We start from the raw sequence: 57,671 nt of genomic DNA on the forward strand, positions 1-57,671 counted from the left end.
TCATCGAACCACTTCCAGCCCGTTTGCATAGCTCCACTTGCATTTAGATAATAGCGAGTTCCTTCGATTTCTTGGAGGCCTGTTTGCATGATACCTTCTTTATCTAGATAGTACCAAAGTCCATTTTCTTTGAGCCAACCTGTTTTCATCGCTCCACTGCTTGTGAAGTAGCTATAATGATTATCAAACCATTTCCAACCTGTTTGCATGGCTCCACTTGCATTTAGATAATAACGAGTACCTTCGATCTCTTGAAGGCCTGTTAGCATGATTCCTTCTTTATCCAAGTAATACCAAGTATCTTTATCCTTGATCCAGCCTGTTTTCATTGCACCAGAACTTGCAAAATAGTTCCAATGCCCTTCAATCAAGGTCCAACCTGTTTGCATAACTCCCTTATTATCAAAGTAGTAGGTTACTCCATTGATTTCTTTTTTACCAACTATTTGTTTTCCTTCTTCATCAAAGTAGTACCAGTTTGATTCAATTTTTTTCCAACCAGATCCTGTCTCATCTGTCTCTAAAGCTCCACTACTTGCAAACAACAGCTTTTTACCATTAAATACTTGTAAGCCAGTCAGCATTTTACCATCCTTATCAAAGAGGTATTTTTGACCACCAATTTCAGCTAGTTCATTGTAACGTCTTGCACCGTTTGACTGGATGTAGTACCAAGTATTATCATGATAGAACCAACCACCCGTCTGCATTTTACCATCATTGTTTAGATAGTAGTCATTAAATTTTGGTTCTCCATTCCATTCGTCAGTGATACGGAGCCAACGACCACTCTGCATTTGACCTTTTCCGTTAAAGAAATATGTAGCACCAGCAATATCTTGCCAACCGATAGCCATCTGACCATCTTTTAAACGATACTTCCAGTAACCATCTTCTTGATACCATTTCTCATCAACATTAGGAATATTCGGAAAATCTCCTGAAACATTTGTAAAACCTTTATCACTAATATCAAATACAGTTGCATCCTGAGTTTTACTTGATGCATGAATCACTTGAATATTTTTATTTTTTAGATAGTCTCTCGTTGAAGCGAGGTTAATATCTCCTCCAGTTGTTTGGATAATCATACTAGGAGAAAGGTGATCAATGAAACCAATTGTATTAGAAACCTTAGCATCGTAGTGGTGATTCCATTTCATCATATCTACTTTTCCAATAACAGGCCCTAATTTATCTTCAGCTCCCTCAGCATTATCCAAATCACCACCAAGATAAATTCTTTTTCCTGCTACAGTTACTACTGCAACAATTGAATTGGAATTATCATCAAGAACTCTTTTTAAGTTCCCATCAGAATCATATTCATTTTTATAATTATAAAGCTGAATATCCATGTCCCCAAATTTGAACTTGCTATCTTCATCTTTTATGTCTTGAATAAGTGTAACTCCCTTATTCTGTGCAGCACGAAGAGCATTATCATAATTGAAGAGGTTATCCCACAATCCCCAAGTACTTGTAATTCGTTGATCCGAATATTTTTTCAAATAGAATTTATCGACTTGATAGCGATTAAGAATTTCATCTGCTCCACCTATATGGTCGCTATGAACATGAGTTCCTAATATAAAATCTAATTTCTTGACACCTAATTGATCAAGGTGGCGAATCAACCGATCTTCCAAAACTTGATAATTGTTAATAGAAATTCCCCATCGATTTGGATAACGTGTATCCGTTCCATCCGGAAAATCATAATCCTCTCCCATATCAATCAAAGCATAGTGGCCATTACTTTCTAGTAAAATAGCATCACTTCCAGAGTTAGCTTTTGTATTGATAAAGTGGATACGATTCCCTGAACCTGTTGAAATAGTATCTGCATTCACTGTTTGTGCTTGAATTATTGATGTCGATAAGATCAAGGCACTAAGTAATATTGATTTTTTCATAGTTTTCATAAGGCATTCAACTTTCTCTTTTTTATATACTCTTTAATTAATCAATCCAATAATTGTTTTCATTCCCTGGTGTCTGTTGGTCAACAGGGGGTGGGGTCATATAATCTTCACCAAACTCATAGACAAGAATCTCATGGTATCTTCTTGGTACTTTTAGAATTAGATTTTCATACGGCATATCAATTGTATCATACAACCATTCTTTTTTAATACCAGCTGGATAGTAAGAGTCATAAGTTGAACAAACTAAGTCTGTAGAATTTTCAACACTGTATTTTAATGCAAGTTGTTCAAGTTTTTGATTCCATAATTGAGGAGAAGTAAATCTAAATATTGCTGATGCAATATAACGAGGAAGATTTTTAATTCCTCCGTTTTCATATTTAATTCCCTTAAAGTTTAACGACGATAGACGAATTAAATGCTTATAGAGCTTCATTTTCTTACGATCTTGTTCATCTGTAACAAGACCATCATACGGGAAGACATCTACACAAGTTCCAAGAACAACACTTGAATCTAAAAGATTCGAATCTCTCCGTGTTCGAATATCGTAAACTCGCATATAACTATATGGATATCCCTTGGTTTCTCTAAAAGAAATCAGCTTATAGTATGGGTGGTTATCATTTTTTAGAACTGCATATAACTTTTCAAATTCATCTCTAGCTAAAGAAATGTCTGTATCATCATCCCAAGGAATAAAACCTTTATGACGAACTGCACCTAATAAAGTGCCAAAATCGATAAAATATTTGATATCATGTTTTTCACAAACTTGGTGTAAGTATTCTAGAATTCCAAGCTCAATTTGCTTGATTTCTTCAAGGCTTAAGATTTTTTCAGACATTATTTATCGCTCCTAATCTCTACTTCTTAGTTTAAATAATAATCTATTGGTTTTCAGTAATCTTCCACAATTTGAAGTCATGATGCGAAACTTGTTGCTCAACTGGTGGTAACTGCATATAATTTCCATAATCTGAAGTTAAAACTTCATGATGATGTTTTGGAATCATAAATTTCTTACCTTCAAAGCTACCAGCTTCAACTTGTTCTAACCACTCACGTTTCCAAACGGGCTTATTCATATCTTTATAGACAACATAGTCCACCAATTCATAATCTTCTACTTTTCTAGATTTAGCCAATTCATCAATCTGGGAAACATACTTATTTGTGTTAGTGAAATAAAAGATAATAACAGAAATATAGCGGATAATTGAATTTACTACACTTTTAGTATTGGTAATTCCTTTAAAAGTGTAACAACTTAATTGACGCTTTTTAATAATCTTGGTCATCTTGTCCTTAAATGCCTGATCATCTTCATAACCATCTACGGGGAAAATATCAACATAAATCCCCATATCTGAATCAATTCGAACATCTTCTTCAACCAAATAGGTGTGATTGTCTTGAACTTTCATAAATGGATAGACATAATTGACATTATTTTTATAAGACATTAATTCATAGCGCTCGTCTGGATGTGCAATCATATAATCTTGCAGCTTTTCATAATCATCACGAAGCATACAAATATCCATGTCATCGTCCCAAGGAATAAAGCCTTTATGACGAACTGCACCAATTAAACTACCATAGGACAAGAAGTATTTGACACCAATTTTATGACACACTTCATGGATATACTCCATGATTCCTAACTCCATTTGTTGAATTTCAGAAATATCAGTTACTTCTTTGTAACGAATATTTTTTTCTTTTTCACAGATCATTAGACCATATCCCACAACTAACCAAAAAATGATGTTGATGAAGTTGGTTGAATACATAATTTGGCTCTCAAACAACTGACCAAATAAAATTCCAAAGAATAGAGTCATAATCAGTTTTTCAGTATTTTTCTTGGATTTAATCAAGTAAGAAACAAAGCGGAAACCTACATAAACAATGATAAGTATGAAAGAAAAGAGGCCCAAGAATCCGGAACTCACAAAAATGGTAACAAAGATATTGTGGAAATTACCTCCAATAAGTGAGTTTTTAATTTCAAATTTACTAAAATATTTTGTGTAATAATCTGATACGTTTCGAACACCATAACCAAATAGAGGTTTTGCACGTCCCATTTTGATTGCATTTTTCCAAATATATGTACGTCCACTTGGAGTTGTTTCAATCAAGTGAAGCTCCCCATTTTTCTTAGCAACATCCGAATCAGTTTCAGAATAAGATTCACCTTTATTTAAGTCAATTACAGTTGCCTTGGCCGCTGAAATATATACCGATGTTAAATAACTAATACCAATATTGCTACCTATTAATAAGATACTAGCTACTAGAAAAGTTAGCCATTTTTTGGCAAATTTTCCCCTAGCGACAAAAACACAATAGAATACTAGCATTAGAAGAACTGATAAAAGTGCGCCCCTACTCTGCATAGTTGCAAAATAAACTAACTGAATGATATTATTAATTTTAAAATAAACAGAGTATTTACTTCCCTTATGTATTAAATACATAGCAAAAACTATACTAATGTATGAGAAAATCGCACTGGCGTTAGGGTTAACAAGTCCCCATAATCGGCCATTCATTACTCCGTAATAATAAGAGTTCTCTCCAATCTGAAATAGAATTAAAACTCTTGAAAGTAATAAAGCAAAAGCAAATATAGCCGAAGCAAATGAGACAATCTGTATGGTTCCTGCAATCATACCTAACAACTTCCTTAGCTGATTAGGTTTTACCATGGTAAATAATAAAACATAAGCCAGCATAAAGAAAATTTCAACCATATTTCCGAGCAGGTGTCCAGATCTATTAATGAGCGCTGATAAAAAGTGACTGCCCACTAAAAGACCAAATAGGGTAAGAAACTTCTTATCTATCTCTATTCGTTTCCAATTAAAAAATAAAGTTAAACAAATTGACAGAACAACAACTGCTGAAAGTCCCTTATAAATCGGATTGGTTACTTTATAAATTAGCGAACTCATACTTAAAATCGAAATGAAAATAAAAAGATAAGAAATCCACAGTTTTGATTTTTCAAAGCATTCATTCGTTTTTGAAAAATTCATCTTCAACTCCTTTAATAACATTATTTATTCAAGCCTACAATTTGTCTATAAATCCATGGAGAAATTCTTAGTGACAAAATGGCTATTTTCCGAAAACTAGTAAAATAAGGATCTCTCAATATTTGTGAGGTATGACTAAATATCCACTTTCTCAATTGAGTTTTCTCTTTTTTATATTCTGTCGAATCTGTGAAGATTATTTTATCGTAGACTGTAATATAAGACCAAGATTCTCTATTTACTAATTCGGGTTTTAATTGAGGGAAACATTGATAAACTTTAGGAATAATGATTTTATATACTTCTATAGTATCAAAAACATGATTATTCACAGATGTAGTTGCACTTCCCTCTCTATGATCATAATAGTATATTGGTTTATCTATAAAAACACTATTACATTTTGTTTCAAGCAAAACTTCTGTTAAGAATAGAGCATCTTCTGCTAAATGATAATCTGTACTAAATTTAAAATCTTCAATTAATTCCTTTTTAAATAATTTTGCAACAGGGAAAAAAGAAGTTCGAGCAGTCATCAATAGTTCTTTCATGGTTTGCTCAGCAGACCATACTGACTCTTGACCTGAAAAATCAGGCAAATCTGTCACTTGTCCATTTTTTACATGATGCAAACGAGCAACTGAGAAACCAACAGAAATATCTGTTCTTACTGCGCTTATCAAAGTTTCCAAATAATCTGGCGTAATAAAATCATCACTATCAACAAAAGTTATCCATTCTCCGGTTGAGTTTTGAATACCTACATTTCTAGCATTGGAGACTCCAGCATTCTCAAGATGAAAAACCTTGATATTCTCATTTTTAGAAGCCAGCTGATCACACAAGTCCCCACTCTGGTCTGTCGAACCATCATTAATAAGAAGCAATTCAAAATTGGTATAAGTCTGCTTTAAAATCGACTCAACACATCGTTCAAGATAATTTTCTACGTTGTATACAGGAACAATGATACTAATTTTTTCTTGCATTGTATTCTCCCTTATATTCTGTATAGCTCTTATCCATATCTGCTATTACGGCATCGTGGTGAGGTACTTGCTTGTCTGCAGGCGGTGGTGTCATATAGTCACCAAAAACTGTGCTAAGATAAGCGTCATAACCAACCGGAATAGGCATTTCTGTTCCTTCGAAAGGTAGGAAGATGTTGTCTTCAAAGGCCTGAATTGGATACTTTTTCTTCATGTATCCTGGCCCTGAACATAATTCTGTAATGCCATCACTTTCGGCTGGTCCATACTTGGTCATTTCTTTCTCAGCCTTTTTCCAGATACGATAGCGAAGCGATTTAGGAGTCAACCCTAGTAAAATGGTACTACCCCACTTCATGATAGCTCCATGTTTTTCTGGAATGGTTTGTGCACAAAATAGAGAATAAATCAAAGCCCAGCGGACCTGTTTCTTACGCTCTGCTGGATTTTTAGGGTAATAGTCCAAGGGAAGAACATCCAAAGCCAAGCCGTGGGGAAGATCCAAATCTTGTTGATAAGGCTTGATACAAGTCGTCTCCTTATCACGAATGGTGATAAAGAGGTTACGGTCTACATAGTCTTTAGAACTCTTTGATAAGAAGTAACGCTCATCCGCATATTGAGGCCATAATTCTGCTAGTTTTTCATAGTCCTTTCGTGGCATAAAGAAGTCCAAATCATCATCCCAAGGGATGAAACCTTTATTTCGTAAAGCTCCAATTGCTCCTCCGCCACACAAATAACAGAGCAAGCCATGCTCTTTACAAAAGGCGACAAAATATTCAGCCATCTCTAAGCTACGGGCTTGAATTGCCTTTAAATCACTCATCTCATTCTCATCCTCTTCTATAGAATTACATCATTTCATTATACCATAAAAATGGTCAAAAAATCCATCTAACCATGTGAAAAATCAAAGCCTGAGACACCCATTTAGTTAGATGTCTCAAGCTTTGATTTTAATTAATTTTTTTATCTGAATCCCATTTGGGCTAGCTTATTCTGGTAGGCTTTTTGATCCACTCGAAGTGCTAGACCTCCATAAACATCATAGTCATCTACCCAGTCTCCAAGTTCCGGTACTGTTAGTCTTTCAATACCGTTCTGACCTCCTTCGAGGACGGATAAACCGTTGGTTAATAAGAAAGTATAAGGAAGGTTTGTCGATGTCATGGCGAATACTTTACCAAGTGCTTCTGAACCTGTGAAAAGTTTTGTAGGATCTTTAATTTGCTGTAAAACAGCAGTCATGACTTGTTGCTGTCTACGAGTACGGCCATAGTCCCCTTCATCATCATCGCGGAAACGTGCATAGTTGAGAAGAGTAGAACCATTCATTTGTTGTGTTCCGACTTTAATAGTTTGTGTTGGTGACTCGGTTTCTGTCGCATGCAAGTCATCACCGACTGTAGCTTCTGTAACTGGAACACCATTTAGAGTTGAAAATTGAGCATCAATAGTCACACCATCAGGGAAAAGGGTATCAATGGCAGTCGCAAAGGCTTGGAAATCTACAAGAGCATAGTATTTGATATCTAGGTTAAAATTATCTTTAAGGACCTTACGTACCATTTCAGCCCCTTGTTTTCCTTCTTGTTCCCCCAATTCGTAGGCTAAGTTCAACTTGTGGTCAGTTTGTTTTTGTCCGTTAATAACTTGGCTATAACCATCAATATAAACTAGGTTATCTCGCATAAAACTTACAAGCTTAAGTTTTTTATCTTTACCACTTACATTCAGAACCATAATAGAATCTGTCCGTGTTTCTGCACTATTCTGTCCAATACGGCCGTCTGTCCCTAAAATAAGAATATTGACACCATCTCTTGTATCCTGTCCATTGAAAACTTCAACTTGGGCAGCCTTGGCATCTTTCGACCCGCTTGAGCCATTCGGATTGGCTGACTGGAAACCTTTCAAGAACATGAAAATCATTCCTACTGCAGCACAAAGCAACAGCATTCCTAACCAAGCAAGTATGCGTTTAAAGCGAAAGACTCTTTTTTTCTTTGGTTTCTTCTGCTTAGGAATCTTAGCTTTTGGTTGCGGTAGACTAGTACGTCGACTAGCTCGACTGCGATTAGTATAACTTGGAAGCCCTGTGTTAGGTTCTGTATAGTCTTGGCTTTCTGCTTCTTCTACGACAACTGAACGAGCTTCTTGTTGACCATCCAGCTTAGCTTGTAAAAAAGCAAACTCTCTCTTTTCTTTATCATTTAGATAGTGGATGTTTTTTAATAGATAGTCGTAACGTAGTTTCTCATGGTGTGTCAGAGGATTTTCTCTAGTCATTCCTTCTCCTTCCCTTTATCCTGTATGGTGTAGATAGGGTAAGCTCCTAGTACTTTATAGTGGATCCCAATCGTTTCTAATTCTTTTTGAGCAAAATGGACCAATTCTTTATCAGTATAGTCCACATCAATGATAAAAAAGTACTCACCTAGTGCTGTTTTTAGGGGGCGACTCTCAATCTTAGTTAGGTCAATCCCGCGCCAAGCAAAGGTAGAAAGCGCCTTATATAAAGCTCCTGGAAGATTGTCTGGCAAGGTCAATGCTAGACTCATTTTCTTAGCATTTGCATTCAAGGGCATTTGCGGTTCCTTGGGACCTAACACCCAAAAGCGAGTGAAATTGGCTTCCATCTCTTGAATATCTTGAGCAATTAATTCCAAACCATATTCTCCAGCCGAACTTTTGGGGGCAATGGCCGCAAAAGGCTGATCTGGATGCTCGGAAACATAGCGCGCAGCGTAGGCTGTACTGGCAGTGACCTCCAGTTGAGCGTCTGGATAATGCTCATCGATAAATTTCTTTCCCTGCGCCAAAGCTTGTGGGTGAGAAAAGATTTTCTCAATTTTAACTTGCCCTGGCACTGCCATCAACTGTTGATGAATTGGCTGCACAATCTCCGCCACAGCCTGAATACGAGCTTGATGAAAAAGATAGTCCAAGGTTTCATGAACACTACCTTCAATGGAATTTTCAACTGGCACTACTGAATAGTCTACTAAGCCCTGTTCGAAAGCCTTGATAACGTCTGTAATATTTGAAAAAGACTCTAGTTCCTCATGAGGAAAAGCCGTTTGCACCACATGGTGCGAAAAAGATCCTTTGGGACCTAGATAGGCAATTTTCATCTCAGTTCCTCTATAATTTCATCTGGGTTTAAACTTGATACATCTACAATCTGACTAGCCACTTCCTCATACCAAGCCTGTCTTTCGTTAAAAATCACAGCCAAATCTTCCTTGCTATTCTTTAAAAATAGTGGGCGTTGATTATCCTCATCGGCTGAAATTCGCTGGTACAGGGTCTCAAAATCTGCTTTAAGGTAGATGTTGTCTGGATTTTGTTTGAGCAAGGCACGATTACGTGGAGAAATGACAATCCCTCCGCCTGTAGAAATAACTTTATCTGTCTTTAGCAAGTCAGCTAGGACTTCTTCTTCTAGTTGGCGGAAGGCAGCCTCTCCTTTTTCTTCAAAGAAACGAGCAATCGGCATCCCCAGTCGGCCTTCCAGCAAGGCATCCATATCTACGAAGTCAGAATCCAGCTGTCTAGCAATAGTAGTTTTTCCTGAACCCATAAAACCTAGTAAAACCTTAGCCATGAATCAAAGTCTCCAAATCATCAAAGAAGCTTGGGTAGCTTGTGTTAATAGCTTCAGCTCGATCCAATTCAACTTCTCCATCTGCAACCAAGAGAGCTGCAATGGCTGTCATCATGCCGATTCGATGGTCTCCAAAGGTGTTGACTTTGGCTCCATAGAGGGTAGATTTCCCTTTGATAATCATGCCGTCTGCTGTAGGAGTAATAGTTGCTCCCATGCTATTTAAAGCATCTGCGACAACTTGAATGCGATCCGTTTCTTTAACCTTGAGTTCTTCTGCATCTTTGATAACTGTTTGACCTTGAGCTTGGGTAGCAAGGAGCGCGATAATCGGCAATTCATCAATTAAACGTGGAATCAAGGCTCCGCCAATCTCTGTTCCCTTCAAATCTGAAGTTTCAACAGTCAAGGTTGCAGATTTGGCAATTGGATCCATATCAGTAATCTCTAATTTCCCGCCCATAGCACGGATAACATCGATAACACCTGTACGTGTTTCATTAATACCGACATTCTTAAGTACCACTCGAGAATTTGGCACAATCAAACCTGCTACCAACCAAAAGGCTGCACTAGAAATATCTCCTGGCACGACAACCGTTTGTCCACTAAGTTTCTGTGGTCCTTGAACAGTGATTTTCTTTCCATCGACACTTAACTCCCCACCAAATTGACGTAACATATCTTCCGTGTGGTTACGAGTGCACTCCTTTTCAATGATGACTGACTGACCTTGAACCTGCAAAGCTGCAAAAATCAAGGCAGACTTGACTTGGGCAGAAGCGATTGGCAATTCGTATTGAATAGGTCTTAAGTTTTTCGTTCCCTTTAAGTGCAACGGTGGCAAGTCTCGCTCTGTATGACCAGAAATACTAACTCCCATCTTTTTCAAGGGAAGAGTTACACGATCCATAGGGCGCTTGGAAAGACTATCGTCTCCAAACATCTCTACTTCAAAGTCTGCACCAGCAAGGACACCTGAAATTAAACGAATAGAGGTCCCAGAATTTCCCATATCTAGAGCATTCTGAGGAGCTTTCAAACCATCCATCCCAACACCTTGAATGGTAATGACACCGTCCTTGTCCTCAATCTCAACGCCGAAGTCACGAAATACCTGCATGGTTGACAAGACATCTTCACCACGCAAGATATCATAAACTTTAGTCTCACCCTCAGCCAAGCTTCCAAAAATGATAGAGCGATGACTGATGGACTTATCCCCAGGTACGCGAATACTACCATTTAACTGCTTAATGTTTGTTTTTAATTTCATACCGGCCCTCATACTGACAATACTTTTTCTTATTTTATCATAAAAAGTCAGAAATTTCTTAAAAATTCCTGACTTTATGAGGTAAATTCTTATTTTAAAAGTTCTGAAATTGGTTCAAAGACAATTTTTTCAATATCAGAAAGATAGATAGAAAGTTGTTGCTGTTTGGCAAAGAATTCTGACAAGAGAGAGTTACCTTGAATCTGCTTGCCAAAACTTTCCATTTTTTCTTGGAAAGAAGCATCTGGAATTTGACCAGTTTGCGCCATGACTTGGATTTCATGCTGAAAGGCAATGTAATCCGCAAAAATCTTACTAGCTTCTGCATCCGCTTGGATGGCATCTCTAGCTTCTTTAACTGCCTTGTATTCAGGCAATTCGCGTAGTCCACGACTTAGTGCATTTGCACTATCATAAATATTTGACATAATTGTCCTCCTTATTTAATAACGACTGTGTAGTCTGTATTTTCTGTAATGACTTGCTCAGCACGTTTTAAATCCTGAGCATTCTTAAAGGAAATTTGCAGAATCCCGTGAACATCCTCACGGTTTTCCTCATTGATATGGATATTGACCAAAGAAGTTCCACGTAGCAATTCCAAGATGCGTAAAATAACATCTTCCTCATCGGGAACATCTACATAAAGGTCAAATGAGCTATCTACTCCTCCGCGTTTATGGATTTCCATAGCCTGACGTTGCTCACGCGCTTGATTGAAAAATCTCCATATTTGGTTTTCATCACCCTTACTGATAGCTTGTCCAATCTCGTCCAAACGGCCCTTGAAATCCTCGATGCGTTCAATAATAGTCTCTCTATTTGATAAGAGGATAGAAGTCCACATACCAGGCTCACTTTCGGCAATCCGAGTCATATCTCGAAATCCACCGGCCGCAAAGCGCCGCGCCATTTCATGCTCTTCAGCATAACTTGCAGTTTGTTCCATCAGGCCTGATGCTAAGATATGCGGAAAATGGCTAATCTGAGAAGTCACTCGGTCATGCTCTTCAGCATCGATTTCAATGAAACGAGCATGAAGACCTGACAGCAAGTCTCTCATTTCTTCGAGCGTATCCGGAGTTGTCAGACTAGATGGCGTGAAGATATAATAGGCATTTTCAAAGAGGTTGACATCGGCAGAGGCAGCTCCTGTCTTGTGACTTCCTGCCATGGGATGGGCCCCCACAAAGCGAACAGACTTATCAGCAAAACACTTCTCAGCTGTACCCACGATAGCTGACTTGGTCGATCCAGCATCAGAAATAATGACACCATCTTTCAAGTCCAAGTTGGCCAATTCCTTAATAAAGGCAATAGTTTGCTTGATTGGCAGGGTAAGAATGATGACGTCTGCAAGTGGAGCAAAACTGGCAAAATCATCCGTCGCACGATCAATCATCCCTCGCTCCAAGGCAATATCTCTAGACGCTTGACTACGATTGTATCCTAAAATTTCATAATCAGGATGATCCCGCTTGATTCCGAGTGCCATGGAAGCACCAATCAAACCAAGGCCTGCGATATAGATGGTTTTTGCCATAAGAACTCCTTAATAATTCTTTGTATACTCCCGATGTTTCGCAACAGCTTCTTTTAATTCTTCTAGATTATCAGATGAAAATTTCTCTAAGATTTCTTGAGCCAACACTGTTGCTACGACTGCTTCCATAACAACACCTGCTGCTGGAAGAGCAGTAGGATCACTTCTCTCTACTGTTGCTTTATAAGGCTCATGAGTTTCAATATCGACACTCATCAATGGTTTATATAGGGTTGGAATGGGTTTCATAACACCTCGAACGACAATGGGCTGACCATTGGTCATACCACCTTCGAAACCACCGAGATTATTGGTCCGACGGGTATACCCATCTTCTGATGACCAGAGGATTTCATCCATGACTTGGCTACCCTTAAGATGGCCTGCTTTAAAACCAAGACCAAACTCCACACCCTTAAAGGCATTGATAGAAACAACAGCATGAGCTAGCCTTGCATCTAGTTTACGATCCCATTGGACATAAGAACCAAGACCAACCGGAACACCTCCGACAACTGTTTCCACAACACCTCCGATGGTATCCCCATCTCGCTTAATCTGGTCAATATAGTCCTTAATCTCCTGCTCACGTTCTTGGTTGACGATAGAAACTTCAGACTGGGCAGCCAGTTTCTTAATCTCTGCGACTGTTAAGTTATCTGGAACATTGATTTCCTTACCACCGAAGATAACAACATGGTTGGCAATTTCAATATCAAGCTCAGCTAAAAGCCGCTTGGCTACTGCTCCAACTGCAACCCGCATAGTTGTTTCACGGGCAGATGAACGTTCCAAAGAATTTCGCAAATCATCAAAACGGTATTTAATCCCGCCAACTAAATCTGCGTGACCTGGGCGAGGATGAGTGATTTTTCGTTTGCTTTTAAGTTTATCCTCAATATCCTCGACAGACATGATATCCAGCCATTTTTGGTGGTCTTTATTAATGACATCCATGGTAATAGGTGCCCCTGTCGTCTTACCGTGGCGAACACCAGAAGTAAAGACAACTTGGTCACTTTCAATCTTCATACGTCCACCACGACCGTAACCGCCTTGGCGACGTTTGAGATCCTCATTGATATCTTCTGCAGTCAAAGGCAGTCCTGCTGGAATTCCTTCAATAATTGCTGTCAGACGAGGACCATGTGATTCTCCTGCTGTTAAATATCTCATACATTCTCCTTATTTTACCAAGTAATCTTTCATTTCTTCGAGTGAGACGGCGTGAATAGTAGCTGAACCAAGCTCTGGTACCAAAACTAACTTCATAGTGTTTCCACGCGCTTTTTTGTCATGAGTCAAAGCCTGATAGAGCTTGTCAACATCCCAGTTTTCATAATCAACAGGAAGACCAAATTTCTGACACATCTCTCGGATAGACTGGGTTATTCCCACTGGCATGAGGCCTTTTTCTTCTGCTACCTTAGAGACCTGAACCATTCCCATAGCTACTGCCTCACCGTGCATGACTTTTCCGTAACCAGCAGTTGCTTCGATGGCATGGCCAATTGTGTGACCAAAGTTGAGATATAAACGAATGCCATTATCCAACTCATCCTCAACCACCATCTTGCGCTTCACCTGGCAAGAATGCTCAATCAAACTCTCGGAATATTCCAAAATGCTTTCCATAGAACCATCCATTTTAGATAAAAGGTCCCAAAGCTCAGGATCTTCGATCAGGCCATACTTGATGACTTCACCCATTCCTTCAATCAACTCTCTCTTACCCAAGGTCTCAAGAACAGTTGGGTCAATCAAAACACCATCCGGCTGAGCAAAAGTCCCCACCATATTCTTGGCAAAAGGGGTGTTAACTCCAGTTTTTCCACCGATAGAGGAATCAACCTGGGCAGTCAAACTAGTTGGAATTTGAACGAAATGAATTCCTCGCATGTAGGTTGAAGCCACAAAACCAGCCAAATCACCAACTACACCACCGCCGAGGGCAACGATGCCATCACTACGAGTTAAACCTTGCTTAACTAAAAATTCATAGACTTTTTGAACTATAGTCAAATTTTTTCGTTCTTCGCCCTCTAAAAAGTCAAAAACTGCCACTTGAAAGCCAGCATCCTCCAAACTCAATTTAACCTTTTCTGCATAGAGTGAAGCCACACGGTTATCCGTTATGATAACAATCTTTTGTGGTTGCCAAAGTTCACGCAACCATTTTCCTGCTTGAGACAGGCATCCTTTTTCAATCTGAATATCGTAAGGATGATGTGGAAGGTCTATTCTAATTTTCATAGCAGGTCTCCTTTTTCTTTATTGGTACTTTTGTTTTAGTGATTCCCAGATTTGATCTGTTGGCATTTCCTTGCCTGTCCATAACTCAAAAGCTTCAGCAGCTTGGTAAAGTAGCATGCCAAGGCCATTGATAGATTGATTTCCCTGGTTTCTTGCCCATTTTAAAAACGGTGTTTCAAAAGGTTGATAAATCACATCTGCTACCAAGAGTTTCTCTGGTAAAACGATGCTGGTCGGGATTGGCTGAGAGAATCCATCCATGCCCACACTAGTAGCATTAACCAAGAGGTCGGCTTGAGTGATGCTGTCTTGAAGCTCTTGAACATCCTCTAATGCCAATAAATCTACTCTAAATCCAGTCGTATTCTGTATTTTTTCTAAGTAAGGTCTTGTTTTTTCCATGGATGAAGAACGAACAAAGACAGAAATCTGACTCACTCCATCCAAGATTGCCTGTGCCAAAATTGCCTTGGCTGCACCGCCTGCTCCTAACAAAACCAGTCTTTTCCTTGATATTTTAAAAGAAGGCAAGCTCTTAAAGAATCCCTTGCCATCTGTGTTATATCCAATTAATGTTCCTTCTAGATTCACAACTGTGTTAACTGCACCAATTAAACAAGCCTCTTCGCTCAACTGGTCCAGATAAGGAATCACTTGTTCCTTGTAAGGCATGGAAAGATTGATTCCATACATCTGGTAGCGACGAATATTAGCAACTGTTTCTGCTAGTTCAGCCTCATCTACTTCCCAAGCAAGATAAACACCATTGGTATTGGTTGCTTCAAAAGCGCTATTGTGAATAAAGGGAGAAATGGAGTGTTTGATAGGATTTGCGACTACAGCTGCTATACGTGTGTAGCCATCAATCTTCATTTAGAAGCTCCCTAATTTTTTTCATCCTAGATAGTGAAATTTGTCCTGGAGCACTAGCTTCATCTAGACTTGCAAAAGACCAACTAGAACCAGTCACATCTGAAGTAATACGAGAGACCTTGCCCACTTTTCCCATAGAAATCGTTACATATTCTTGTTCAGGATTCAGTGTTTTAAAGCCACGTGTAAAGTTCATCAGATCCAACACATCCTGTTCTGTATTAGCCATAACAGCTATTTTCACAACTTTAGGATTTAAACTTGTTAACTCAGACAATATTTCCATTAGATTTTCAGGTGTCTCTTGGAAGTTATGGTAGCTCAAGACGAGATTTGGAAAGTCCAACATCTGATCAAAAATATCCTTGTAGCTAAAATATTCAAAATCAATATAATCTGGTTGATAAAGCTGTGCCACTTCCTTGATAATTTGAACATACTCTTCTGAAGAGAGCTCAATTTGACCACCCTCGGCACGAGTACGTAAAGTAAAAACAAGCTCACGACCTGCAAATTTTTCAAAAATAGCTGGCGCTACCTGCAAGATAGCTTCCTTGGGTAAGAAGTCTGCTCTCCACTCAATGATATCTGCATCATGATACCGCATAACATCAATAGCCTGAGCCTCTTCTATACTTCTTGGCATGACAGAAACAATTAATTTCATTTACTAACCTTCATGGTAATCACTTTGAGGTAATTACTACTTTCATCTTTTTCATTGTAGACAAAGTCTGCTGGAAGTCCATATTTATGAAGGACCTGATACTTTCTACCTGCAAATCCTTTGTTGATTTGTTCTGTGAATTTTTGACGAGAAACATTAGCAGCATTGGTACTAGCAATAATGATTCCACCTGGGTTTAAAATCTCTAGGCTTTGGGAAATCAACTTGTGATAATCCTTAGCTACAGAGAAGGTTTGTTTTTTATTTCGGGCAAAGCTAGGCGGATCCAGAACAATCACGTCATAACTTAAACCTTTTCTTTTAGCATATTTAAAGTATTCAAAGACATCCATGACAAGCAGTCGATGATTGTCTAGACTCAAACCGTTGGCATGAAAATGAGCTTCTGATAATTCTCTTGAACGCTTGGCCAAATCCACAGAAGTCGTTTCACTAGCTCCCCCCATGGCTGCAGCAACTGAGAAAGCTGCTGTGTAGGAAAACATATTGAGTAAGGATTTCCCCATTGCTAAACCATCAACTAAGCTCCCACGAACTTCATGCTGATCCAAGAAAATCCCTGTCATAAGGCCGTCATTCATAAAGACTTGGTACAAGACTCCATTCTCGAGAACAGTGAAATATTCAGCTGCTTCTTGACCATAGATATGAGCAGACTCATAGTCTAGACCTTTAAAGCGAATCTTTTCATAGGCACCTAAGACTTCTGGAAAAACTTGATTAAAGGCTGCTATAATCTCTTGGCGAATTCCATAGATATAGGAGTTATACCAGGAAAAGACAACATAATCTCCATAGAGATCCAGCGTCATTCCACCAAATCCATCGCCTTCTTGATTAAACAAACGAAAGGCAGTTGTCAACTCATCTTGATAGTAGGAAGAACGTTTTTGTTTGGCTTTTTCAAACAAGCTTTCAAAGAAGGTTTGTTTAAAAGAAATGTTCTGGTTGGTTACAAACCAACCAATTCCCTTATTTTGACGAGATAAATAAGCCTTCCCTAAAAATTCTTTGCGTTGGCTGAAAAGTTCAACTTCCTGATCAATTTCAGATAAGTCTGGAAAATCAACTTCTTCCAAAAGAACCTGACCTTTGTGGAGTTTTTTTTCAACACGCCGACTGACGAATACTTTATTCATAGATACAATTATATCAAATTTGTTGAAAATTCACAAAGTAGAAAGTGATTTCTCCATTGATGTCATAGGAACTATCCAAACTTTTCGTTTCTGCTTGATGATTTCTAAATGAGAATGGTCATTTGTGTTGAGAAATTTCATTCTATTACCGTAAAAATAGACATTCACATCCTGAGGTCTATTTTTATAGCGCAAACGTTTGCGTATTGCACAGCTTTGTGGTAAAATGATTGTCAAATTGTTAAGTATGAGGACTTTCTATGAAAAATCAAACCCTAATGCAATATTTTGAGTGGTATCTCCCACATGACGGAAAACATTGGACACGACTTTCTGATGACGCTGAACACCTAGCTAACTTGGGAATTAGTCACATCTGGATGCCACCTGCCTTCAAAGCTACCAACGAAAAAGATGTCGGTTATGGTGTCTATGATCTGTTTGACCTTGGCGAATTTGACCAAAAAGGAACTGTCCGTACCAAGTATGGTTTTAAAGAAGACTATCTTCAAGCTATTCAAACACTAAAATCTCATGGAATCCAACCGATGGCCGATATCGTCTTAAACCACAAGGCAGCTGCTGATCATTTAGAATCCTTTCAAGTTATCGAAGTGGATCCAGAAGACCGCACCATCAAACTAGGAGAACCTTTTACCATCAATGGTTGGACCGGTTTTACTTTTGATGGTAGACAAAACACCTACAACGATTTTCACTGGCACTGGTACCACTTCACAGGAACTGACTACGATGCTAAACGTCGTAAGTCTGGCATCTATCTCATTCAGGGAGAGAATAAAGGTTGGGCTCATGAAGAATTAGTCGACAATGAGAATGGAAACTACGACTATCTCATGTACGCAGACCTGGATTTCAAACACCCCGAAGTCATCCAGAATATCTATGACTGGGCAAATTGGTTTATCGAAACGACTGGTGTAACTGGTTTCCGCTTAGATGCAGTTAAGCACATTGACTCTTTCTTTATGCGTAATTTCATTCGTGACATCAAAGAGAAATATGGACAAGACTTCTATGTCTTTGGAGAATTCTGGAATCCAGACAAGGATGCCAACCTAGACTACCTTGAAAAGATTGAAGGACGCTTTGATCTTGTTGATGTTCGCCTTCATATGAATCTCTTTGAGGCAAGCCAGGCAGGAGCTGACTATGATTTAACAACTATCTTTGATGATAGTCTGGCTCAAATCAATCCGGATCGAGCTGTGACCTTTGTCGACAACCATGATACCCAACGCGGTCAAGCCCTCGAATCTACTGTTGAAGAATGGTTTAAGCCAGCAGCCTATGCTCTCATTCTTTTGCGTGAACAGGGTCTCCCCTGTGTCTTTTACGGAGACTACTATGGTATTTCTGGACAGTTTGCTCAGCAAGACTTTAAAGATGTCCTTGACCGTTTACTTACTATCCGAAAAGATTTGGCTTATGGAGAGCAGATTGACTACCTAGATGATCCTAATTGTATCGGTTGGGTCCGTTCTGGCACTGACGACCAATCACCTATCGCCGTTCTTATCTCAAATGCTCAAGACAATTACAAAACTATGTTTGTTGGTCCAGAATGGGCTGATCATACTTTTGTTGATTTACTTGGCAACCATTCAGACCAAGTGACTATTAATGCTGAAGGATATGGTGATTTCCCAGTTGCCGAACGTTCTGTAAGTGTTTGGGGACTTACTTTTTAAGAACACAAAAAAACTTGCCATGGGCAAGTTTTTTTTATTGCTAAATATTAGTCTTTCCAAAGGTCCATGGCATTTTTAAAATCAGATGAAACTTGTACATTTTGAGGGTTTGTTGCCTCTCTCTCCTGACGTTTCGCTTCTACCTGGGCTACACTCTTAATACCCTCATGTCGCCAGTTTCGTAGGATTGCTTGGATATATTTCCAGTTTGGTTTTCCATTCAAAACAGCTTCACGTAGAGCTTCTTTTATCAAATCCGCACTCGTCCCATCTTCTTTCAAACTCTTTTCCAAATCTTCGATTTCAAAGGGACTCAAAAGACGACCTAGCTCCTGTTGGAAAGTATCTACCAAGCTCTTTAAATCATTTGGAGCAGATTGCACCTGGTTTCGAGCTTGTTTTTCAAACAGTTGATCTAAGCGCTCCAAGGCAAGAGTTGCATCGAAGATTACTTCTATTTCGCCATTCAGTTCAATGGTTCGGTATTGAAGCAACCCTTTCTCAGTCAATCGTGAAATAGCTTGATTGACTTCAGTGACATTTTTGCCGATTTTTTCAGCAATCTGACTTGGAGACAATTCACCTAAAGCCGTTGTATTCTGTAGGTAAAAGAACTGCCAAACCAAGAAATCATCGCTTGACGAGAACAGTTGATTGTAATGTAAGAGCAGGTCACTCGGTAACACTAAGTTTCCTGATTTGAAAGCATCTAAATATGTCATAATTCCTCTTATAAATATCCAAAATGAGACACATCATCTTCCGCACTCTTCCACTCAAACGGTGTTTCTTGGTAAACTGCATAATTTACCCAGTTACTGAAAAAGAGAGCTGCAGATGAACTCCACCTCATACATGGGAGTTCATGAATGTCATCATTTTTGAAATAATTTTCTGGTATATGTGGATCTAAACCAGCATCTAGATCTCTGAAATATTCCTTTGCAAGCGTATCGCGATCATACTCTAAATGCCCAAAGCTATATACTTCTCTCAAATCTCGACTCGCAAGGATAGAGATTCCCACCTCTTTTCCTGATGCTAAAATCTCTAGATTTGTTTTATTCAGGATATCTTCTTTGTGAACTTCTGTATGGCGAGAATGAGGGGATACATATAAATCATCAAAGCCTCTCAATAGGAGATGACCTTCTTTCAAAACATCTTGAGGATAAATCCCAGAAAGTTTCTGCTCCATCTGGTATTTATCTACACCATAGCGATAGTATAGACCTGCCTGTGCTCCCCAACAGATATGCAGGGTTGAAAAGACATGGGTCTTGGACCAATCGATAACTTGGGTAAACTCTTGCCAATAGTCAACCTCCTCAAATGGAAGGTGCTCAACTGGAGCTCCTGTAATAATCAAGCCATCAAAATACTCGTCTTTGACTTCCGAGAAGGTCTTATAAAAAGTCTCCATATGCTCTGAGCGAGTTGTTTTTGATTGGTGACTTTCCATATATAAGAAATCAATATCTAATTGCAGAGGAGTATTGGCCAAATGTCTTAAGAGTTGAGTTTCTGTTACAATCTTTTGCGGCATTAGATTTAAAATAAGAATTTTCAAGGGTCGGATATCCTGATGAGCCGCCCGTTGATCATCCATGACGAAAATATTTTCTGTTTGTAAAATCTCAACTGCTGGTAATTTTTTATCAATTCGAATCGGCATGGAAATCTCCTAACTGTATCATACTGGACTCAAGTAACCTGACTGTCATCAAATGGAAAAATCCAGCTGATGACACTTCTTCCCTTTATTATACTGTAAGAAGATATAGTTTTCAATTATAGTTTTTCTCTAACTAGATATAGCCTTTTTTTATATCATCATTAAGAGAAAACAGCCCTAGGGACTGTTTTTCATTAATAATGCATCAAAACTTTATAATCGTAATCTCCGATTGCCTCACGACCTTTTAGCTCATCAAGCTCAATCAAAAAGGCGCAACCAGCTACGACACCACCTAATTTCTCAATCATTTCGATTGTCGCTTTAACAGTACCACCTGTTGCCAAGAGGTCATCTACAATAAGAACACGTTGACCTGGTTTGATAGCATCTGCGTGCATGGTCAAAGTATCAACACCATATTCTTTTTCGTAGTCAGCTGAAATCACTTCACGTGGCAATTTCCCTGGTTTACGAACAGGTGCAAAACCAATTCCCAACTCAAAAGCAACTGGACATCCAACAATAAATCCACGTGCTTCTGGTCCTACAATCATATCAATCTTTTTGTCAGTAGCATATTGAACAATTTCACGAACAGCATAACTGTAGGCATTTCCATCTGCCATCAATGGGCTGATATCACGGAAAGTAATTCCTTCTTGTGGATAATTTTCAATACTTGCAATGTAATCTTTTAAGTTCATAGCGTTTCTTTCTTTTAAAGTTTTTACTCCCTATTATACCATAATTCCTAGAAAAGCAAAATAGAAAGAAGCCTTGGAATATCCTTCCAAAGCCCCTCAGTCCTTCATAAAATTCGGAGGTTCACTCGCTCAATGAAATCTTTACTTCTTTTTGCTTTTAGAGCTTTGATTTCGCTCGCGATTTTGTTGGATGCGCCACTCTCGCTCAAAGTAAGACATGGTTTCAAATACTCTCTTTGGTAAGCCAACATCCAGCAAATAGATTGGGATTTTCAAAACGTTAGAATGTTTTGAACTTGTAAATCTACTTCGAAGACGATACCAGAAAAAGTTGGATTTTAAAAGTTCCTTGTCATAAAACTGAACCTCAATCATATAAAAATCCCTTGCATTTCTACTGCCCTTAATTCTCGTGAGAGCAAACTTTTCTACCTGTTCCCAGGAATAAAACTGCCAGTCTTTCTTTGGAAATGGTTTATAGAAAAATCCTTGAGCCGTACATTTCAAATACTCTTTATCAGAAAAAAGCCGTCGCAAATGTTGATACAAAATGAAGCCAACGATGAGGATCAAGAAACCGATAAAGAGAATTAAAGCCACCAATCCCGCAGGTGCTTCTTCGGGATAGCTCAGCAAAAACGAAAGGATCCAAAGTAGAAGAGCCAATTCTAGTAGATAAAGAATAAGGCTCAAGACGATTTTCTTACTACTCCATTTAATAATTGTTTCTTCCATTATACTAACTCACTTAAATATTCATAGCGTTCATATTTTTCCAGCAAGTCTTCATTTTTCTCGTCTAACTCTTTTTGAAGGGTAGCTAGTTTCCCAAAGTCAGAACCATTTGCTAGCATTTCTTCCTCTATAGAAGAGATGCGGTTTTCTAAGGCTTCGATATCACCTTCAATACTTGCCCACTCCTGCTTTTCTTGGTAAGTCATCCGTTTCTTTTCTTCACGTACTTTGACGACTTTTTCCTTCTCAACTTTTTGATTTTGTGTTACTGCTTCTGCTTCAAAGGCCTTTTCATCTAGATAATCTGTATAATGGCCAAAGAAAGGACGGATGGTTCCATCTTCAAAAGCAAGAATCTTAGTTGCTACCTTATCAAGGAAATAGCGGTCATGACTAACTGTCAAGACTGGTCCTGCAAAACCTTGTAAGAAATTTTCTAGAACTGTTAAGGTCGCAATGTCTAGATCATTTGTCGGCTCGTCCAAGAGAAGCACATTGGGTTTTTCAAGGAGTAATTTGAGGAGGTACAGACGCTTCTTCTCTCCACCTGACAGCTTCTCAATCAAGGTACCGTGCGTTGAACGAGGGAAAAGAAATTGTTCTAGTAACTCAGCGATTGAAGTCGTAGTACCACCACTAGTCTTAACCTCTTCTGCCACTTCCTGCAAGTAATTGATAACTCTCTTGCTTTCATCTAAACCTTCGATTTGTTGAGAGAAATAAGCAATACGAACTGTTTCACCGATGATAACTTGTCCTTCAGTAGCTTCAAGTCTTCCTGCAATAAGGTTAAGAAGGGTTGACTTCCCAACACCATTGTCCCCGACGACTCCGATACGGTCTTTGGCTTGCACTAAAAGGTTAAAATGTTTCAGAATCGGTTTATCGTCATAGGCAAAGGAAACATCCTTAAACTCAATGACCTTCTTACCGATGCGACTGGTTTCAAAATTCATGCTCAAGTCTGTCTCAAGGCTAGTATCTGAAACTTCCTTTTTCAAGTCATGGAATCGATTGATACGAGCTTGTTGCTTGGTCGCACGAGCTTGAGGTTGCCGTCTCATCCAAGCTAATTCTTGTTTGTAAAGTTGTTCCTTTTTGTGAAGAAGAGCTGCGTCACGCTCATCCTGTTCAGCCTTGAGACGGACATAATCTTGGTAATTCCCCTGATACTCTGTTAATCCACCTCTATCCAATTCAAAAATTCGCGTAGAAAGAGCATCTAGGAAATAGCGATCGTGGGTGATGAAGAGAACGGTCTTCTTGGAATTCTTCAAGAAAAGTGTCAGCCACTCGATGGTCGCAATGTCCAGATGGTTGGTTGGCTCATCAAGAAGCAAGAGATTATGATTTCCTAAAAGCACTTGCGCTAATTGAACCCGTCTACGAAGACCACCCGACAAAGCTCCAACAGGAGTTGATAATTCTTGAATACCTAGTTTACTGAGTACCGTTTTGACCTGACTTTCGATTTCCCATGCTTGGAGAGAATCCATCTCCGCCATGACCCGTTCTAGACGCGCCTGCTTGTCCTCACTGTAGTTGAGCATAAGCAGTTCATACTCCCGAATCAACTGGATTTCCTTGAGGTCACTGGATAAAACAGTATCCAAGACAGTCTTGCTATCATCAAATTCCGGATTCTGGGTCAAATAACCAATCTTGTAATCACTCTTTGCTGAAAAAGGGCTAATATCGCCATCAAAACCTGAAACACCTGAAAGAACATCTAGAAGGGTCGTTTTCCCAGTTCCGTTGACACCGATAAGACCGATACGATCCAAGTCGTGGATGATAAAGGAAATATCCTTAAAGACAGTCTTGTCACCAACGGATTTGCTTAGTTTTTCAACGATAAAATCACTCATTTTCTCTCCCTTAAGTATGCATGAATGGCTTCCACTTCATTATCTAGATTACCATCCACAATAGCATACTCAATTTCCTCTAGAACAGCTCCTAATTCTGGACCTGGATGATAGCCATATTCCTTGATCAGAATGCCACCATTAATTTGCATCTCTTTCTTATCATGAATGGTCAAGCTCTCGTAGGTTTCTGTGATAGCTTGCGGATTGACTTCTTTTCCTTGAGCTCGGCGAAGATTTTCAGCCTGTAAAAGCAAATTTAGATCAAAACGGTAACAATCACGTTTACTTAATTCTCCCTCATCTCGAAGAAACAAGATACTCAATAAATCCTGTACTTGCTTAGCAAATTGACGTGAAGTCTTCCAATGTTTCAAAAATTGCTGAGCATCTTTCACTTCTAAAGCCCATAAAAGTGCTGTCCAAGCTTGTTCAGATGATTCAAAGGTGAAATCATCTTCTAAGTCAAATAAAGACTGGAGTTTGTCCTGACTACCTGCCATATCTGGAAGATAATCATAAGCTTTACTTGCAATCATAGAAGATAAACCTACTCGCCAATGAGGGGCTAGCAGAAGCTTGTCAAATTCGACAAACGTACGCTCCACAGAGATTTTTTCTAAGAGTGGCGTTAAGGTCTTCATCGCTTCAAACGTTTCTTGCTCAAGTTCAAAACCAAGACTAGCTTGGAAACGAAATCCACGCATGATGCGTAGAGCATCTTCATTAAAACGTTCACTAGCTACACCAACTGCACGTAGAACTTGATTTTCTAAATCTTGTAAACCATCAAATAAATCAACGATTTCCCCTGCTTCATCCAAGGCAAAGGCATTGACTGTGAAATCTCGGCGCTTGAGATCTTCTTCGAGTGAACGAACAAAAGAAACTGAACTTGGTCTACGATAGTCTACATAAATATCTTCTGTTCGAAAAGTAGTTACTTCGTACTCTTCATCTCCATCTAAAACCAAAACAGTTCCATGCTCAATGCCAATATCAGCTGTCCGTGGAAAAATCTGCTTGGTTTCTTCTGGATAGGAGGACGTCGCGATGTCCACATCATGAATGGTACGATTTAGCAGGGCGTCCCTAACGGATCCACCAACAAAATAAGCCTCAAATCCTGCTTCTTTAATTTTTTCTAATACTGGTAAAGCCTTCTGAAATTCAGAAGGCATTTTTGTTAATTTCATAGTAAGTGTTCTAATCCATAGACAAGCTCATGACGCTTGACAACTTCTTTGATTCCCAAATTCACCCCTGTCATGAAGGAGCTACGATCATAGGAGTCATGACGCAGGGTCAATCCTTCTCCTTGATTTCCAAAAATGACCTCTTGATGAGCTACCAAACCTGGTAAACGAACCGAATGGATTCGCATACCATCAAAGTTAGCTCCACGTGCTCCCGCAATGAGTTCTTCCTCATCACTAGCACCTTGTTGAATAGACTCACGAACTTCAGCCATCAACTCAGCTGTTTTGATTGCTGTCCCGCTTGGAGCATCTTTTTTCTTATCATGGTGAAGTTCAATAATCTCCACATTTGGGAAGTATTTAGCTGCCTGTGCTGCAAATTGCATCAGTAAGACAGCACCCAAGGCAAAGTTAGGAGCAATCAATCCACCCAAGCCTTTGAAACGAGACAATTCTTTTAATTCTTCGATTTCTTGACTGGTGAAACCTGTCGTTCCTACTACTGGAGCAAAGCCATGTTCAAGAGCAAAGAGTGTATTCTCATAGGCGACAGCTGGTGTAGTAAAGTCCACCCAAACATGGGCATCAAAGCCTGCTAAGTCATTTTTATCATTGAATACTGGAATTCCTTGCCATTCAGATGCAGACTCAAAAGGATCCAAAACAGCTACTAGTTCAAGTTCAGGATCAGACAAAACCATCTGACAAGCAGATTGGCCCATTCTTCCCTTAAAACCAGCAATAATCACTCGAATACTCATCTTTACTCCTATCTAAGATACAAAGCCTGCAAGAACACAAAGTGAAAATAGGAGTTCTGATCAAGGAGTTTCTTTTCCTTGGAAGAACTATCTTTTTCACATAGGGTTCCAGGCGTGTTCAATTCTAAGATACAAAGGACGTTAGCTGCCCATGAAAAATAGGGAATGGCGCTGACTTTCCACGAAAGGCAAGACAGGCATCTTTTTTCAAGAGGCAGATAGTCCGTGTTCAATTTTAAGATACAAATCCTGTTAGAACAATCTAGACGATTGGTGTATAACCTAAAGCAATACTTCCTTCTCCCAGGTGAGTCCCAATAACACTACCGAAGGTTGCAATTGAAATGTCTGTAGCTACTCCACCGTCTAACAAAAGCTGAAGCAAATCAGCTGCTTTTTGAGGAGCATTCCCGTGAATGACAGTAATCTGGTAATTGCCATTAGCTGTTGCTTCTTTAACAATTTCAACCAAACGTTTTGTTGCTTTCTTCTCTGTACGAACCTTCTCATAAACTTCGATAACACCTTGGTCATTGAAATATAGAATTGGTTTAATGCTAAGAAGATTCCCTAAAATAGCTGCGCCATTTGATAAACGACCACCTTTAACCAGATGATCAAGGTCATCTACCATGATAAAGGCTGAAGTATTTTCAATCTGTTCGGTTAACTTATCTAGTATAGACTGGAAATCATCACCCTGCTCAGACCATTGAAACACACTTTCCACCATGAATCCTAGTGGTGCACTTGTAATTCGAGTATCAGGAAAAGCGATGGTTAGACTTTCGAACTCATCCGTCATATACTGGATGTTCTGGTGAAACCCTGAAATTCCAGAAGATAGAAAGAGACCCAAAACATGAGTATAGCCCTTTTCTTTTAATGACGATAAAATTTCATCCAACTTTGCAATACTTGGTTGACTTGTTTTAGGTAGTTCAGATGAACGAGCCATTTTTTCATAAAATTCTTGAGCGGTTAGATTTACACCTTCAACATACTCCTGTCCGTCGATATTCACAGGAATGTCAAGCACAAATAAATCTTCTTTCCGCAAGGTTTCCGCTTGTAGAAAAGCAGATGAGTCTGTTATGACCGCTAATTTCATTTTTTTAAAACTCCAAATTAATTCCTGGTAAGTCTAGTGCAATTTCCGTTACTTCATAAGTCAAACGGTTTAGCATATCCAAAGAAGGACGAGCAAGCGTCTCAACTTCTTCTTGACTAAAATCACTTGGTTGATCTACGATACGACCTTCAACGTGGTTTACTTGAGAAATAGTACCACTGATAACAAATTTATCGAAGACAATCATAAAGCTCAAAACAACTACGAGAGAAGTCACCTGATTTTCTTGGTCATGTTGAAGTAGTTGGAAGTTCACATCAACCTTTGTTTCAGGAATTCCGTTCTCATTTTCCCATTCAAAGTTACGAGCATCAAAGTGATACTGACTAACAAATTCTTGTTCACGTTTTAAATTCATCATATTCTCCATGGTTACAATTTACTTTGACATTGTAACATATTTTCTTATTTTCTGCTAACTTTCCTAAATTCCGATTTCTGCTTTCACAACTTCAGCAATGGTATCCACATAGTAATCTACTTCTTCAGTTGTTGGTGCTTCAGCCATGACTCGCAAGAGTGGCTCAGTTCCACTTGGGCGAACGAGAATACGTCCGTTGCCTGCCATTTCTGCTTCCATCTTATCGATAATAGCCTTGATAGCTGGTACTTCCATGGCCTTGTCTTTCATGGTGTTTTCCACACGGATATTAACCAATTTTTGTGGGTAAATTGTTACTTCTGAAGCCAACTGAGATAAGCTCTTACCTGTTTCTTGCATGATCTTAGTCAATTGAACTGCTGACAACTGACCATCACCAGTTGTATTGTAGTCCATCAAGATAACGTGACCTGACTGTTCTCCACCGAGATTGTAGCCTGATTTTCTCATTTCTTCAACGACATAGCGGTCTCCAACAGCAGTGACAGCTTTATTAATGCCTTCACGATCCAAGGCTTTATGGAAACCAAGGTTGGACATAACTGTTGTTACAATTGTATTTTGTGCCAATTGACCTTTTTCAGAAAGGTATTTACCGATGATATACATAATCTTATCACCGTCGACAATCTCACCATTTTCATCTACTGCAATCAAACGATCGCTGTCCCCATCAAAGGCTAAACCAATGGCAGATTTACTTTCTTTTACAAGTTCTTGCAAGGCTTCTGGATGAGTCGAACCAACATTAAAGTTAATGTTCAAACCATCTGGAGTTTCTCCAATGACAGTAATTTGAGCACCCAAATCTGCAAAAATTTGACGAGCACTTGTAAAAGCTGCTCCATTTGCAGTATCCAAGGCTACCTTCATCCCTTCAAGAGCTGTTCCAGTTGAAACCAGGTAGGCTTCATACTTGCGTAATCCTTCTGGGTAATCAACAACAGTACCTAATCCTTCAGCACTTGGACGTGGGAGAGTATCTTCACTGGCGTCAAGCAAGGCTTCGATTTCTGCTTCTTTTTCATCGTCTAGCTTAAAGCCATCGCCACCAAAGAATTTAATCCCGTTATCAAGGGCTGGGTTGTGGCTAGCTGAAATCATGACACCTGCGCTCGCTCCTTCAGTTTTCACCAAATATGCTACTGCAGGCGTAGCAAGTACACCAAGTTTATAAACGTGAATTCCCACAGAAAGAAGACCAGCAATCAAGGCTGCTTCTAGCATTTGACCTGAGATACGTGTATCGCGTCCAACAAAAACCTTAGGCGCTTCTGTCGCATGTTGACTGAGGACATATCCTCCAAAGCGACCCAATTTAAAGGCCAATTCTGGCGTTAATTCTACGTTTGCTTCTCCTCGGACTCCGTCCGTTCCAAAATATTTACCCATTTTATCATTCCTTTTCTAGTTTAATGTTTATTTTAAGATTCTGACTTCGTTTCTGCTGCTGTCGTTGAAGAGTTTTCAGTAGATGAAGTATTACTTGTTGTGGTTGTGCTACTTGTTGTTCTTACAGCTTTGGTCGTTACTTTCATAGTAGTTTCAAAAGGTGTAATCACTGTTGGTAAGACAGCCCCATTTTTATCAACAGCTTGCAAAGGAACTGATCCAGAATAGTTCCCTGTAATCTGTTCACTCGTTGGTAAAACTGCAACAATCCGATCAATCTTAGATAGTGTATCCGCATCACTAGTTACTGAAACTTTTTCATCAGAAACAGTCACACGTTCGATTATAATCTTCTCATCAATTTGACTAGAATCAATTTGAGGTACAACAGGTACATTATCTCGAGTAACTTTCTTACCAATCTTGACTGTGATCTTTTGAGGTGTTGCTACAGCTGTCAAACCACTTGGAAGATTTTCAATGGTCAAGGGAACTTCAATCGTTCCTTCTGTAGCTTGCGTCAAATCAGCAGTCACTTTAAATTTACGAGTGCTCTCTTGCATCTCACTAGCCAAGGTGACTCGATTTGAACCCGTTAGAAACACTGTTACTTCTGAGCTGAAACCACTGATAAAATATTGCTCACTATCATATTGAATATCAATCGGTACATTGACTACTGTATTGGTATAGGTTTCAGTTTTAGTTTGTCTTGCGTTGGTATTGTTTTGATAATTGATTGATGTTGCATAGATAAACAGGACACATGCAAAGAGGAGTGAGGAGAGGATATAAAGACTATTTCTTTTCATTATTCCAGCCTCCTAATAGACGTTCTTTTAAGCTTAGTTCTTGTTCATCCTTAGGTATCAGAATACGACGTAGTTCTTCCTCGAAATCTTCCAAACTTAGATCATGTTTGAAGACACCATTATAGGTGATGGATATACCTCCAGTTTCTTCAGACACAACAAAAGTAAGGGCATCTGAAACTTCTGATAAACCTATGGCTGCACGGTGACGAGTTCCGAACTCTTTGGAAATACCTGTGTTTTCAGTCAGTGGTAAATAGGCAGAAGTCACTGCAATCCGATCTCCACTGATAATGACTGCACCGTCATGGAGAGGCGTATTAGGGATAAAGATGTTAATTAATAACTCAGCAGAAATCTTAGCATCTAAAGGAATTCCTGTAACGATGTACTCCTGCAAGGTTCTCACACGTTGAACAGCTACCAAAGCTCCAATCTTTCGCGGGCTCATATACTCAACCGATTTTACAAAAGCCTGTACCATCTGCTCTTCTGAACTTATAGGAGTATTTGAAAAGAAGTCCGTAGCTCGACCTAATCGTTCCAAACCTGTCCGAATTTCTGGAGAAAAGATAACAACCGCTGCGATAACTCCATAGGTAATCAATTGGTTAATCAACCAGGAAATAGTCGTCAAGCCCAAAAAATTAGCCGCAATCTGAGCTAAGATAAAAACTAAAACGCCTCGAACCAGAATCATAATCTTGGTTCCTGCAATTGATTTTGTAAATTGATATAAGATATAAGCGACGATTAGAATATCAATCACATTTATCGCAATACTCCAAGGACTGGAAAACAAACTAGACCAGTATTGAAGATTAGATAATTGCTGAAAATTCATCCTGTGTCCCCTCTCCAAAAAAGCTTCTCTTCATTATACCATTTTTAATGGAAATTTTCTCCCCCTTACCTCATTTTAAATTGGCAGAAAATATGATAGAATAAAATGATAAAAATGAAATAAGGAGAAACCATGTCTGAATTATATGATATTACCATCATAGGGGGTGGCCCAGTTGGTCTTTTCGCAGCCTTTTATGCAAATTTACGTCAAGCTAAAGTACAAATCATTGACTCTCTTCCCCAATTAGGTGGTCAACCTGCCATTCTTTATCCTGAAAAACAAATTCTTGATGTCCCAGGTTTCCCAAATCTCACTGGTGAAGAACTAACTAATCGCCTCTTAGAACAACTAAAAGGTTTTGATACACCAGCACATCTCAATGAAACTGTTCTTGATATTGAAAAAGAGAATGATATTTTTAAGATTACAACCACTAAAGGAACTCATACTAGCAAAGCTGTCATTATCGCTATGGGTGGAGGTGCCTTTAAACCGCGTCCACTTGAATTGGATGGTGTTGATAGTTATGAAAATATCCATTACCACGTTTCTAACATTCAACAATATGCTGGCAAGAAAGTAACCATCCTGGGTGGAGGAGACTCTGCTGTGGACTGGGCCTTAGCTTTTGAAAAGATTGCTCCAACTACACTTGTTCACCGTAGAGACAACTTCCGTGCGCTTGAACATAGTGTCCAAGCCCTTCAAGAATCATCTGTTAGTATCAAAACACCATTTGTGCCAAGTCAACTTCTTGGAGATGGAAAAACTCTTGACAAGCTTGAAATCACAAAAGTCAAATTCGATGAGACCGAAACTATTGAACTCGACCACCTCTTTGTCAACTATGGCTTCAAATCATCAGTTGGTAATCTTAAAAACTGGGGACTTGACCTTAACCGTCACAAGATTATCGTCAATAGCAAGCAGGAGTCAAGCCAAGCTGGAATTTACGCTATCGGTGACTGCTGCTACTACGATGGTAAGATTGACTTGATTGCAACAGGTCTTGGTGAAGCACCAACTGCTGTCAACAATGCCATTAATTACATTGACCCAGAGCAAAAAGTACAACCAAAACACTCTACAAGTCTATAAGAAAAGAACCACGAATCCTAGGATTCGTGGTTTTATAGTTCCTCGGCGATTTTATTAATCTTTCTCAGTCGATGATTAACACCACTTTTTGTGAGTGGATTTGTCAAACTGTCTGCCAATTGTTGGATAGAGTAGTCCGGATGTTGAATGCGCAAATGCGCTACTTCCTGCAAATCTGCTGGAAGATTATCCAAGCCAATTCTATCTTTGATTTTACTGATATTGTTGATAGTTTTCATACTCGCAGAAACCGTACGAGCGATATTTGCTGTCTCTGCATTATTAGCACGATTGAGATCATTGCGAGTTTCTCGGAGAATCTTGACGCCTTCAAAAGTATCTCTCGCCTCCATGGCTCCCACTAAAATCAGGAAATCCATAATATCTTCCGCTCGCTGAAGATAGGTCACTGCCCCCTTTTTTCGTTCGATCACTTTAGCATCTAGCAAGAACTGCTGCAAGAGCGAAGCAATCCCTTGGGCGTGGTCCAGATAAACAGAACTTATTTCTAACTGATACTTGCCTGACTCAGGATCCCGAATACTCCCATTTGCTAAAAATGCACCACAGAGATAGGCACGACCTGCTTCCTCATCTCCTAAAATATCTGGATCAATCCCTGTTTCCAAACCAAAGAAAGAATCGGCCAAACGCAAATCTGCTAAAAGTTCCTGGACTCGCTCATCCGTAAATACAGTATAGACGCGATTTTTCCGTAGATTACTTCTCTGGTGGTGACGAATCTCAGACTTGATGCCATAAAAGTGCAAGAAAGATTCATAGAGATGACGGGCCAACTTAGCATTTTCTGTAATGACGGACAAGGTCAAACCAGAGCTCGATAAACCAATACTACCAGACATCTTGATAATAGCTGACAATTCATGACGACTCAGGTGATGCTGACTTAAAATTTCTTCTTTTACTGCTACTGTAAAACTCATTTTCTCACCTGTATGATCCGCATGAGCTCATCTACGATTAAATCACCATCGTGAAAGGCTCCCCCATTTTCCAAGCGTAGAAAGTTGGATGAAATGACACGTGGGACTTGCTTACGCAAACCTTCAAAATCATGCTCAACCTGCACCAAATATTCATCAAAACGGTTGGTATCCATATAGTCCCTCGGAACCTTTTCGATATTAACAAGGACAGTATCGATAAATGGACGGCCCAAATGACGATGTAAGACTTCTACGTGATCACTATCTGAGAAATGCTCCGTTTCTCCACGTTGAGTCATAATATTGCAGACATAGGCAACCTCTGCCTTAGTCTCTAGAAGAGCCTGTCCAATTTCTTCAATAACAATATTTGGTAAGATGGATGTAAAGAGCGATCCCGGTCCCAAAACAATCATATCACTCTCAAGAATGGTATTGACAACACGACGGCTGGCCTGCGGTTTCTCATCGTCTAGAGTGTTTGTCACATAGACATGGTCAATCATACCTGGATGATCTGCAATGTGACTTTCCCCAGCTACTTCTGAACCATCTTTAAAGACAGCATGGAGTGTCAAAGGATGGTCACTTGATGGGAAAATCTTCCCTGTAGTATGGAAGAATTTACTCAGCAATTGCATGGCATTATAGGTCGAACCCTGCATTTCAGATAATCCAGCTATGATAATGTTTCCTAATGGATGACCTGCAAAAGCACCTGCATCCTCTGAAAAACGGTATTGAAAGACCTTTTCATAGAATTTTGGCATATCTGACATGGCTACAAGGACATTACGTAAATCCCCTGGAGGTGTCAACTGTTGAATATTTTTTCTTAGTTCACCTGAAGAACCACCATCATCCGCAACGGTTACTATGGCTGCAATTTCGACGTCTTTTTTCCGTAGACTATTTAAAATAACAGGGATTCCGGTTCCTCCACCGATCACCGTAATTTTGGGTTTTCTCATGAACGGTTTACCGTTTCCTTTCTTCGGTCTTTATCACGATGACTTTCATTTACAGGCCAACTTTTAGATAGGTCATTCGCTAAACGCTTGGCAAAGGCAACACTTCTATGCTGTCCGCCAGTACAACCAATCGCAATCGTTAAGACTGATTTGCCCTCTTTTTTATAGCCTGGTAGGATTGGTTCAACCAAGGCTAACAAATGTCGGTAGAAATCTTCAGATTCCTCATGGTTCATGACATAGTCATAAACTGCCTGGTCTTCACCTGTCTGATTCCGAAGTTCTGGCAGATAGTATGGGTTTGGCAAGAAACGAACATCAAATACCAAATCAGCATCAATTGGAATGCCGTATTTAAACCCAAAAGACATGACCTCAATACGGAAAGACTGCGTTTGTTCTTGGTCAGAAAACTGCTCTGCAATAGTCTTACGAAGTTCACGAGGAGTTAATTCTGTTGTGTCAACCACGTTTTGACTCATATTTTTTAATGGAGCCAAGAGTTCGCGTTCCAACTTAATTCCGTCCAAGATACGACCATCAGCTGCAAGTGGGTGACTTCTTCTAGTTTCCTTATAACGTGCCACCAATTCCTTATCAGCAGCATCCAAAAAGAGAATCTTGAAGTCTAGATCATCTTGGTTTTCCAATTCATCCAAGACAGCCTGAATCTCTGAGAAGAAAGAACGACTACGCATATCAACCACTAAAGCTAACTTGTGGTCATCATCCTTGGTCTCGACCAACTGCAAAAACTTTGGCAAGAGAGCAGGTGGCATATTATCAATGGTAAAATATCCTAAATCTTCAAAGGACTGAATGGCTACCGTTTTCCCTGCACCACTCATCCCTGTCACAATCACCAGGTGAAGTTGTTTCTTTGTCATCATAGTCTCCTTATATCAAAAGAAGTTTGGAAGAACCAAACTTCTACTAGCTTATCCAATCTCTGCGATGACTTCAATTTCGACTTTTACATCGCGAGGAAGACGAGCTACTTCCACAGCTGAACGAGCTGGAAATTCCTTGTTAAAGGCTGTTTGGTATACCTCATTAAAAGGTACAAAGTCGTTCATATCACTCAAGAAACAAGTTGTTTTAACAACATGGTCAAAATCTGTACCTGCTTCTGCTAAAATAGCTCCAATGTTTTTCAAGACTTGTTCTGTCTGTTCTTGGATTGTTTCTCCTACGATTTCTCCAGTTTCAGGAGATAGAGGTACTTGACCGCTAGCGAACAAAAGGTTGCCAACGATTTTTCCTTGAACGTAAGGTCCGATTGCTTTTGGAGCTTTATCTGTATGAATTGTTTTTGCCATATGTATTCCTCATAATTTTTCTAAAATAGCATCCCAAGCTTGATCCATTCCTGCTTTTGTTACGGATGAAAAGAGGATAAAATCATCACTTGGATCAAAGTTTAATTTCTTTTTAATAGCTGATTCGTGCTTATTCCATTTCCCACGCGGAATCTTGTCTGCCTTGGTCGCCACAATGATGACAGGAATTTCGTAATATTTAAGGAATTCGTACATCTGCACATCATCTGCCGTCGGATCATGACGAAGGTCAACGAGACTAACAACCGCTCGAAGATTTTCTCGAGTAGTCAAGTACTCCTCAATCATACGACCCCATTTTTCACGTTCCTTTTTGGAAACACGGGCATAACCATAACCAGGCACATCCACAAAACGCATCTTGTCATCAATATTAAAGAAATTGAGTAGTTGTGTTTTTCCTGGTTTTCCAGAAGTACGAGCCAGATTCTTACGATTGAGCATGGTGTTGATAAAGCTTGATTTCCCCACATTTGAGCGACCTGCCAGAGCAATCTCAGGAAGTTCATCCTCTGGATAGTGGGACTTGTTGGCTGCACTCAGCAAAATCTCAGCATTGTGTGTATTGATTTCCATAGTCACCTCTAGGCTGTCTCTAGAATTGGCTTAGCCGTTCCGTCAACTGCTTCTTTTGTGATACGAACAGTTTTCACATTTTCTTGACTTGGAACCTCAAACATAACATCTAGCATGGTTTCTTCGATAATTGAGCGAAGACCACGCGCACCCGTTTTACGTTCGATGGCTTTGTTTGCAATTTCTTGGAGAGCTTCGTCGTCAAATTCAAGCTCCACATCATCATAAGAAAGCAAGGTCTGGTATTGTTTAACCAAAGCATTTCTTGGTTCCTTCAAGATGCGAACCAAATCATCTACAGTCAACTGCTCCAAGGCTGCAAAGACAGGCAAGCGTCCAATCAACTCAGGAATAATACCGAATTTTTGAATATCTTCTGCGATGATTTCTTGCATGTAAGAACTATTTTCGTCAATAGCCTTGTTGTTTTGTCCGAAACCAATCACTTTTTCACCCAGACGCTGTTTGACAATCTCTTCGATGCCATCGAAGGCACCACCCACGATGAAGAGGATATTCTTGGTGTCTACTTGAATCATTTCTTGTTGTGGATGTTTGCGTCCACCTTGAGGAGGAACACTTGCTACTGTACCTTCGATAATCTTAAGGAGGGCTTGTTGCACACCTTCACCAGAAACATCACGTGTGATGGAAACATTTTCGCTCTTCTTAGCAATCTTATCAATCTCATCGACGTAGATAATCCCACGTTCTGCACGTTCAATGTTAAAGTCAGCTGCCTGCAAGAGTTTGAGGAGAATGTTTTCCACGTCCTCACCTACATAACCAGCCTCAGTAAGAGCCGTTGCATCAGCAATAGCAAAAGGTACATTCAAACTTCTAGCAAGAGTCTGAGCAAGGAAGGTCTTCCCTGATCCAGTTGGGCCAATCATTAGAATGTTTGACTTTTGCAAATCCACATCTTCAGTCTCTTCACGAGTGTCATGGAAATTGATGCGTTTGTAGTGGTTATATACAGCCACTGCCAGAGCCCGTTTGGCACGATCTTGACCGATCACATAGTGGTTCAAAATGTTTAGGAGTTCGATTGGTTTTGGTACCTCAGACAAGTCCGCCAAAACTTCCTCAGCCAACTCCTCACGAATAATTTCCTGGGCCAACTCCACACATTCATTACAGATAAAGGCATTGTTCCCAGCAATTATTTTTTTAACTTCTTCTTGGCTTTTGCCACAAAATGAGCAATAAACCATCATATCATTTTTCCTATTTGTAGACATGATTCCCTTCCGTTCTAACTATTCATTCTATCTAAAATAAGGTCATATAAAAAGCATGAATGCTATTCACCAAGTTTGTAAAAGCATTAAGCCAAAGTAGAGTAGCAAGTCCAAAGCGCTTTTTACGAAAAGCGTGTGTTCCAGCTACAAAACAGACAGCACACAAAAGAGCTGTAAAAAATCCAAAAATACTACGCTCCATTAGACTTCCTTTCTCTTTCTATATTCGATGGTAAAATCATAGGCATTTTTCTCATCTCTAGTATAAGATTTGCTTGCAACAGTCTCAAAAGCAGTCAAGTCAAAATCTTCTGGGAAATAGGTATCCCCTTCAACTTGAGCATGAATTTGTGTCACAATAATCTCATCGAGATAAGGTTCAAAAAGCTGAAAAATCTGCTTGCCACCAATGATATAGAGATTCTTAGCCTGATGATGATACCAGTCTAAAACATCCTCAACATTTTGGAAAACCAGAGCACCATCAATTGACTCTTCAGGATTGCGCGTCAAAATCAAGGTCTCACGTCCTGGAAGCAAACGTCGTCCCATTCCATCAAAGGTTACACGGCCCATTAAAATGGCATGATTCAAGGTTGTTTCTTTAAAATGTTTTAACTCTGCTGGCAAATGCCAAGGCAAACGATCCTCTTTCCCGATTACACCCTTTTCATCTTGAGCCCAAATGGCTACGATTTTCTTTGTCATGCTTTCATCCTTTTCATTGATAGTTCTATTTTATCAAAAATCTTCAAAAAAGACTGTTTTGGAATGCCCTCCTGAATAGAAAAAATCCGTAGAAAACTTCTACGGATTTTTAGAAAAATGCAGTATCTTACAAACCAGGTGCTTGTCCTAATTCTGCTGCAAGCATCCAAACTGTTTTTTCAAGGTCAGCTTTAGCACCAACGAAGATATCATTGGTTACATCATCACCTTCTTCATCTGTTACATCCAATGCTTTTTGGAAAAGAGTGATAAGGTAACGATAAATTTCAAGGACACGTTCCAAACTTTCTTCTACGTTACGGAATTCTCCAACTCCTTCTTCGATTTCACTGTGTTGAAGGAATTCTGTCAAAGTAGAGTATGGTTTGCCACCAAGTGTAATCAAACGTTCGCTGATTTCATCAAGGTAAGCATCTAGACTATCCATATATTCATCCATTTTAGGATGCCATACCATAAAACCACGTCCACGCATGTACCAGTGTACTTGATGAAGAGCGATATGTGCTACGTACAAGTCAGCTACGGCTTGATTCAAAACTTCCTTTGTATTTACTAGCGCTTCTGCCGCTGGTTTAGTTAATGTTGCTACGTCTTTTAATGCATCTTTTTTCAATTCTACCATTTTTCTCACCTCATAATATTATTTTTGCAACCATATTTATTGATTACTATCTCAGTATACTACTCCTAGTAGATAAAATCAAGGAAATTAACCCATATTAAAAAAGTTGTAATTGACTGATAATTTAAGAAAATGAGAAGATGTTTTTTAGTTATTTTCGCTGTTTTTATTAGAGAATTGGCTTTGATAAAGGTCATAATAGAAACCTTTTGCAGCTAAGAGACTTTCATGATTTCCTTGTTCGATAATCTGTCCATCTTTCAGCACCAAAATCTTGTCCGCTTCCTGAATAGTTGAAAGGCGATGAGCGATAACAAAGCTTGTTCTCCCCTTCATCAAGCGCTTCATGGCCTTTTGAATCAAGAGTTCTAAACGTGTATCAACTGATGAGGTCGCTTCGTCCAAAATTAAGATTTTAGGATCCGCCAAGAGAGCACGCGCGATAGTTAACAACTGTTTTTGCCCAAGAGAAATATTACTTGACTCTTGGTTCATTTCCATGTTATAGCCACCAGGAAGGGTGCGGATAAAGTGGTCTACATTGGCAGCCTTAGCAGCTTCAACGATTTCTTCATCTGTTGCATTCAGATTTCCAAAGCGAAGATTTTCCTTGATACTTCCTTCATAGAGCCAGGCATCCTGTAGGACCATCCCAAACTGTCGACGATAGTCCTGACGAGACAGATCACGAATATCTTGGCCATCCACTAAAATGGCACCAGCTGTCACATCGTAAAAACGCATGAGAAGGTTAATCAAGGTTGTTTTCCCTGCTCCAGTAGGTCCAACGATAGCTACCATCTCTCCAGGTTCAACATCTAAGTTGAAATTACGAATCAATGGTTTGTTTTCCACATATTGGAAATCGACATTTTTGAAACTAACTTGGCCTGTCAATGGTGCTAGTTCTTTCACTTCAGCAGTTTGGACTTCTTCCTGTTCATCTAGAACTTCGAAGACACGATCAAGCGAAGATTTAGCACTTTGCATTTGTCCAGCTAACTGAGTAATATTTTGGATCGGCTGGCTGACCTGCCACACATATTGAACGAAGGCCTGCATGTTACCAATCGTCAAGCGCCCTGCAATAACCTGCAAACCACCTAAGACAGCAACAATCAGGTAGGTTAAATCAGATACGATGTGAAGGGCAGGCATCATCAATCCTGAAATAAAGCTCGCCTTAAATCCGACTTGTTGCAATTCATCCGTAATCTTTTCAAATCTCTCTTGAGAGTTTTCTTCACGTCCGAAAAGTTTTAAAACATTGAAACCTGTCAAGTTTTCCTGTACAAATCCATTCATACGTCCCAATATAGCCGCCTGCTGCTTAAAGTATGGCTGCGAACGATTTAGAATCGTTTTAGCTCCAAAATAAGTCACTGGGATCGACAAGATAACAATGATAGCCAACTGAAGATTGAGATAGAGGACCATACCCATAACAAAAATAATGGTAAAGACTGCATTAACAATCTGTAAGAATGATTGTTGGAGTGCATTAGATACGGTCTCTACATCACTAGTAAAACGTCCCAGCAAATCTCCAAATTGGTGCTTGTCAAAGTAGGACACAGGGATGCGGTTGATTTTTTCGCTCATTTCATTTCGCAAATCCTGTATCATAGACTGGACAGCATTGGTCATGAAATAGTTTGAGTAGTAAGAACCCAACTCATAAAAAAGACCACGCAAGAGATAGATCACCAGAATCACTGCGATATAGCCAGTATTAATACCTGCTCCTGCAACACCATTTGCCATGGCAAGGAGGTTGCTGGTTAACTCAGTGATAGCAAGCCCCAATATGAATGGCTCAATAACACTCATTATGACGCTGACTATTTTCAAGAAGACTGCAAAGAAAACAGAGAAACGGTAGGCTTTTAAATAGTTCCATAGACGAGCTAGACTAGATTGTTGTTTCATCCTTTACCTCCTATTCTTCTGTCAGAGACGCATTTTTCAACTGCGACTCAGCAATTTCTCGATAGATGTCATTGGTTTCCATCAATTCTTCATGACGTCCACGACCAACGATTTCGCCCTTATCAAGGACGATAATCTGGTCCGCATCCATAATGGTTCCAACACGTTGCGCAACAATCAATACCGTAGCATCTTGAGTCACTTCCTTGAGACGACGGCGCAAGATAGCATCTGTACGGTAGTCCAAGGCTGAGAAGGAATCATCAAAGATATAGATATCTGGACCCTTGATGACTGCGCGGGCAATCGACAAGCGTTGCTTTTGACCACCTGATAGATTACTTCCCCCTTCAGCCAGATGAGTTGCAAAACCTTCTTCTCGACTTTCGATAAAGTCTTTGGCTTGGGCTACATCAGCTGCTTGGTGCAAGTCCTCATGACTGGCATCCTCTTTTCCGTAACGGAGATTATCTGCGATAGTCCCTGTAAAGAGCAAGGCTTTTTGTGGAATAAAACCAATTTTCTGGCGGAGTGATTTGAGACGGTAATCCCGGATATCAACACCATCGACCTTAATTTTCCCCAGTGTAACATCATAAAAACGAGGAATTAACTGAACCAGAGTAGACTTACCTGACCCAGTCGAACCGATAAAAGCAATGGTTTCTCCCGGTTTAGCAGTAAAGGAAATGTTATGCAACACAGGGCTTTCTGTTTCCCCAGGATAAGCAAAGGTCACATTATCAAATTCTAAGTAACCATGTGTTTCTGTTTCTTGAATTCCGTCCTCATTTGGATCAATGGAAATAGGCATATCCATGATTTCCTTCAAACGTTCACTGGATACGGCCGTTCTAGGGTACATGGTAAAAAGGTTTGACAAGAAAAGGAAAGACAAGAGGGCGTGGAAACTATACTCGATGAAGGCTACCAAATCCCCAATCTGCAAACTTCCTTGCTTGAGAGGATCTAGAGCAAACCAAACGATAGCTACAATCATAGCAATAATGATTTGCACAAAAAGCGGCTCTGTCAAACCAGTCAATTTGAACAAACGATTTGAATTATCCGCATAGATCGCATTTTTCTCTTCGAAACGTTTTTCTTGGAAATCTTCACGAGCAAAGGCACGAATCACTCGTAGCCCCATCAAATTTTCACGGACATATTGGTTTATCCTGTCCAGTGTTTTCTGTTGTTTTTCAGATAAGGGGCGCGTTTCCACCGCCACATAAAGGACTACTACAGCTAGAAAAGGAACTGAAAAAGCGACAATCCAAGCTAGTGAAGGACTAGTCAAGAAAATCATGAGAATACTCGATAGCATCATCATGGGTGTGATAACACCCAACTTAAGCGTTTGTTCTGCAAACTGCATGAGAACAAAGGCATCACTGGTAATACGAGTAACTAGTGAAGACACACCGATTTTTTCATATTCATGATGAGAATACTCTTGTAACTTAGCATAGACATCATTTCGCATGTCCTTAACCATATTTGTGGTCAGTTTACTAGCAGCATAGGATAGAACAACCCGCCCAAATGTCCCCAAGACGATAATAACCAACATTACGATAGCCCAAAAATAGAGCTTTTCTTCATTACCTTGATTAATCCCCTGGTCAATCATGCGAGCAAGAACAGTCGGTAGCCCAAGATTGACAATCACAAAGAAAATAGCTCCGAAGAAGTCTAACACTAACCACTTGGGATAACGTTTGAGATAAGACCAAATATAAAGCATAATTCTCCTTTCTTTTTCATTCAAAATGCAGAAAAGAGCGTGCTTTCGCACGCCTTTTTACTAAAAAGAAGACAGGCAGTCTTAACCTCGAGTGAGGGAACTGTCTGTCTCAGATATTTGAAGCTTATTTTACAAAGTCAAGCAATGCCAAGAAGCTTTCTGGATCAAGTGATGCACCACCAACAAGAGCTCCATCAACGTCTGGACAAGCCATGTATTCTGCAACGTTTTCAGGTTTAACTGAACCACCGTATTGAACACGTACTTTATCAGCTACTTCTTGACCAAAGTCAGCTGCTACAACGTCACGAACAACTTTACACATTTTTTGTGCATCGTCTTGTGAAGCTGATTTACCAGTACCGATAGCCCAGATTGGCTCATAAGCGATAACTGATGAAGCTACTTGTTCTGCAGTCAATCCAGCAAGAGCAGCTGAAACTTGAGCACCTACGAATTCAGCAGCTTTACCAGCTTCGTAAGTTTCAAGTGATTCACCACAACAGATAATTGGAAGCATACCGTTAGCAAAGATAGCTTTTGCTTTTTTGTTGATGTCTTCGTCTGTTTCGTGGAAGTAATCACGACGTTCTGAGTGACCGATAACAACGTAGTCAGTACCGATTTCTTTCAAAACTTGTGGGCTAGTTTCACCAGTGAAGGCACCAGCATTTTCAAAGTAAGTGTTTTGTGCAGCAACTTTAAGGTTAGAACCTTTAGCAGCAGCAAGTACAGTAGTCAAATCAAGAGCAGGTACTGCGATACCAGCTTCAACAAGGTCTGATGAAGGAAGTTTTGATGCTACAGCTTCAACGAATGCTTTTGCTTCTTCTGGGTTTTTGTTCATTTTCCAGTTACCAGCGATAAATGGTTTACGTGACATTTCACATACCTCTTTTTTCATTTTATTTTCTACTTATTTTATCATAAATAGAGAGAGCTTGCAAATTTTACTCTGTAACTAGAAGTCTTCTTTTCAAATACTTTCCAGTCGTCATTTCTATTTAGAGTCTGGGTTTTTCCTGGTCAATTTAACCACTGCTTCCGTCCGCGCAGTGTGTGGAAACATATCAACTGACTGGATATAATGCATGTCATAGACCTCCATCAATCTGACTAAATCACGTGCCAAGGTAGATACATTGCAGGAAACATAGACCATCTTTTCAGGAGCGTATTTGACGATGGTATCCAAGAGCTTGTCATCTAAACCGGTACGTGGCGGGTCCACAATCAAGGCATCCGCACGATAGCCTTCCTTATACCATCTAGGGATAATCTCTTCTGCTGTACCTGCCTCATAGTGGGTATTACTATACCCCATACGCTGGGCATTTGCCTTAGCATCCTCGATAGCTTCAGGAATAATATCCATCCCCCTCAGACTTTTAACTTTTTTGGCAAAGGCAAAGCCAATAGTACCAACACCACAATAGGCATCAATCAGATGGTCATTCTCATTTACGTCCAAGGCCTTAACGGCTTCACTATAGAGAATTTCTGTCTGTTCAGGATTGAGTTGGTAAAAAGCTCGAGGTGAAAGAGAAAATTCATAATCAAGAACACCTTCGCCTATACTATCTTGGCCCCAAATAATCTCAGTCTTGTCCCCATAAATCTCACTAGTTTTAGCAGTATTGGTATTGACTGCGACAGTCACTACTTCAGGATAATCCTTGACTAAATCTTTCACAAATTGAGTCAGATTTAATTGACGATTGGTCACAATGATGATCTGAACTTGCCCAGTTTTCCGTGCTCGACGAACCATGATGGTTCGAACCCCAAGGATTTTCCGTTCATCTGTAATCGGAATTTGATGGTAGGTCAAGAGCTCTGCCATTCGATTGGCAATAGCTTGCGTTTCCTTGTCTTGGACTAGGCAGTCTTTTAACTCGACCAAATAATGGGAATTCTGAGCATATAAACCAGCCTTGACCTGCCCCTTAAACTTTCGAGTTTGGAATTGTAGTTTAGCTCGATAATATTTGGGTTCCTGCATACCAATAGTTGGTCTGATTTCATAGTTTTCGTAATCAGCGGGTGCAAATTTCTTCAGAGCTTGATGGAGAAGGTCCGTCTTAAATTCCAGCTGCTTGTCATAATGCAGATGCATGATTTGACAGCCACCACACTCATTATAAATGGTGCAGTCTGGTACCACTCGAAACTTAGATTTTTTATTGACCTCAAGGAGTTTAGCCTCAACGTAGTTACGCTTAACGGAAGTCACCTGACAATAGATATCTTCTCCCTTGAGAGCTCCAGGAACAAAAACAAGGGTTTTCTGGAAAAATCCGATACCTTCCCCGTTTATCCCCATACGCTTAATTTTTAATGGAATTTTTTGTTTGACTTTAAGACTCATAAGTCTATTATACCACGTAGTTTCTCAATGTTTAAGAATATGTTACAATAAAACCATGAATACAAAGATATCTCATTTTTCCCCATTGGATTTTCCTGAGCAATTACGAACTTATATAGAGGGAGCAACTCTTTCTGACAGCTCTTCTCATTCAGGCGCAAGGGTTCTCTATCTTGATTCAGGTTACTATTTGAAAATAGATCAAAAGGGAAGATTAGAGCGAGAAGCTAGCATTGCAAGTTTGTTTGAACAAGAAGGAATAGGAACTCCAGTCATCCACTATCTATCTACAAATAAAGACTACCTCCTGACTAAAGAGGCTATTGGCCATGATGCTCTCGCTTTTTTAGATCAGCCAGATAAAATTTGCCGAACCATGGCCGAGGCTCTTAAAAAACTTCACAGCTTTTATCCGCAAAATTTCCCATCAGAAAATCATTTACAGGCCTATAAAGACAGAGCCTTGAAAAACTATGAAAAAGGTGAGTTCTATGCCAAGGCTCTCCTACCCCAATTCCGGATTAGCAGTCGCGAAGAGGCCTTCCAGCTCATTCGAGAAGATGGGCACCTTTTAAAGACAGATGCCTTTATTCACGGGGACGCCTGTCTACCGAACTTTATTCTAAAAGATGCTGACCACTTCTCTTGCTTTATTGACCTTGGCTTAGCTGATTTCAGTGACCGACATATCGATCTCTTTTGGGCAGTTTGGTCCCTCAACTATAACCTACATGACCCTAAATACGCTGAACTATTTCTTGACTATTATGGGAGAGAACAGGTCGATGTGCATAAACTTCGACTCGTTGCTGCCTTTGAAGCGTTTGGATAAAAGGAAAACCATGAAAATCACAAAACTAGAAAAGAAAAAACGTCTCTATCTGCTAGAACTTGATAGCGACCAAACCTGCTATATTACAGAGGATACCATTGTTCGCTTTATGTTGACCAAGGATAAGGAAATTAGTCCTCAAGAGTTTGCAGAAATTCAGACCTTTGCACAATTTTCCTACGGAAAAAACTTGGCGCTCTACCACTTATCCTTCAAGGCTCGTACTGAAAAGGAAGTCAGAGACTATTTAGTTAAACATGAGATTGATGAGAAAATCATACCACAAGTCATCCAAGCCCTCAAGGATGATAACTGGATCAATGACCGTCAGTATGCCTATGCGATCATCAATTCCAATCAGCTATCTGGTGACAAGGGAAGCTACATGCTCATACAAAAGATTTCTCAAAAAGGAGTTGCTAAGGCTGTTATCCAAGACGTCTTACAAGAATTTGATCTGACGGAAGTCGCAGAGCGTACAGCCGAAAAACTACTGAAAAAATATCAGGGTAAATTGCCTGCTCGTGCTCTACAAGACAAGATAATCCAAAATCTTACCAACAAAGGGTTTTCCTACTCGGAATCTAAAACAGCCTTTGACCAACTGGATAGCCAGATCGAAGAGGAAACCGTTCAGGAACTAATCTTTAAAGAGTTGGATAAGCAATATCGGAAATATTCGCGTAAGTATGAAGGATACGAACTCAAGCAGCGCTTGACCCAAGCTTTAGCTAGAAAAGGTTATGATTTTTCGGATATAGCCAGCGCTCTCAGAGAATATCTTTAATTTTTTCATGAAAAACTAAGAACTTTAAACAAAAATGTGATACAATAGTAAACGATAAACTTATAAATTGTAGAAAGTTGGTTAGTTATGAAACTTCCAAAAGAAGGCGACTTTATTACAATTCAAAGTTATAAGCATGATGGGAGTCTTCACCGTACTTGGCGAGACACCATGGTACTAAAAACAACAGAGAACGCTATTATCGGCGTCAACGACCACACACTTGTTACCGAAAGTGACGGTCGTCGTTGGGTGACCCGAGAGCCGGCTATTGTTTACTTTCACAAAAAATATTGGTTTAATATCATTGCCATGATCCGTGATAATGGGATTTCCTACTACTGCAACATGGCTAGCCCATACTATCTAGACGAAGAAGCTTTAAAATACATCGACTATGATTTAGATGTTAAAGTTTTTACAGATGGCGAAAAACGCCTCTTGGACGTCGAAGAGTATGAACGTCACAAGCGCAAGATGAATTATCCTGATGATTTAGACTATATTTTGAAAGAGCATGTCAAGATTCTTGTTGATTGGATCAACAACGAACGAGGCCCCTTCTCAGAAGCCTATGTCAACATTTGGTACAAACGCTACGTAGAACTAAAGAATCGGTAAAGTTGTCAGAGGTCAGGAACAAAATCCTGACCTCGTTTTTTATAAGCAAAAAACCTGCCTTAAGGCAGGTTTTCGTCTAAATATCTAACTTCGTAACAGTGAACTTGATATGGGAATAATCTTTCTCGATATCCTTATCTACCATAAAGGCTGTCGCATCCTTCTTGACCTGTACCAAGTCAATATTCTGTGCTTGAGCGGCATAAACACAACCACAGTAACATTGGCGATAAATATCATACTCTTCACACATTTCTACAGAACGTTTGTAACCTTGATTTTTCTTAAAATCACTCGGAAGATAATGAGTGGTGTAAATTTTCTGCACATCGATCCCGATACTATTGATGGTTTGTGAATTTTTGTGAGGACTGATGGTTAGGGCTGAGCCGAAGTAATCAAAGCCCAAGTCCATAGCCACCTGCGCTGTCTTATCCAAACGATAGTCAAAACAAACCTTGCAACGATCACCACCTTCAGGTTCTTCTTCCAAACCTCGAACCAGTTTACGGTACTCATTGGGTTCATAAGGTGCTTCTAGATATTGGACATTGTTGCCAGTTCGCTCATTAAAATCACTGACAAACTTTTGGGTCACATAAGCACGCTTATGATATTCTGCCTTGGGATGGATATTGGAATTAGCAAAATAAATGGTCACATCGGCATACTTAGTCAAGTACTCTAAAGTGTAGGTACTGCAAGGAGCACAACAGACGTGCATGAGAATAGTTGGTCTTTCTTCATTTTTTTCCCAAACTTGGACCATCTTTTGCATGACACGGTCATAGTTGATCTTTTGATTGGGATTCATCTTACTTAGAATTTCTTCAACATCAATCATGCTCTTCTCCTTTTCTTCTTGTTATTGTACCACAGGATACTACTTTGAGCAAATAGGGTTTCGTGCTTTATTCAGTTTTCAAGTCCTGATTTAATAGCTTACCCATCCTTTTTAGGCTGATTATTAATATAGGATAAATTAAAAGTAAGATAAGGCCTAGAACTAAAAAGACAGCAACAAGACCCCAACGATCAATCAACCAACCTATCAATGGGAAAATGACAATCATGGAAAGACTAAAGAGCATGGAATTGATACTAAGCATAGTTGCTCTTACACTGGAAGGTAAATAACCTTGTAAGTCATTGAAATAGATAGGCTGATAAACTGCATAAAGTGTATTGGTTAAAAGATATACAAGAAGAAAAGCAAAGGGTGTTCCAGAAAACACCAATAGTAGGGACAAACCTGTTAGTGCAACAAGAGTCGGAAAAACTAGATTGCTATTCCATTTTTTACCAATTTGACTAGCTACATAAACTGCTATAAGATTTAAGCCACTACCAATCAGCATGACCAGCGATACCTGCCATCCTACTAAGTCACTTATTTTCTGCTGATAGTAAAAGTAAAACATGCACATGAGTGTCCCGACTAGCTGATAAGTCATCATCCAGTAAAAGAGTACTGGTTTTTCCTGCCATTCTTTTCGAACTTGCAGGACAATCGTTTTAAAGGTTAAGACTTCATTTCTTCCTCTCTTAGCAATTGGTTCTTTCATAAAATAAATCAAGATTATAGAAAGAAAAGATAATCCAATAGCAATTAGATAGGTCCAAGCCAATGCTCCGTGAATAAAGAAGCCTGCGACAACTGTACCTAGGGTTCGAGTGACTTCTGCCACACCAGACAAAAAGCTAGAAATCTGAAGATATCTGTCCTTTTGACCCGCTTCTACCGCAGAATCATATAAGAAAGCGGTGCTGGTTCCCGAGTCAAAATTATAAGACCAAGCACTAACCATCATGGCAATCGCATAGATCCAAAAATTCCCCTGACCAAACAAAATCAAGATAGAGGACACAATACTGGCCAAGCGAGCCAAATAGAGATTGGTCTTGTAGCTAAATCGATCGGCCAACATACCAGATGGGATTTCACACAAGAGACTGGTCCCGTGAAAGATACTTTCTAATAGACCAATTTGAAGTAAGGAAAGACCATTTTGAATGAAAAATAAAATCCAAAAACTGGTAATCCCAAAATAAGATGTAAATTCCAGACCTGCTAGGAGTGGAATATTGCGTTTGTAAGTTCTTTTAAACATTGTTTTCTCTCTTTCAATATGTAATATGATTATTTCTAAAAGACTTACTTAGATTTGCCTACATTTTCTCCACCTCTTTCATTTAAAGTAATACTCAATGAAAATCAAAGAGCAAACTAGGAAGCTAGCCGCAGGCTGTACTTGAGTACGGCAAGGTGAAGCTGACGTAGTTTGAATTTGATTTTCGAAGAGTATAAAAACGCCAGACGGCGTTTTTATGGCTATTATGGTTTGATACGGTGCAACATACGTGGGAATGGAATAGCTTCACGGATGTGTTTTGTACCTGCTGCGAAGGTTACCATACGCTCGATACCGATACCAAATCCACCGTGTGGTACTGTACCATATTTACGAAGGTCAAGGTAGAATTCGTACTCTGTAAGATCCATACCAAGTGATTCCATCTTAGCGACAAGGGCATCGTAGTCTTCCTCACGCATGGAGCCACCAATAATTTCTCCGTAACCTTCTGGTGCGAGCAAGTCTGCACAAAGTACGCGATTTGGGTTCCCAGGAACTGGTTTCATGTAGAAAGCTTTGATGTCTGATGGATAGTTGATCACAAAGGTTGGTACACCAAAGTGGTTTGAAATCCAAGTTTCGTGTGGTGAACCGAAATCATCTCCATGCTCAAGATGTTCATAGTCTGCATCTTCATCGTTTTCATGCTCTTGCAAGAGATCAATCGCTTCATCGTAAGTAATGCGTTTGAATGGCTCTGCAATGTAGCGTTTCAAGAGCTCTGTATCACGTTCCAAGGTTTCCAAGGCTTGAGGAGCACGATCTAGAACTCCTTGAAGCAACGCTTTAACATAAGCTTCTTGCAAGTCAAGTGATTCATCGTGTGTTAAGTATGAGTATTCTGCATCCATCATCCAGAACTCTGTCAAGTGACGGCGAGTTTTTGATTTCTCTGCACGGAATACTGGACCAAAGTCAAAGACGCGACCTAGAGCCATAGCACCTGCCTCAAGATAGAGCTGTCCTGATTGGCTCAAGTAAGCTGGTGTTCCAAAGTAGTCTGTTTCGAAAAGTTCTGTAGAGTCTTCTGCAGCATTTCCTGAAAGGATTGGGCTATCAAATTTCATGAAGCCATTCTTGTCAAAGAACTCATAAGTTGCATAGATGATAGCGTTACGGATTTGCATAACCGCTACTTGCTTACGAGAGCGGAGCCATAAGTGACGGTTGTCCATCAAGAAGTCAGTTCCGTGTTCTTTTGGAGTAATTGGGTAATCTTGAGATTCACCGATCACTTCGATGTCTGTAATATCCAACTCATAACCAAATTTTGAGCGTTCGTCTTCTTTGACAATCCCTGTCACGAAAACAGAAGTTTCTTGGCTTAGGCGTTTGATCGTATCAAATTTTTCAAGACCTACTTCTTCACCAAATTTCTCGATAAAGTTTGGTTTGAAAGCCACGCCTTGGAAGAAGGCAGTTCCGTCACGCAATTGCAAGAAGGCAATTTTTCCTTTTCCTGACTTGTTAGCAACCCAAGCACCAATAGTGACTTCTTGACCAACGTAGTCTTTTACTTCGATAATTGTTACACGTTTTGTCATGTTTTATCTTCCTTTTTTGTTTAACTTGTCCAAAGACATTATTACTCATTATTGTACCACAAATAATGCCTGATAGCTAGCTAGTTTGATAGAAATTCATAAGTTTTAACAACAAAAACCTCCGCCAATGAGGCAGAGGTTTTACTTCCTAATTTTCCATAAATTGGTGCAAGCGACGAATAGCTTCTTTGAGTGTATCTAGGTCTGTCGCATAGCTGAGACGGACATTCTCTGGTGCTCCAAATCCTGCTCCCGTAATCAAGGCCAGACCCACTTCCTCAAGAATAGCCGTTGTAAATGCTGTTACATCTGTATAGCCTTTCATCTCCATAGCTTTTTTAACATTTGGGAAGAGGTAGAAGGCTCCTTGCGGTTTGACTACTTCAAAGCCAGGGACTTGGCACAAGAGAGGATAAATGGTATTGAGACGTTCCTCGAAAGCCTGACGCATGGTTTCTACGGAGTCTTGTGGACCAGTTAAGGCCTCGATTGTTGCGTATTGTGAAACAGCGGTTAGGTTTGAAGTTGTTTGACCAGTCAATTTGCTCATAGCAGCAATAATTTCTGGATCACCTACTGCATAACCAACACGCCATCCTGTCATAGCGTAGGCCTTAGACACTCCATTGATGACAATAGTTTGTTTGCGAATATCTTCTGACAGACTAGAGATTGGAACGAACTCATTCCCGTTATAGACCAAACGTCCATAAATATCATCGGCCAGGATAAGAATATCATGCTTAACTGCCCAATTTCCAATGGCTAACAATTCCTCACGAGAATAGATCATCCCAGTCGGATTAGATGGTGAGTTTAGTACCAAGACTTTAGTCTTATCTGTGCGAGCAGCTTCTAATTGCTCCACAGTCACTTTAAAGTGATTGTCTTCCTTGGCTTGGACAAAGACTGGAAGGCCTTCGGCCATCTTAACCTGATCCCCATAGCTGACCCAGTATGGTGTTGGAATGATAACCTCATCACCTGGATTAATCACAGCCATAAAGAAAGTATAAAGGGAGAACTTGGCACCAGTCGCAAAAGTGACCTCATTAGCTGCCACAGAATATCCATAATATCGTTCAAAATAGGTATTGACTGCTGCTTTTAACTCAGGCAAACCTGAAGCCACCGTATAGAAAGACGCGCGACCATCTCGAATGGCTGCAACCGCAGCATCCTGAATATTTTCAGGAGTATGAAAATCGGGCTGACCTAAAGTCAAGAAAAGAACGTCTTTTCCTTCAGCCTTTAACTTCTTTGCTCTTGCATCACTAGCCAGAGTAACGCTTTCTTCAATCTCTAAGACTCGTTTGGATAATTTCATTGTTTCTCCTTTTCGACTAAGGCACCAGATTCAAAATCTACTAGATAATAGTCTCCTCCAGACTTGATTTCCCAGACAGGCTTTTCAGCGTACCGTCCGAAGGTAATCTTGTCGATCTCAGTTGCTCCTTTTTCTCTGACAACTGCTTCTGCTTTTTCTTGAGAAGTACCATTTTCTAGTTGATATACGTAAATATTGTTGCTACTTTTCTCTATTAAGACAGCAACTGATTTCTGGTTCTTATCTTGGCCAAGAACACTATAATAGCTTTCTAAACCATTGAAGATATCAATCTGGCTAACCGTTTCTAGATTTGCATACTGCTTAGCGAGTCTTTCACCTTCTACCTTAGCAGTTTGATAAGGCTTCATGCTGAGCCATACCAAGTAGAGAAAGGAAGAAGTGATGACTAGAGTTAACAAAGTTATACCAATAATGTACTGAAATAATAGGGAATTTTTTTCTTTTTTCTGTCTCTTTTTCACTCGTCTATTTTACCATCTATCCTAGTGAATTACAAGTGAAGTTAGGGGAGGAATCTGGATTTTCAATACGTTTTTAGGATATCATTACATAACTTCAAGCCGTGTTTTTATAGACTTTTCTACAGTCTTCATTTTTAATTAAAAACTTAGATTCTATTGATTTTATTTTCTGAGCATATCCCTTGCAAATGATTTTATCGTGTTGTAACATATATTATAACAACAGAGTGATTCTGATTAAAAGATTGAAATTTAAAGGAGACTCCCTATGTCTAAAAAAGTATTATTTATCGTTGGTTCACTTCGTGAAGGTTCATTCAACCACCAAATGGCACTAGAAGCTGAAAAGGCACTTGCTGGCAAAGCCGAGGTAAGTTACCTTGACTACTCAGCCATTCCTCTCTTTAGCCAAGACCTTGAAGTTCCTACACTTCCAGCTGTTTCAGCGGCTCGAGAAGCTGTTCAAGCTGCAGATGCAATCTGGATCTTCTCTCCAGTCTACAATTTCTCAATTCCAGGGACTGTGAAAAACTTACTTGACTGGCTTTCACGCGCCATTGACTTGTCTGACACTCGTGGAGCATCTGCTCTTCAAGATAAGATTGTTACAGTATCATCTGTAGCAAATGCAGGACACGATCAACTCTTTGCGATTTACAAAGACCTCTTGCCATTTATCCGTACACAGGTTGTTGGTGATTTTACCGCAGCCCGTGTTAATGATTCTGCCTGGGCAGATGGTCAATTAATCCTTGAAGATAGTATCGCTGCTTCTCTAGAAAAACAAGCTGAAGATTTACTTCAAGCTATTCAATAATAAAAAAGATAGTAGAAAATCTCATTTCTACTATCTTTTTGTCTATTCAACAAATTCTCCAATCATACTATGTTTTAATGGCAAACTACACATTACTAAAAGGAAAATGAAGGAGGATTGAATCCAAAAGAGGGCCAAATCAAAAATCCCATGCACAGCAACTACTGTTAAGAACGAAAGATAAAGACCAACAATTGGACGCTTGCTCGACTCCTGACTCATATCAATTAATTTTCGAATTGGGTCTGAAGAAGCAATCCCTAATAATACCGTTCCTACCACACCGTAACTCAATATCGTATCAATGTATATACTATGAGCATGTTCGTGATAAGGAGCAAAAATACGAGGATAAGAGTGCATATAGGTTAGGGGCCCCTCACCCCAGAAGGGGTTTTGTTTGAATAAGGTCATACCTGCATTCCAGATTGACACTCGTTCTTCCATAGACGAATCGAGCGTTCCCATTCGAACTCCCAAATCACTCGAGAAGAGGAAGGCTAGACCAACACCAAATACTCCGATACTGAGCCAGAAGGCACGCCAGTTCTTAATGGTAGTGAAAAGATAAATAATCGCACCAAAGATAATGGCTGGAAAAGCTGTTCTATTTTGGGTGAAATTCAAACCAAATAAATTCGCAAAGATTGCAATGAGAGAGAAAATTCTCAACCATCTCAATCGTGTCGTACTAATTAGGTAAAATCCAATCATAATACAGAAGCAACAGATAATCCCATAATAATTAGGATTAAAGAAGGCTACTTCTGCACGGTTCTGATGCCAGACCTGCATCTTAGGTGATAAGAAAGTATAATCAAATTTCTTTACAATCTGAAAATGCTCTAAAGCTGCAAAAACTGATGCTAGCACACTAAGCGACATAACCGATTGCAATATTAATCTGAAAAACTTAGGGGTTAAATGGGCTTGGTAATAGTAAAAGAAAATTGCAAAGAGGAACATTCCTAAGGTGGAAACCATCCCCATCACATTTTGAGCTAAAAGAGAGATAACACCACTATAGCCGATAAATAAAAGTAAGATAGAATGGTGGGATAATCGTTTTAATATCCCCTTCATCTCTCCTGTAAATATTAGACCTATTAAGTAGGCGATAAAAATAATAACGAAAATATAAAAAGGCAAGAAAATACTTAGAATAACAGCTAGTAAGACTAGCTCTTGCTTGGATAAGCCTTTCAATTTTTCAATGATACCTATTGATTTCACAACAGATCCTTTCTTTCTGCGCTATATAGCCCAGATATAAGCTATTAAAACATTTTACCATTTTTCAAATGATTTGAAAACCACTTTGTCCTTCTCATCCTAACTAAAACTTGGTAAAAATTTATAGGGAACCCGGATTCCTCCACTAAAAGCAGTCAATCTTTTGTAAAATTGTGGTACAATAAAATTAATTTCCCAGGAAAGGCTCTACTATGAAATCCTACCAAGAAGTTTACAAAATCTTAGCTCATGAAACAGATTATTTAAGCGGAGAGAAAATCGCTGAAATATTAAACCTCTCTCGCACCTCTGTTTGGAAGGCTATCCAACGCCTCCAGCAGGAAGGTTTAGAAATTGACAGCATCAAAAACCGTGGCTACAAACTTCTTCACGGTGACCTAATCTTACCTCAAGAAATAGAAGCTAACAGCCCAATCTCAGTTCAATTTAAACCTATCACCAAATCAACCCAGAGTGATGCTAAGGAGGCCATGGAAGCTGGTGCCAAAGGAGATACACTCTACCTATCAACAGGCCAAACTATGGGACGTGGTCGATTTCAACGCCCCTACTATTCTCCAGAACAAGGTGGAATTTACATGTCTCTCCACCTCAAGCCAAATCTCTCTTATCTAGATTTGCCAGCCTATACACTCCTGACTGCAGCTGCAATTTATAAGGCTGTTAAAAACCTTTGTCTGATTGATTTAGATATCAAATGGGTAAATGATTTATACCTAAATCAGAAAAAAATAGCCGGTATTCTAACTGAAGCCATCACTTCTGTCGAAACCGGCCTTGTCACAGATGTTATTATTGGTGTTGGTATCAACTTTTCTATCGCTGATTTTCCAAAAAACCTACAAGGGAAAGCTGGAAGTCTCTTTTCTCAAAATAGCCCAATCACTCGCAACGAGCTGATTGCAGAAATCTGGAAATGTTTCTACGAAACTGAGGCCGATGAGCTGCTTTACCTTTATAAAAAACAATCAATTGTTTTAGGCAAAGAAATTTCCTTTAAGAAAGATCAAGAAATCATCTCAGGAAAAGCTTGTGATATCTCTGACCAGGGTCAACTGCAGATAGAATTAGCTACTGGTGAAAAAATTTGGCTCAATAGTGGTGAAGTCTCCCTAACTAAATGGTAAACATTCCTCAATAACATAAAGAAAATCGACCTCTCTTTCGAGAAGGTCGATTTTTTGTTCATTTATTTTTTCAAACGCTCAACATCACGCGCAATCACAAGTTCTTCATCCGTTGGGATGACAAGGACACGAATTTTTGCAGCTTCTGTAGAGATGTCTCCAGTTACTCCAAAGACATTTTTCTCCGGGTCTACATCACAACCAAACCAAGAGATACCTGAAATAACTTTCTCACGCACAAGAGTTGCATTTTCACCAACACCAGCAGTAAAGATAATAGCATCTGCTCCGTTTAGGACAGCCAAGTATTGTCCAATGTGTTTTTGGATACGGTCAACATACATTTCAAATGCCAAAGCAGCATCATGATTCCCTGCTTCCATTGCAGCAATCACATCACGCATATCACTAGACTTCCCTGAAACACCCAGCAATCCTGACTCACGATTAAGAATACGACTGATGTCCTCAGGCTTGTTAAAGTCCTCTGTATATTGCATTAAATAAGGAATGATGGCTGGGTCAATATCCCCTGTACGAGTTCCCATCATAACACCACCAAGTGGAGTGAATCCCATTGATGTATCGATTGATTGACCACCTTTAACAGCTGTGATAGAAGCACCGTTACCAATATGGCAAGTGATCAATTTCAACTTTTCTAGTGGACGTCCCAAAAGTTTTGCTGCTTCTTGAGCAACGTACTGGTGACTTGTACCGTGTGCTCCGTATTTACGAACCTTGTTTTCTGTATAGTACTTAGTTGGTAATGGATAACGGTAGGCTTTCTCTGGCATTGTTGTGTGGAATGATGTATCAAAGACTGCTACACTTGTAATATCTGGCAACAATTCTTTGAAGGCACGAATCCCAGCTGCGTTTGCAGGGTTGTGCAATGGAGCAAGAAGGCCTAGTTCTTCAATTTTTTCTAAGACATCACCTTCAACAACTGTAGACTCTTTGAAGTACTCTCCACCTGCAACAACACGGTGTCCGACACCAGTAATTTCATCATAAGTTTTAATAATATTAAAACGAATCAAGTCATCAAGTAAAATCTTAACAGCCAAGGTATGGTTTTCAATATCAAGAACTTGTTCTTCAGAACGACCGTCAAACTTAACTGTTGAAACAGAATCCTTCAATCCGATTCGCTCAATTAAACCTTTTGCAAGCACCTTTTCTTCTGGCATTTGATATAGTTGCCATTTCAAGCTAGAGCTTCCAGCGTTAATTGCAATGGTTTTTGTCATAAATTTATTCCCCTTTTTAAGCGTTTTCAACTATTATACCAAAATTTGCACTAGATTTCATGCCCTTGACACCAATTTTGAAAATTTTCCTTAAATTCCATCAAAATTTCAGGGTCACGAAGACTGGTAAGTGGATAAACAAATGGTTCAACTCCTTCTCCTGTCTTCTTTTGTAGGACAAAAATGCTCTTAGACTGAGCGCCTTGGGCAAAGAGATCCTCTGGTAAAGAAATAATTGCCACTAGTTGAGCCTGGTCAGTGAGCCATGATTTCAAAAGGTCACTCTGAGGACTTGTCAGGAGATCTGTTGGAGCTAGAAAAATCGCATAGCCTCCTGTCCTGAGATACTTGAGTGATTGTTCCATTAACAAATGATGAGCATAAGTATGTTCATTCTTAGCCGCTACTTGATAACGTGAGGCTGTCTGATCATCTGGATAGTAACCGACAGGCAGGTCGCTCACAATGATGTCACTTTCTTTTAATACTTGTGGACGCACTGCGTCTCCTTGGACAAAGCCCATTTGAAGATCCATTACTTCTGCCATGCTTGCCGCCAAGTCAATCAAGAGGTCATCAAGTTCTATTCCCAGGTAATCTATCTTTTTGTTCATAGACGTTAAGAAACTAGCTCCAAGAATTCCCATCCCAGATCCCAATTCCAATAAGCTCACATTTTCAGCAGGGAAAAGTTGTTCAATGATAAAAATCATCAAGTGACCAACCGCATCCGGTGTGAACTGGTGATTTGCTTGAAGAGGCTCTGTTTGCGCTGCCTTCATTAACAAAAATTGATAGGTCCGTAACCACTCCTCTTTTCGAAGTGCCAAACGTTTTAAGGCCTGGTTATTTTTTTTGACTTGCTCCAGAGCGGTTTGACCATCGAGATAGATCCCATTTTGTTCAATCAAGGCATCATAAAAGCTTGTCGCCAAATCGTTTTGAATGATTTGGACATTTTCTAGTAAATAGGTATATGCTTGTTCAATTTTTTCAAAATCCATAATCTTATCTTACCAAATTCAGAGCCGATTTTCCAGATTTTCATAATACTGAAAACAAATAAAAACCTCTGAGATGACTCTCAAAGGTTTATTCTACTATTTACTATTTTCAACAGCTGCTGTTACAAAAGCAGTGTAAAGTTCTTCAGGACGATTTGGACGACTTGAAAGTTCTGGATGGTACTGACAAGCCACAAAGAATTTGTTTTCTGGGATTTCCACAATTTCGACCAAGCGATTGTCTGGTGAAACACCCGAGAAGACAAATCCTGCACCTTCAAACTGTTCACGGAAGGCATTGTTAAACTCATAACGGTGGCGGTGGCGACGTTGGACCACTTCTTTG

At 39.6% G+C, this 57,671-nt stretch carries 57 protein-coding genes (1 of these 57 running past the window's edge); 7 read left to right on the plus strand and 50 right to left on the minus strand.

The window, feature by feature from the left end:
• The 16 genes from NML75_RS01480 to NML75_RS01555 form a co-directional block, all read right to left on the minus strand.
• The coding region (locus NML75_RS01480; RefSeq protein ID WP_254804000.1) for an MBL fold metallo-hydrolase at positions 1-1,925 on the minus strand (1,925 nt) is incomplete at its 3' end.
• Between the two features lie 37 nt (positions 1,926-1,962).
• Positions 1,963-2,775 carry a LicD family protein gene (locus NML75_RS01485; RefSeq protein ID WP_254733558.1) on the minus strand — a complete coding sequence of 271 codons (813 nt, stop codon included), beginning with the start codon at positions 2,773-2,775 and terminating at the stop codon, positions 1,963-1,965.
• A gap of 43 nt (positions 2,776-2,818) precedes the next feature.
• Positions 2,819-4,975 carry a LicD family protein gene (locus NML75_RS01490; RefSeq protein WP_254733559.1) on the minus strand — a complete coding sequence of 719 codons (2,157 nt, stop codon included), beginning with the start codon at positions 4,973-4,975 and terminating at the stop codon, positions 2,819-2,821.
• Between the two features lie 20 nt (positions 4,976-4,995).
• Positions 4,996-5,964 carry a glycosyltransferase family 2 protein gene (locus NML75_RS01495; protein ID WP_004252251.1) on the minus strand — a complete coding sequence of 323 codons (969 nt, stop codon included), beginning with the start codon at positions 5,962-5,964 and terminating at the stop codon, positions 4,996-4,998.
• On the minus strand, positions 5,948-6,793 hold the full coding sequence (locus NML75_RS01500) for a LicD family protein (RefSeq protein ID WP_049494744.1): 846 nt from the start codon (positions 6,791-6,793) through the stop codon (positions 5,948-5,950). Before NML75_RS01500 ends, NML75_RS01495 begins: the two co-directional genes overlap by 17 nt.
• 143 nt (positions 6,794-6,936) lie before the next feature.
• The gene (locus NML75_RS01505; protein ID WP_049494742.1) at positions 6,937-8,256 is read right to left on the minus strand and encodes an LCP family protein; all 1,320 of its coding nucleotides are present in this window, start codon (positions 8,254-8,256) and stop codon (positions 6,937-6,939) included.
• Positions 8,253-9,101, minus strand: a complete 849-nt coding sequence (gene pheA / locus NML75_RS01510; RefSeq protein ID WP_049494739.1) for a prephenate dehydratase — start codon at positions 9,099-9,101, stop codon at positions 8,253-8,255. Before pheA ends, NML75_RS01505 begins: the two co-directional genes overlap by 4 nt.
• On the minus strand, positions 9,098-9,574 hold the full coding sequence (locus NML75_RS01515; RefSeq protein WP_049494736.1) for a shikimate kinase: 477 nt from the start codon (positions 9,572-9,574) through the stop codon (positions 9,098-9,100). Before NML75_RS01515 ends, pheA begins: the two co-directional genes overlap by 4 nt.
• Positions 9,567-10,850, minus strand: a complete 1,284-nt coding sequence (gene aroA, locus NML75_RS01520; RefSeq protein ID WP_049494733.1) for a 3-phosphoshikimate 1-carboxyvinyltransferase — start codon at positions 10,848-10,850, stop codon at positions 9,567-9,569. The genes NML75_RS01515 and aroA overlap by 8 nt, the downstream gene beginning before the upstream one ends.
• An 89-nt stretch (positions 10,851-10,939) precedes the next feature.
• On the minus strand, positions 10,940-11,278 hold the full coding sequence (locus tag NML75_RS01525; RefSeq protein WP_254733560.1) for a YlbF/YmcA family competence regulator: 339 nt from the start codon (positions 11,276-11,278) through the stop codon (positions 10,940-10,942).
• A gap of 11 nt (positions 11,279-11,289) precedes the next feature.
• On the minus strand, positions 11,290-12,393 hold the full coding sequence (locus NML75_RS01530) for a prephenate dehydrogenase (RefSeq protein ID WP_254733561.1): 1,104 nt from the start codon (positions 12,391-12,393) through the stop codon (positions 11,290-11,292).
• A gap of 9 nt (positions 12,394-12,402) precedes the next feature.
• Positions 12,403-13,569 (minus strand): chorismate synthase, encoded by a 1,167-nt coding sequence (gene aroC / locus NML75_RS01535; RefSeq protein ID WP_254733562.1) that lies wholly within the window; start codon positions 13,567-13,569, stop codon positions 12,403-12,405.
• A gap of 9 nt (positions 13,570-13,578) precedes the next feature.
• Positions 13,579-14,646, minus strand: coding sequence for a 3-dehydroquinate synthase (aroB, locus tag NML75_RS01540; protein ID WP_254733563.1), 1,068 nt, complete (start codon positions 14,644-14,646; stop codon positions 13,579-13,581).
• An 18-nt stretch (positions 14,647-14,664) separates the two neighbouring features.
• A complete protein-coding gene (locus tag NML75_RS01545; protein ID WP_254733564.1) occupies positions 14,665-15,519 on the minus strand; it encodes a shikimate dehydrogenase in 855 nt (284 codons plus the stop codon).
• Positions 15,509-16,186 (minus strand): type I 3-dehydroquinate dehydratase, encoded by a 678-nt coding sequence (aroD, locus tag NML75_RS01550; protein ID WP_254733565.1) that lies wholly within the window; start codon positions 16,184-16,186, stop codon positions 15,509-15,511. Before aroD ends, NML75_RS01545 begins: the two co-directional genes overlap by 11 nt.
• On the minus strand, positions 16,183-17,346 hold the full coding sequence (locus NML75_RS01555; protein ID WP_254733566.1) for a class I SAM-dependent rRNA methyltransferase: 1,164 nt from the start codon (positions 17,344-17,346) through the stop codon (positions 16,183-16,185). The genes aroD and NML75_RS01555 overlap by 4 nt, the downstream gene beginning before the upstream one ends.
• Positions 17,347-17,606: 260 nt before the next feature.
• Between NML75_RS01555 and NML75_RS01560 the strand changes: the two genes are divergently transcribed.
• A complete protein-coding gene (locus NML75_RS01560) occupies positions 17,607-19,058 on the plus strand; it encodes an alpha-amylase (protein ID WP_254733567.1) in 1,452 nt (483 codons plus the stop codon).
• 47 nt (positions 19,059-19,105) lie between these two features.
• Here NML75_RS01560 and NML75_RS01565 read toward each other — a convergent pair whose 3' ends face one another.
• The 12 genes from NML75_RS01565 to cdaA form a co-directional block, all read right to left on the minus strand.
• Positions 19,106-19,780 (minus strand): DnaD domain-containing protein, encoded by a 675-nt coding sequence (locus tag NML75_RS01565; protein ID WP_254733568.1) that lies wholly within the window; start codon positions 19,778-19,780, stop codon positions 19,106-19,108.
• An 8-nt stretch (positions 19,781-19,788) separates the two neighbouring features.
• Positions 19,789-20,733: a homoserine O-acetyltransferase MetA gene (gene metA, locus NML75_RS01570; RefSeq protein ID WP_004252222.1), complete on the minus strand. Its 945-nt coding sequence runs from the start codon at positions 20,731-20,733 to the stop codon at positions 19,789-19,791.
• Between the two features lie 194 nt (positions 20,734-20,927).
• A complete protein-coding gene (locus tag NML75_RS01575) occupies positions 20,928-21,440 on the minus strand; it encodes an adenine phosphoribosyltransferase (protein WP_006154681.1) in 513 nt (170 codons plus the stop codon).
• Between the two features lie 141 nt (positions 21,441-21,581).
• Positions 21,582-22,175, minus strand: coding sequence for a hypothetical protein (locus tag NML75_RS01580; protein WP_070677127.1), 594 nt, complete (start codon positions 22,173-22,175; stop codon positions 21,582-21,584).
• Positions 22,175-24,043, minus strand: a complete 1,869-nt coding sequence (locus NML75_RS01585; RefSeq protein ID WP_070677126.1) for an ABC-F family ATP-binding cassette domain-containing protein — start codon at positions 24,041-24,043, stop codon at positions 22,175-22,177. Before NML75_RS01585 ends, NML75_RS01580 begins: the two co-directional genes overlap by 1 nt.
• A complete protein-coding gene (locus NML75_RS01590; protein ID WP_254733569.1) occupies positions 24,040-25,239 on the minus strand; it encodes a CCA tRNA nucleotidyltransferase in 1,200 nt (399 codons plus the stop codon). Before NML75_RS01590 ends, NML75_RS01585 begins: the two co-directional genes overlap by 4 nt.
• A complete protein-coding gene (gene dapB, locus NML75_RS01595) occupies positions 25,236-26,003 on the minus strand; it encodes a 4-hydroxy-tetrahydrodipicolinate reductase (protein WP_006148044.1) in 768 nt (255 codons plus the stop codon). Before dapB ends, NML75_RS01590 begins: the two co-directional genes overlap by 4 nt.
• 262 nt (positions 26,004-26,265) lie before the next feature.
• A complete protein-coding gene (locus NML75_RS01600) occupies positions 26,266-27,114 on the minus strand; it encodes a DegV family protein (protein ID WP_070677125.1) in 849 nt (282 codons plus the stop codon).
• 4 nt (positions 27,115-27,118) lie between these two features.
• Positions 27,119-27,493, minus strand: a complete 375-nt coding sequence (locus NML75_RS01605) for a DUF1149 family protein (protein WP_004252208.1) — start codon at positions 27,491-27,493, stop codon at positions 27,119-27,121.
• Positions 27,494-27,559: 66 nt separating this feature from the next.
• On the minus strand, positions 27,560-28,909 hold the full coding sequence (glmM, locus tag NML75_RS01610; protein WP_070677124.1) for a phosphoglucosamine mutase: 1,350 nt from the start codon (positions 28,907-28,909) through the stop codon (positions 27,560-27,562).
• A gap of 32 nt (positions 28,910-28,941) precedes the next feature.
• Entirely contained in the window at positions 28,942-29,721 is a 780-nt protein-coding gene (locus tag NML75_RS01615; protein ID WP_254733570.1) for a CdaR family protein, read from the minus strand.
• The gene (cdaA, locus tag NML75_RS01620) at positions 29,708-30,565 is read right to left on the minus strand and encodes a diadenylate cyclase CdaA (protein WP_254733571.1); all 858 of its coding nucleotides are present in this window, start codon (positions 30,563-30,565) and stop codon (positions 29,708-29,710) included. The genes NML75_RS01615 and cdaA overlap by 14 nt, the downstream gene beginning before the upstream one ends.
• A gap of 132 nt (positions 30,566-30,697) precedes the next feature.
• Between cdaA and NML75_RS01625 the strand changes: the two genes are divergently transcribed.
• Entirely contained in the window at positions 30,698-31,666 is a 969-nt protein-coding gene (locus NML75_RS01625) for an NAD(P)/FAD-dependent oxidoreductase (protein ID WP_254733573.1), read from the plus strand.
• A 32-nt stretch (positions 31,667-31,698) separates the two neighbouring features.
• Here the strand turns inward: NML75_RS01625 and whiA are convergent, their stop codons facing one another.
• From whiA to rlmD, 13 genes are all read right to left on the minus strand, one after another.
• Positions 31,699-32,610, minus strand: a complete 912-nt coding sequence (gene whiA, locus NML75_RS01630) for a DNA-binding protein WhiA (RefSeq protein ID WP_254733574.1) — start codon at positions 32,608-32,610, stop codon at positions 31,699-31,701.
• Entirely contained in the window at positions 32,607-33,584 is a 978-nt protein-coding gene (locus NML75_RS01635) for a YvcK family protein (protein ID WP_254733575.1), read from the minus strand. The genes whiA and NML75_RS01635 overlap by 4 nt, the downstream gene beginning before the upstream one ends.
• Positions 33,581-34,471 carry an RNase adapter RapZ gene (gene rapZ, locus NML75_RS01640; protein WP_254733576.1) on the minus strand — a complete coding sequence of 297 codons (891 nt, stop codon included), beginning with the start codon at positions 34,469-34,471 and terminating at the stop codon, positions 33,581-33,583. Before rapZ ends, NML75_RS01635 begins: the two co-directional genes overlap by 4 nt.
• 51 nt (positions 34,472-34,522) lie before the next feature.
• A complete protein-coding gene (locus tag NML75_RS01645; protein WP_001140424.1) occupies positions 34,523-34,903 on the minus strand; it encodes a RidA family protein in 381 nt (126 codons plus the stop codon).
• A gap of 9 nt (positions 34,904-34,912) precedes the next feature.
• Positions 34,913-35,500: a ribosome biogenesis GTP-binding protein YihA/YsxC gene (gene yihA / locus NML75_RS01650; protein ID WP_006150399.1), complete on the minus strand. Its 588-nt coding sequence runs from the start codon at positions 35,498-35,500 to the stop codon at positions 34,913-34,915.
• Positions 35,501-35,508: 8 nt separating this feature from the next.
• Positions 35,509-36,741 carry an ATP-dependent Clp protease ATP-binding subunit ClpX gene (gene clpX / locus NML75_RS01655; protein ID WP_247912698.1) on the minus strand — a complete coding sequence of 411 codons (1,233 nt, stop codon included), beginning with the start codon at positions 36,739-36,741 and terminating at the stop codon, positions 35,509-35,511.
• Positions 36,742-36,772: 31 nt separating this feature from the next.
• Positions 36,773-36,943: a hypothetical protein gene (locus NML75_RS01660; protein ID WP_000442253.1), complete on the minus strand. Its 171-nt coding sequence runs from the start codon at positions 36,941-36,943 to the stop codon at positions 36,773-36,775.
• The gene (locus NML75_RS01665; RefSeq protein WP_049494683.1) at positions 36,943-37,449 is read right to left on the minus strand and encodes a dihydrofolate reductase; all 507 of its coding nucleotides are present in this window, start codon (positions 37,447-37,449) and stop codon (positions 36,943-36,945) included. Before NML75_RS01665 ends, NML75_RS01660 begins: the two co-directional genes overlap by 1 nt.
• A 127-nt stretch (positions 37,450-37,576) precedes the next feature.
• Positions 37,577-38,095 carry a Dps family protein gene (locus NML75_RS01670; RefSeq protein ID WP_254733578.1) on the minus strand — a complete coding sequence of 173 codons (519 nt, stop codon included), beginning with the start codon at positions 38,093-38,095 and terminating at the stop codon, positions 37,577-37,579.
• Positions 38,096-38,242: 147 nt separating this feature from the next.
• Positions 38,243-40,024, minus strand: coding sequence for an ABC transporter ATP-binding protein (locus NML75_RS01675; RefSeq protein ID WP_254733579.1), 1,782 nt, complete (start codon positions 40,022-40,024; stop codon positions 38,243-38,245).
• Positions 40,025-40,034: 10 nt separating this feature from the next.
• Entirely contained in the window at positions 40,035-41,771 is a 1,737-nt protein-coding gene (locus NML75_RS01680; protein WP_254733580.1) for an ABC transporter ATP-binding protein, read from the minus strand.
• A gap of 124 nt (positions 41,772-41,895) precedes the next feature.
• Entirely contained in the window at positions 41,896-42,654 is a 759-nt protein-coding gene (gene tpiA / locus NML75_RS01685) for a triose-phosphate isomerase (RefSeq protein WP_254733581.1), read from the minus strand.
• A 117-nt stretch (positions 42,655-42,771) separates the two neighbouring features.
• Entirely contained in the window at positions 42,772-44,139 is a 1,368-nt protein-coding gene (gene rlmD / locus NML75_RS01690) for a 23S rRNA (uracil(1939)-C(5))-methyltransferase RlmD (protein ID WP_004252164.1), read from the minus strand.
• 55 nt (positions 44,140-44,194) lie between these two features.
• Here rlmD and NML75_RS01695 point away from each other — a divergent pair, with 55 nt between their 5' ends.
• The 3 genes from NML75_RS01695 to ntdP all read left to right on the plus strand — a co-directional run bounded on the left by NML75_RS01695 (position 44,195) and on the right by ntdP (position 46,379).
• Complete coding sequence (locus NML75_RS01695) at positions 44,195-44,971, plus strand: aminoglycoside 3'-phosphotransferase (protein ID WP_254733583.1); 777 nt, start codon at positions 44,195-44,197, stop codon at positions 44,969-44,971.
• Between the two features lie 10 nt (positions 44,972-44,981).
• A complete protein-coding gene (gene recX, locus NML75_RS01700) occupies positions 44,982-45,758 on the plus strand; it encodes a recombination regulator RecX (protein WP_254733585.1) in 777 nt (258 codons plus the stop codon).
• Positions 45,759-45,845: 87 nt separating this feature from the next.
• Positions 45,846-46,379, plus strand: coding sequence for a nucleoside tri-diphosphate phosphatase (gene ntdP, locus NML75_RS01705; protein ID WP_004252157.1), 534 nt, complete (start codon positions 45,846-45,848; stop codon positions 46,377-46,379).
• A 76-nt stretch (positions 46,380-46,455) separates the two neighbouring features.
• Here ntdP and NML75_RS01710 read toward each other — a convergent pair whose 3' ends face one another.
• The 5 genes from NML75_RS01710 to NML75_RS01730 all read right to left on the minus strand — a co-directional run bounded on the left by NML75_RS01710 (position 46,456) and on the right by NML75_RS01730 (position 51,870).
• Entirely contained in the window at positions 46,456-47,223 is a 768-nt protein-coding gene (locus tag NML75_RS01710) for an epoxyqueuosine reductase QueH (protein ID WP_004252154.1), read from the minus strand.
• A gap of 67 nt (positions 47,224-47,290) precedes the next feature.
• Positions 47,291-48,490, minus strand: a complete 1,200-nt coding sequence (locus tag NML75_RS01715) for an MFS transporter (protein WP_254733586.1) — start codon at positions 48,488-48,490, stop codon at positions 47,291-47,293.
• A 224-nt stretch (positions 48,491-48,714) separates the two neighbouring features.
• Positions 48,715-50,058, minus strand: a complete 1,344-nt coding sequence (asnS, locus tag NML75_RS01720; protein WP_070677108.1) for an asparagine--tRNA ligase — start codon at positions 50,056-50,058, stop codon at positions 48,715-48,717.
• A 148-nt stretch (positions 50,059-50,206) separates the two neighbouring features.
• Positions 50,207-51,385, minus strand: a complete 1,179-nt coding sequence (locus tag NML75_RS01725) for a pyridoxal phosphate-dependent aminotransferase (RefSeq protein ID WP_004252146.1) — start codon at positions 51,383-51,385, stop codon at positions 50,207-50,209.
• Positions 51,382-51,870: a cell wall elongation regulator TseB-like domain-containing protein gene (locus tag NML75_RS01730; RefSeq protein ID WP_070677107.1), complete on the minus strand. Its 489-nt coding sequence runs from the start codon at positions 51,868-51,870 to the stop codon at positions 51,382-51,384. The genes NML75_RS01725 and NML75_RS01730 overlap by 4 nt, the downstream gene beginning before the upstream one ends.
• A 268-nt stretch (positions 51,871-52,138) precedes the next feature.
• Here NML75_RS01730 and NML75_RS01735 point away from each other — a divergent pair, with 268 nt between their 5' ends.
• Positions 52,139-52,687: an NADPH-dependent FMN reductase gene (locus tag NML75_RS01735; protein WP_049494170.1), complete on the plus strand. Its 549-nt coding sequence runs from the start codon at positions 52,139-52,141 to the stop codon at positions 52,685-52,687.
• Positions 52,688-52,729: 42 nt separating this feature from the next.
• Here the strand turns inward: NML75_RS01735 and NML75_RS01740 are convergent, their stop codons facing one another.
• Entirely contained in the window at positions 52,730-53,920 is a 1,191-nt protein-coding gene (locus tag NML75_RS01740) for an O-antigen ligase family protein (protein ID WP_049494171.1), read from the minus strand.
• Between the two features lie 212 nt (positions 53,921-54,132).
• Between NML75_RS01740 and birA the strand changes: the two genes are divergently transcribed.
• Positions 54,133-55,068, plus strand: a complete 936-nt coding sequence (birA, locus tag NML75_RS01745) for a bifunctional biotin--[acetyl-CoA-carboxylase] ligase/biotin operon repressor BirA (RefSeq protein ID WP_049494172.1) — start codon at positions 54,133-54,135, stop codon at positions 55,066-55,068.
• A 62-nt stretch (positions 55,069-55,130) separates the two neighbouring features.
• On the opposite strand, the gene NML75_RS01750 is transcribed toward birA, so the two are convergent.
• The 3 genes from NML75_RS01750 to NML75_RS01760 form a co-directional block, all read right to left on the minus strand.
• Positions 55,131-56,321: an acetate kinase gene (locus NML75_RS01750; protein ID WP_049494173.1), complete on the minus strand. Its 1,191-nt coding sequence runs from the start codon at positions 56,319-56,321 to the stop codon at positions 55,131-55,133.
• 50 nt (positions 56,322-56,371) lie between these two features.
• On the minus strand, positions 56,372-57,325 hold the full coding sequence (locus NML75_RS01755; protein WP_254733587.1) for a class I SAM-dependent methyltransferase: 954 nt from the start codon (positions 57,323-57,325) through the stop codon (positions 56,372-56,374).
• A gap of 96 nt (positions 57,326-57,421) precedes the next feature.
• A protein-coding gene (locus NML75_RS01760; protein WP_004252126.1) for a CTP synthase crosses the window boundary here: on the minus strand, positions 57,422-57,671 show its final stretch. The gene runs 1,358 nt beyond the window's last position; 250 of the gene's 1,608 nt are visible here — the last part of the coding sequence; its start codon lies off the right edge, out of view; the stop codon is at positions 57,422-57,424.

Source organism: Streptococcus sp. CF4-3 (assembly GCF_024295385.1).
Lineage (GTDB): Bacteria > Bacillota > Bacilli > Lactobacillales > Streptococcaceae > Streptococcus > Streptococcus infantis_I.

Excerpts from the sequence above, each read along its gene's own strand:
- NML75_RS01485 (WP_254733558.1), bottom strand. The coding sequence starts at position 2,775 with ATGTCTGAAAAAATCTTAAGCCTTGAAGAAATCAAGCAAATTGAGCTT.
- NML75_RS01490 (WP_254733559.1), bottom strand. The coding sequence starts at position 4,975 with ATGAATTTTTCAAAAACGAATGAATGCTTTGAAAAATCAAAACTGTGG.
- NML75_RS01495 (WP_004252251.1), bottom strand. The coding sequence starts at position 5,964 with ATGCAAGAAAAAATTAGTATCATTGTTCCTGTATACAACGTAGAAAAT.
- NML75_RS01500 (WP_049494744.1), bottom strand. The coding sequence starts at position 6,793 with ATGAGTGATTTAAAGGCAATTCAAGCCCGTAGCTTAGAGATGGCTGAA.
- NML75_RS01505 (WP_049494742.1), bottom strand. The coding sequence starts at position 8,256 with ATGACTAGAGAAAATCCTCTGACACACCATGAGAAACTACGTTACGAC.
- pheA (WP_049494739.1), bottom strand. The coding sequence starts at position 9,101 with ATGAAAATTGCCTATCTAGGTCCCAAAGGATCTTTTTCGCACCATGTG.
- NML75_RS01515 (WP_049494736.1), bottom strand. The coding sequence starts at position 9,574 with ATGGCTAAGGTTTTACTAGGTTTTATGGGTTCAGGAAAAACTACTATT.
- aroA (WP_049494733.1), bottom strand. The coding sequence starts at position 10,850 with ATGAAATTAAAAACAAACATTAAGCAGTTAAATGGTAGTATTCGCGTA.
- NML75_RS01525 (WP_254733560.1), bottom strand. The coding sequence starts at position 11,278 with ATGTCAAATATTTATGATAGTGCAAATGCACTAAGTCGTGGACTACGC.
- NML75_RS01530 (WP_254733561.1), bottom strand. The coding sequence starts at position 12,393 with ATGGCAAAAACCATCTATATCGCAGGCCTTGGTTTGATTGGTGCTTCC.
- aroC (WP_254733562.1), bottom strand. The coding sequence starts at position 13,569 with ATGAGATATTTAACAGCAGGAGAATCACATGGTCCTCGTCTGACAGCA.
- aroB (WP_254733563.1), bottom strand. The coding sequence starts at position 14,646 with ATGAAAATTAGAATAGACCTTCCACATCATCCTTACGATATTCAGATT.
- NML75_RS01545 (WP_254733564.1), bottom strand. The coding sequence starts at position 15,519 with ATGAAGATTGATGGCTACACACGTATAGCAGCTGTAGTCGCAAATCCT.
- aroD (WP_254733565.1), bottom strand. The coding sequence starts at position 16,186 with ATGAAATTAATTGTTTCTGTCATGCCAAGAAGTATAGAAGAGGCTCAG.
- NML75_RS01555 (WP_254733566.1), bottom strand. The coding sequence starts at position 17,346 with ATGAATAAAGTATTCGTCAGTCGGCGTGTTGAAAAAAAACTCCACAAA.
- NML75_RS01560 (WP_254733567.1), top strand. The coding sequence starts at position 17,607 with ATGAAAAATCAAACCCTAATGCAATATTTTGAGTGGTATCTCCCACAT.
- NML75_RS01565 (WP_254733568.1), bottom strand. The coding sequence starts at position 19,780 with ATGACATATTTAGATGCTTTCAAATCAGGAAACTTAGTGTTACCGAGT.
- metA (WP_004252222.1), bottom strand. The coding sequence starts at position 20,733 with ATGCCGATTCGAATTGATAAAAAATTACCAGCAGTTGAGATTTTACAA.
- NML75_RS01575 (WP_006154681.1), bottom strand. The coding sequence starts at position 21,440 with ATGAACTTAAAAGATTACATTGCAAGTATTGAAAATTATCCACAAGAA.
- NML75_RS01580 (WP_070677127.1), bottom strand. The coding sequence starts at position 22,175 with ATGGAAGAAACAATTATTAAATGGAGTAGTAAGAAAATCGTCTTGAGC.
- NML75_RS01585 (WP_070677126.1), bottom strand. The coding sequence starts at position 24,043 with ATGAGTGATTTTATCGTTGAAAAACTAAGCAAATCCGTTGGTGACAAG.
- NML75_RS01590 (WP_254733569.1), bottom strand. The coding sequence starts at position 25,239 with ATGAAATTAACAAAAATGCCTTCTGAATTTCAGAAGGCTTTACCAGTA.
- dapB (WP_006148044.1), bottom strand. The coding sequence starts at position 26,003 with ATGAGTATTCGAGTGATTATTGCTGGTTTTAAGGGAAGAATGGGCCAA.
- NML75_RS01600 (WP_070677125.1), bottom strand. The coding sequence starts at position 27,114 with ATGAAATTAGCGGTCATAACAGACTCATCTGCTTTTCTACAAGCGGAA.
- NML75_RS01605 (WP_004252208.1), bottom strand. The coding sequence starts at position 27,493 with ATGAATTTAAAACGTGAACAAGAATTTGTTAGTCAGTATCACTTTGAT.
- glmM (WP_070677124.1), bottom strand. The coding sequence starts at position 28,909 with ATGGGTAAATATTTTGGAACGGACGGAGTCCGAGGAGAAGCAAACGTA.
- NML75_RS01615 (WP_254733570.1), bottom strand. The coding sequence starts at position 29,721 with ATGAAAAGAAATAGTCTTTATATCCTCTCCTCACTCCTCTTTGCATGT.
- cdaA (WP_254733571.1), bottom strand. The coding sequence starts at position 30,565 with ATGAATTTTCAGCAATTATCTAATCTTCAATACTGGTCTAGTTTGTTT.
- NML75_RS01625 (WP_254733573.1), top strand. The coding sequence starts at position 30,698 with ATGTCTGAATTATATGATATTACCATCATAGGGGGTGGCCCAGTTGGT.
- whiA (WP_254733574.1), bottom strand. The coding sequence starts at position 32,610 with ATGAGTTTTACAGTAGCAGTAAAAGAAGAAATTTTAAGTCAGCATCAC.
- NML75_RS01635 (WP_254733575.1), bottom strand. The coding sequence starts at position 33,584 with ATGAGAAAACCCAAAATTACGGTGATCGGTGGAGGAACCGGAATCCCT.
- rapZ (WP_254733576.1), bottom strand. The coding sequence starts at position 34,471 with ATGACAAAGAAACAACTTCACCTGGTGATTGTGACAGGGATGAGTGGT.
- NML75_RS01645 (WP_001140424.1), bottom strand. The coding sequence starts at position 34,903 with ATGGCAAAAACAATTCATACAGATAAAGCTCCAAAAGCAATCGGACCT.
- yihA (WP_006150399.1), bottom strand. The coding sequence starts at position 35,500 with ATGGAAATCAATACACACAATGCTGAGATTTTGCTGAGTGCAGCCAAC.
- clpX (WP_247912698.1), bottom strand. The coding sequence starts at position 36,741 with ATGTCTACAAATAGGAAAAATGATATGATGGTTTATTGCTCATTTTGT.
- NML75_RS01660 (WP_000442253.1), bottom strand. The coding sequence starts at position 36,943 with ATGGAGCGTAGTATTTTTGGATTTTTTACAGCTCTTTTGTGTGCTGTC.
- NML75_RS01665 (WP_049494683.1), bottom strand. The coding sequence starts at position 37,449 with ATGACAAAGAAAATCGTAGCCATTTGGGCTCAAGATGAAAAGGGTGTA.
- NML75_RS01670 (WP_254733578.1), bottom strand. The coding sequence starts at position 38,095 with ATGGTAGAATTGAAAAAAGATGCATTAAAAGACGTAGCAACATTAACT.
- NML75_RS01675 (WP_254733579.1), bottom strand. The coding sequence starts at position 40,024 with ATGAAACAACAATCTAGTCTAGCTCGTCTATGGAACTATTTAAAAGCC.
- NML75_RS01680 (WP_254733580.1), bottom strand. The coding sequence starts at position 41,771 with ATGCTTTATATTTGGTCTTATCTCAAACGTTATCCCAAGTGGTTAGTG.
- tpiA (WP_254733581.1), bottom strand. The coding sequence starts at position 42,654 with ATGTCACGTAAACCATTTATCGCTGGTAACTGGAAAATGAACAAAAAC.
- rlmD (WP_004252164.1), bottom strand. The coding sequence starts at position 44,139 with ATGAGTCTTAAAGTCAAACAAAAAATTCCATTAAAAATTAAGCGTATG.
- NML75_RS01695 (WP_254733583.1), top strand. The coding sequence starts at position 44,195 with ATGAATACAAAGATATCTCATTTTTCCCCATTGGATTTTCCTGAGCAA.
- recX (WP_254733585.1), top strand. The coding sequence starts at position 44,982 with ATGAAAATCACAAAACTAGAAAAGAAAAAACGTCTCTATCTGCTAGAA.
- ntdP (WP_004252157.1), top strand. The coding sequence starts at position 45,846 with ATGAAACTTCCAAAAGAAGGCGACTTTATTACAATTCAAAGTTATAAG.
- NML75_RS01710 (WP_004252154.1), bottom strand. The coding sequence starts at position 47,223 with ATGATTGATGTTGAAGAAATTCTAAGTAAGATGAATCCCAATCAAAAG.
- NML75_RS01715 (WP_254733586.1), bottom strand. The coding sequence starts at position 48,490 with ATGTTTAAAAGAACTTACAAACGCAATATTCCACTCCTAGCAGGTCTG.
- asnS (WP_070677108.1), bottom strand. The coding sequence starts at position 50,058 with ATGACAAAACGTGTAACAATTATCGAAGTAAAAGACTACGTTGGTCAA.
- NML75_RS01725 (WP_004252146.1), bottom strand. The coding sequence starts at position 51,385 with ATGAAATTATCCAAACGAGTCTTAGAGATTGAAGAAAGCGTTACTCTG.
- NML75_RS01735 (WP_049494170.1), top strand. The coding sequence starts at position 52,139 with ATGTCTAAAAAAGTATTATTTATCGTTGGTTCACTTCGTGAAGGTTCA.
- birA (WP_049494172.1), top strand. The coding sequence starts at position 54,133 with ATGAAATCCTACCAAGAAGTTTACAAAATCTTAGCTCATGAAACAGAT.
- NML75_RS01750 (WP_049494173.1), bottom strand. The coding sequence starts at position 56,321 with ATGACAAAAACCATTGCAATTAACGCTGGAAGCTCTAGCTTGAAATGG.
- NML75_RS01755 (WP_254733587.1), bottom strand. The coding sequence starts at position 57,325 with ATGGATTTTGAAAAAATTGAACAAGCATATACCTATTTACTAGAAAAT.